The organism is Rhodococcus sp. NPDC076796 (assembly GCF_040702765.1).
Lineage (GTDB): Bacteria > Actinomycetota > Actinomycetes > Mycobacteriales > Mycobacteriaceae > Rhodococcoides.
Window position 1 is genome coordinate 749,222 of record NZ_JBFBMS010000003.1, and the last position, 48,242, is coordinate 797,463.

Annotated in this window: 49 protein-coding genes (1 of these 49 cut by a window edge); 24 read left to right on the forward strand and 25 right to left on the reverse strand. The window is 65.6% G+C overall.

Translation table 11 applies throughout. The features are described 5' to 3' along the window. Positions 1-350: the 3' portion of a haloacid dehalogenase type II gene (locus tag AB0366_RS13750; protein WP_366244351.1), read on the forward strand. It extends 337 nt beyond the left edge of the window; the window shows 350 of its 687 coding nt (coding positions 338-687); its start codon lies off the left edge, out of view; its stop codon occupies positions 348-350. A 9-nt stretch (positions 351-359) separates the two neighbouring features. On the opposite strand, the gene AB0366_RS13755 is transcribed toward AB0366_RS13750, so the two are convergent. The 5 genes from AB0366_RS13755 to AB0366_RS13775 all read right to left on the reverse strand — a co-directional run bounded on the left by AB0366_RS13755 (position 360) and on the right by AB0366_RS13775 (position 3,377). Further along, the gene (locus AB0366_RS13755; RefSeq protein WP_366244455.1) at positions 360-920 is read right to left on the reverse strand and encodes an AAA family ATPase; all 561 of its coding nucleotides are present in this window, start codon (positions 918-920) and stop codon (positions 360-362) included. Further along, positions 920-1,396, reverse strand: a complete 477-nt coding sequence (locus AB0366_RS13760; protein WP_366244352.1) for a DUF2306 domain-containing protein — start codon at positions 1,394-1,396, stop codon at positions 920-922. Before AB0366_RS13760 ends, AB0366_RS13755 begins: the two co-directional genes overlap by 1 nt. A gap of 77 nt (positions 1,397-1,473) precedes the next feature. Next, positions 1,474-2,301 (reverse strand): hypothetical protein, encoded by an 828-nt coding sequence (locus AB0366_RS13765; RefSeq protein ID WP_366244353.1) that lies wholly within the window; start codon positions 2,299-2,301, stop codon positions 1,474-1,476. Positions 2,302-2,328: 27 nt separating this feature from the next. Then, positions 2,329-2,970 (reverse strand): class I SAM-dependent methyltransferase, encoded by a 642-nt coding sequence (locus AB0366_RS13770; protein ID WP_366244354.1) that lies wholly within the window; start codon positions 2,968-2,970, stop codon positions 2,329-2,331. A 5-nt stretch (positions 2,971-2,975) separates the two neighbouring features. Then, positions 2,976-3,377 carry a VOC family protein gene (locus tag AB0366_RS13775; RefSeq protein ID WP_366244355.1) on the reverse strand — a complete coding sequence of 134 codons (402 nt, stop codon included), beginning with the start codon at positions 3,375-3,377 and terminating at the stop codon, positions 2,976-2,978. Positions 3,378-3,545: 168 nt separating this feature from the next. Between AB0366_RS13775 and AB0366_RS13780 the strand changes: the two genes are divergently transcribed. Beyond that, positions 3,546-4,106 carry an alpha/beta hydrolase gene (locus AB0366_RS13780; protein ID WP_366244356.1) on the forward strand — a complete coding sequence of 187 codons (561 nt, stop codon included), beginning with the start codon at positions 3,546-3,548 and terminating at the stop codon, positions 4,104-4,106. On the opposite strand, the gene AB0366_RS13785 is transcribed toward AB0366_RS13780, so the two are convergent. Then, positions 4,078-4,395: a CHC2 zinc finger domain-containing protein gene (locus tag AB0366_RS13785; RefSeq protein ID WP_366244357.1), complete on the reverse strand. Its 318-nt coding sequence runs from the start codon at positions 4,393-4,395 to the stop codon at positions 4,078-4,080. The genes AB0366_RS13780 and AB0366_RS13785 overlap by 29 nt on opposite strands. Positions 4,396-4,421: 26 nt before the next feature. Continuing rightward, positions 4,422-4,958, reverse strand: a complete 537-nt coding sequence (locus AB0366_RS13790; RefSeq protein ID WP_366244456.1) for a nucleotidyltransferase family protein — start codon at positions 4,956-4,958, stop codon at positions 4,422-4,424. Between the two features lie 175 nt (positions 4,959-5,133). Between AB0366_RS13790 and uraD (AB0366_RS13795) the strand changes: the two genes are divergently transcribed. The 4 genes from uraD (AB0366_RS13795) to pucL are packed head-to-tail and all read left to right on the forward strand — an operon-like array spanning position 5,134 to position 8,797. Further along, positions 5,134-7,038 carry a 2-oxo-4-hydroxy-4-carboxy-5-ureidoimidazoline decarboxylase gene (uraD, locus tag AB0366_RS13795; protein WP_366244358.1) on the forward strand — a complete coding sequence of 635 codons (1,905 nt, stop codon included), beginning with the start codon at positions 5,134-5,136 and terminating at the stop codon, positions 7,036-7,038. Positions 7,039-7,048: 10 nt separating this feature from the next. Continuing rightward, a complete protein-coding gene (gene uraD / locus AB0366_RS13800) occupies positions 7,049-7,552 on the forward strand; it encodes a 2-oxo-4-hydroxy-4-carboxy-5-ureidoimidazoline decarboxylase (RefSeq protein ID WP_366244359.1) in 504 nt (167 codons plus the stop codon). Further along, positions 7,549-7,875 carry a hydroxyisourate hydrolase gene (gene uraH, locus AB0366_RS13805; protein ID WP_366244360.1) on the forward strand — a complete coding sequence of 109 codons (327 nt, stop codon included), beginning with the start codon at positions 7,549-7,551 and terminating at the stop codon, positions 7,873-7,875. Before uraD (AB0366_RS13800) ends, uraH begins: the two co-directional genes overlap by 4 nt. Before the next feature lies 1 nt (position 7,876). Continuing rightward, positions 7,877-8,797: a factor-independent urate hydroxylase gene (pucL, locus tag AB0366_RS13810; protein WP_366244361.1), complete on the forward strand. Its 921-nt coding sequence runs from the start codon at positions 7,877-7,879 to the stop codon at positions 8,795-8,797. A gap of 50 nt (positions 8,798-8,847) precedes the next feature. On the opposite strand, the gene AB0366_RS13815 is transcribed toward pucL, so the two are convergent. Together AB0366_RS13815 and AB0366_RS13820 are read right to left on the reverse strand one after the other, a co-directional pair. Next, positions 8,848-9,480 (reverse strand): DUF2461 domain-containing protein, encoded by a 633-nt coding sequence (locus AB0366_RS13815; protein WP_366244362.1) that lies wholly within the window; start codon positions 9,478-9,480, stop codon positions 8,848-8,850. Between the two features lie 9 nt (positions 9,481-9,489). Continuing rightward, on the reverse strand, positions 9,490-11,058 hold the full coding sequence (locus AB0366_RS13820; protein ID WP_366244363.1) for a PucR family transcriptional regulator ligand-binding domain-containing protein: 1,569 nt from the start codon (positions 11,056-11,058) through the stop codon (positions 9,490-9,492). A 214-nt stretch (positions 11,059-11,272) separates the two neighbouring features. On the opposite strand from AB0366_RS13820, the gene AB0366_RS13825 reads away from it, so the two are divergent. Next, entirely contained in the window at positions 11,273-12,085 is an 813-nt protein-coding gene (locus tag AB0366_RS13825) for an FAD binding domain-containing protein (RefSeq protein ID WP_366244364.1), read from the forward strand. Then, positions 12,082-14,796, forward strand: coding sequence for a molybdopterin cofactor-binding domain-containing protein (locus tag AB0366_RS13830; protein WP_366244365.1), 2,715 nt, complete (start codon positions 12,082-12,084; stop codon positions 14,794-14,796). The genes AB0366_RS13825 and AB0366_RS13830 overlap by 4 nt, the downstream gene beginning before the upstream one ends. On the opposite strand, the gene AB0366_RS13835 is transcribed toward AB0366_RS13830, so the two are convergent. From AB0366_RS13835 to AB0366_RS13845, 3 genes are all read right to left on the reverse strand, one after another. Continuing rightward, positions 14,768-15,205 carry an Lrp/AsnC family transcriptional regulator gene (locus AB0366_RS13835; RefSeq protein WP_032376860.1) on the reverse strand — a complete coding sequence of 146 codons (438 nt, stop codon included), beginning with the start codon at positions 15,203-15,205 and terminating at the stop codon, positions 14,768-14,770. The genes AB0366_RS13830 and AB0366_RS13835 overlap by 29 nt on opposite strands. A gap of 98 nt (positions 15,206-15,303) precedes the next feature. Continuing rightward, positions 15,304-16,014 (reverse strand): type II CAAX endopeptidase family protein, encoded by a 711-nt coding sequence (locus AB0366_RS13840; RefSeq protein WP_037188095.1) that lies wholly within the window; start codon positions 16,012-16,014, stop codon positions 15,304-15,306. Beyond that, positions 16,014-17,198 (reverse strand): NAD(P)H-binding protein, encoded by a 1,185-nt coding sequence (locus tag AB0366_RS13845; protein ID WP_366244366.1) that lies wholly within the window; start codon positions 17,196-17,198, stop codon positions 16,014-16,016. The genes AB0366_RS13840 and AB0366_RS13845 overlap by 1 nt, the downstream gene beginning before the upstream one ends. 54 nt (positions 17,199-17,252) lie before the next feature. On the opposite strand from AB0366_RS13845, the gene AB0366_RS13850 reads away from it, so the two are divergent. Beyond that, positions 17,253-17,858 carry a ribulose 1,5-bisphosphate carboxylase large subunit gene (locus AB0366_RS13850; RefSeq protein ID WP_121870334.1) on the forward strand — a complete coding sequence of 202 codons (606 nt, stop codon included), beginning with the start codon at positions 17,253-17,255 and terminating at the stop codon, positions 17,856-17,858. 11 nt (positions 17,859-17,869) lie between these two features. Here the strand turns inward: AB0366_RS13850 and AB0366_RS13855 are convergent, their stop codons facing one another. Both AB0366_RS13855 and AB0366_RS13860 read right to left on the reverse strand, forming a co-directional pair. Continuing rightward, positions 17,870-18,391 carry a DUF1992 domain-containing protein gene (locus AB0366_RS13855; protein ID WP_366244367.1) on the reverse strand — a complete coding sequence of 174 codons (522 nt, stop codon included), beginning with the start codon at positions 18,389-18,391 and terminating at the stop codon, positions 17,870-17,872. A 189-nt stretch (positions 18,392-18,580) separates the two neighbouring features. Continuing rightward, a complete protein-coding gene (locus AB0366_RS13860; RefSeq protein ID WP_068051442.1) occupies positions 18,581-18,832 on the reverse strand; it encodes a modification methylase HgiDII in 252 nt (83 codons plus the stop codon). Between the two features lie 144 nt (positions 18,833-18,976). Here AB0366_RS13860 and AB0366_RS13865 point away from each other — a divergent pair, with 144 nt between their 5' ends. The 4 genes from AB0366_RS13865 to AB0366_RS13880 all read left to right on the forward strand — a co-directional run bounded on the left by AB0366_RS13865 (position 18,977) and on the right by AB0366_RS13880 (position 26,039). After that, positions 18,977-23,506 (forward strand): ATP-dependent helicase, encoded by a 4,530-nt coding sequence (locus tag AB0366_RS13865; protein WP_366244457.1) that lies wholly within the window; start codon positions 18,977-18,979, stop codon positions 23,504-23,506. Between the two features lie 46 nt (positions 23,507-23,552). Further along, positions 23,553-24,326: a DNA-formamidopyrimidine glycosylase family protein gene (locus tag AB0366_RS13870; protein WP_366244368.1), complete on the forward strand. Its 774-nt coding sequence runs from the start codon at positions 23,553-23,555 to the stop codon at positions 24,324-24,326. A gap of 109 nt (positions 24,327-24,435) precedes the next feature. Next, positions 24,436-24,786 (forward strand): YciI family protein, encoded by a 351-nt coding sequence (locus tag AB0366_RS13875; RefSeq protein WP_121870336.1) that lies wholly within the window; start codon positions 24,436-24,438, stop codon positions 24,784-24,786. Beyond that, complete coding sequence (locus tag AB0366_RS13880) at positions 24,783-26,039, forward strand: sigma-70 family RNA polymerase sigma factor (RefSeq protein WP_366244369.1); 1,257 nt, start codon at positions 24,783-24,785, stop codon at positions 26,037-26,039. Before AB0366_RS13875 ends, AB0366_RS13880 begins: the two co-directional genes overlap by 4 nt. A gap of 148 nt (positions 26,040-26,187) precedes the next feature. Here the strand turns inward: AB0366_RS13880 and glpD are convergent, their stop codons facing one another. The 3 genes from glpD to AB0366_RS13895 all read right to left on the reverse strand — a co-directional run bounded on the left by glpD (position 26,188) and on the right by AB0366_RS13895 (position 30,745). After that, positions 26,188-27,918, reverse strand: a complete 1,731-nt coding sequence (gene glpD / locus AB0366_RS13885; RefSeq protein WP_128645273.1) for a glycerol-3-phosphate dehydrogenase — start codon at positions 27,916-27,918, stop codon at positions 26,188-26,190. Between the two features lie 45 nt (positions 27,919-27,963). Further along, entirely contained in the window at positions 27,964-29,202 is a 1,239-nt protein-coding gene (locus AB0366_RS13890; protein WP_366244370.1) for a PLP-dependent aminotransferase family protein, read from the reverse strand. Between the two features lie 139 nt (positions 29,203-29,341). After that, on the reverse strand, positions 29,342-30,745 hold the full coding sequence (locus tag AB0366_RS13895; protein ID WP_366244371.1) for an NAD(P)H-quinone dehydrogenase: 1,404 nt from the start codon (positions 30,743-30,745) through the stop codon (positions 29,342-29,344). Between the two features lie 181 nt (positions 30,746-30,926). On the opposite strand from AB0366_RS13895, the gene AB0366_RS13900 reads away from it, so the two are divergent. Then, positions 30,927-31,391 (forward strand): gamma-glutamylcyclotransferase, encoded by a 465-nt coding sequence (locus AB0366_RS13900; RefSeq protein WP_037188123.1) that lies wholly within the window; start codon positions 30,927-30,929, stop codon positions 31,389-31,391. 13 nt (positions 31,392-31,404) lie between these two features. Here AB0366_RS13900 and AB0366_RS13905 read toward each other — a convergent pair whose 3' ends face one another. The 5 genes from AB0366_RS13905 to AB0366_RS13925 all read right to left on the reverse strand — a co-directional run bounded on the left by AB0366_RS13905 (position 31,405) and on the right by AB0366_RS13925 (position 36,070). Next, positions 31,405-31,869, reverse strand: coding sequence for a TrmO family methyltransferase (locus AB0366_RS13905; protein ID WP_366244372.1), 465 nt, complete (start codon positions 31,867-31,869; stop codon positions 31,405-31,407). 14 nt (positions 31,870-31,883) lie between these two features. Continuing rightward, on the reverse strand, positions 31,884-33,047 hold the full coding sequence (locus tag AB0366_RS13910; protein ID WP_366244373.1) for a M20 family metallopeptidase: 1,164 nt from the start codon (positions 33,045-33,047) through the stop codon (positions 31,884-31,886). After that, a complete protein-coding gene (locus AB0366_RS13915; protein WP_366244459.1) occupies positions 33,044-34,207 on the reverse strand; it encodes a M20 family metallopeptidase in 1,164 nt (387 codons plus the stop codon). Before AB0366_RS13915 ends, AB0366_RS13910 begins: the two co-directional genes overlap by 4 nt. A gap of 111 nt (positions 34,208-34,318) precedes the next feature. Continuing rightward, on the reverse strand, positions 34,319-35,023 hold the full coding sequence (locus AB0366_RS13920) for an enoyl-CoA hydratase/isomerase family protein (RefSeq protein WP_366244375.1): 705 nt from the start codon (positions 35,021-35,023) through the stop codon (positions 34,319-34,321). 75 nt (positions 35,024-35,098) lie between these two features. After that, positions 35,099-36,070 (reverse strand): hypothetical protein, encoded by a 972-nt coding sequence (locus AB0366_RS13925; RefSeq protein ID WP_366244377.1) that lies wholly within the window; start codon positions 36,068-36,070, stop codon positions 35,099-35,101. A gap of 66 nt (positions 36,071-36,136) precedes the next feature. On the opposite strand from AB0366_RS13925, the gene AB0366_RS13930 reads away from it, so the two are divergent. Genes AB0366_RS13930 through AB0366_RS13940 form a run of 3 tightly spaced genes read left to right on the forward strand, consistent with a single transcriptional unit; the run spans position 36,137 to position 39,191 of the window. Beyond that, complete coding sequence (locus AB0366_RS13930; RefSeq protein WP_366244460.1) at positions 36,137-36,730, forward strand: helix-turn-helix domain-containing protein; 594 nt, start codon at positions 36,137-36,139, stop codon at positions 36,728-36,730. Positions 36,731-36,765: 35 nt separating this feature from the next. Further along, positions 36,766-37,593 carry a purine-nucleoside phosphorylase gene (locus AB0366_RS13935; RefSeq protein WP_366244378.1) on the forward strand — a complete coding sequence of 276 codons (828 nt, stop codon included), beginning with the start codon at positions 36,766-36,768 and terminating at the stop codon, positions 37,591-37,593. Further along, on the forward strand, positions 37,590-39,191 hold the full coding sequence (locus tag AB0366_RS13940; protein ID WP_366244379.1) for a phospho-sugar mutase: 1,602 nt from the start codon (positions 37,590-37,592) through the stop codon (positions 39,189-39,191). The genes AB0366_RS13935 and AB0366_RS13940 overlap by 4 nt, the downstream gene beginning before the upstream one ends. A 14-nt stretch (positions 39,192-39,205) precedes the next feature. On the opposite strand, the gene AB0366_RS13945 is transcribed toward AB0366_RS13940, so the two are convergent. Continuing rightward, positions 39,206-40,054, reverse strand: coding sequence for a DUF2797 domain-containing protein (locus AB0366_RS13945; protein WP_366244380.1), 849 nt, complete (start codon positions 40,052-40,054; stop codon positions 39,206-39,208). Between the two features lie 80 nt (positions 40,055-40,134). Continuing rightward, complete coding sequence (gene upp / locus AB0366_RS13950) at positions 40,135-40,758, reverse strand: uracil phosphoribosyltransferase (protein WP_037188128.1); 624 nt, start codon at positions 40,756-40,758, stop codon at positions 40,135-40,137. A 133-nt stretch (positions 40,759-40,891) separates the two neighbouring features. Here upp and AB0366_RS13955 point away from each other — a divergent pair, with 133 nt between their 5' ends. Genes AB0366_RS13955 through AB0366_RS13975 form a run of 5 tightly spaced genes read left to right on the forward strand, consistent with a single transcriptional unit; the run spans position 40,892 to position 44,306 of the window. Further along, on the forward strand, positions 40,892-41,224 hold the full coding sequence (locus AB0366_RS13955) for a type VII secretion target (RefSeq protein WP_366244381.1): 333 nt from the start codon (positions 40,892-40,894) through the stop codon (positions 41,222-41,224). A 6-nt stretch (positions 41,225-41,230) separates the two neighbouring features. Continuing rightward, complete coding sequence (locus AB0366_RS13960) at positions 41,231-42,355, forward strand: NlpC/P60 family protein (protein ID WP_366244382.1); 1,125 nt, start codon at positions 41,231-41,233, stop codon at positions 42,353-42,355. 11 nt (positions 42,356-42,366) lie between these two features. Further along, positions 42,367-42,705, forward strand: coding sequence for a hypothetical protein (locus AB0366_RS13965; protein ID WP_366244383.1), 339 nt, complete (start codon positions 42,367-42,369; stop codon positions 42,703-42,705). Further along, positions 42,702-43,016: a YbaB/EbfC family nucleoid-associated protein gene (locus tag AB0366_RS13970; RefSeq protein WP_121870347.1), complete on the forward strand. Its 315-nt coding sequence runs from the start codon at positions 42,702-42,704 to the stop codon at positions 43,014-43,016. The genes AB0366_RS13965 and AB0366_RS13970 overlap by 4 nt, the downstream gene beginning before the upstream one ends. Before the next feature lie 15 nt (positions 43,017-43,031). Continuing rightward, entirely contained in the window at positions 43,032-44,306 is a 1,275-nt protein-coding gene (locus AB0366_RS13975; RefSeq protein ID WP_366244384.1) for a primosomal protein, read from the forward strand. Between the two features lie 21 nt (positions 44,307-44,327). Here AB0366_RS13975 and AB0366_RS13980 read toward each other — a convergent pair whose 3' ends face one another. Next, the gene (locus AB0366_RS13980; RefSeq protein ID WP_366244386.1) at positions 44,328-45,452 is read right to left on the reverse strand and encodes an adenosine deaminase; all 1,125 of its coding nucleotides are present in this window, start codon (positions 45,450-45,452) and stop codon (positions 44,328-44,330) included. Positions 45,453-45,697: 245 nt separating this feature from the next. On the opposite strand from AB0366_RS13980, the gene AB0366_RS13985 reads away from it, so the two are divergent. Next, a complete protein-coding gene (locus AB0366_RS13985; protein WP_121870350.1) occupies positions 45,698-47,200 on the forward strand; it encodes an APC family permease in 1,503 nt (500 codons plus the stop codon). A 20-nt stretch (positions 47,201-47,220) separates the two neighbouring features. Next, the gene (locus tag AB0366_RS13990; RefSeq protein WP_121870351.1) at positions 47,221-48,075 is read left to right on the forward strand and encodes a universal stress protein; all 855 of its coding nucleotides are present in this window, start codon (positions 47,221-47,223) and stop codon (positions 48,073-48,075) included. Positions 48,076-48,242: the final 167 nt, after the last annotated feature.

A 48,242-nucleotide genomic window follows, 5' to 3' on the forward strand; every position in this document is an offset into this window, starting at 1 on the left:
TCATCGCCCCGCTCTCGAACGGCAACATCTCGCTGCTGCTCGATATGGCCAAGAATGCCGGACTGCCGTGGGATGCGATCCTCGGCGCAGAACCGGTACAGACGTACAAGCCCATGCCCGACGCGTATCTCCGCACCGCGGACCTTCTGGGTCTTCAGCCGAGCGAGTGCATGATGGTCGCCGCACACAACAGTGATCTCGCTGCGGCCGCGGACTGTGGCTTCGCAACTGCATTCGTCGCCCGTCCGCTCGAACACGGCCCGAGTCAGACCACCGACCTCACCGCGGAATCCGACTGGACTCACAGCGTCGACTCGATCGATTCTCTCGCTACGCAATTGGGCTGCTGACAACACCAGTTACGTCAGCGGAATCAGCTGGTGCGCGATCCACGCGTCCACGTCCCGGTGCGAGCGGAATCGAACGATCGGCAGCTCTGGGCAGCGCACACTCAGTCGCTGCACCCGCTCGGTAGTCAACCGATAAGTGTTCCACGCCCACCGGACGATGTACTCGCGATCGAAGAAGATCCGGTGCAGCGGTGGCTCGATGTTGCCGTTCCACAGCTCGCGCCTACCGAGCCTGCGGCGTAGCGTCCGAGTTATCACCTGCCGCATGACCGTTCGACGTGGCAGGTCGAGCCACAACAGCAGATCCGCACGATCTGCGAGGCGATCGCGCACAACACCGTACTGCCACTCGGTGACCCACGACGGGCGTGCAAGAAACTCGTCGACATCGCTCTCGAAGGTCGGACGCGGCGTCCAGTTCGGGCCGTGGAACAAGCTGTCGATCTCGACGTGTTCGATGTCGAGCAAGGACCCGATGCGAGCGGCCAGCGTGGTCTTTCCTGAACCGGATGTCCCCGCGACGACTATTCGCGCGGGGCGATGCGGCAGGGCGGCGTCCGGTCCGAAAATCACGAAGGAGACGGTAGCGAATCGTGGAAACCGATAGGCCGTCGACTACGTCGGACGATTGCCACGACCCCGACCATCAGGGGCAACTGCAGAAAGACGATGGCGTTCAGAGCGTCGTTCGGAAGAGGCAAGTAGTCGAAGAACTGGGCCGTTCCGGTCACGATGAGCACCAGGTAGGACAATTGCATCGACAGCATATGCCGCCGAAGCCACCCCGACCGTGAGCGTCCGACCACCGGTTGCAGCCAGCCGAACAGCACCAGCGCGGCTGTCAGGATCGACACAGCGTGAAACACGCTCCATCCGTCACGGATCTCGGTGACGAAGAACGACGACACGATCATCACCAGAATCGCCACGACATACGTGCGTCCGCATGCCCGATGGAAACCAGTGCCCTTGCGGGCGAACAGAACCACTGCTCCGACCAGAACGGACAGCACTGCGGCCGACATGTGCAGCACTGTGATCGACATCGACAGCCACCTTTCGCCTGACCGACGCTACCGGTCGTCGAGTCCGCCGGCGTGCTGTACCGGACTGATGTCGCCCTCTACGGTTGGGCACACAGCGCTACGATCGCCTCCGCCATGTGGTTCACGAACTCTCGACGCGCCGACTCAGGCAGCCGGTCGAGTGAGAGGTACGGGTTGAGGTCTTCGAGCTCGACCAGCAGAAGCGATCCTTCGACGGTGCGGCATGCGTCCACCCGCGTGATTCCGTGGTCGATGTCGTTCCAGTCGACGAATCGTTGCGCGAACTCCTCGTCCTGCGCAGTAGTCGAGTACGGCTCCAGGTCCCAGCGTCGGCCGGGGTCCGGAGCGTACAAGGAGTATTGAAATGTGCGGCCGATGAAGTAGAACGACACTTCGTACACGAAATCGATTCGCGGCTGAATCAGATGGCCCGCCTCGACTTCCGACAGTTCGGCGCGCCCGATGTGACGCATACCGATCGAGTCGGCACCCCATTTCGGTTTCACCACATAGGCATCGACCTCGGGTAGGCGCGAGACGTCCCGTGGGTCGTCGACGGTAGGAATAACAGGAAAGCCAGCTGCACAAAGGTCGACCAGGTACTGCTTGCCTCTCTGGTCGCCTTTGCCGGTGAGCTGGGTGAAGACCCTCGTACCGTTCTCGCGCGCATGGCGAGTGAACGCGTCGAAAGCATCCTGATACCCCAGCACAGGCCCGGAGTTCCGGATAACGACAACATCGAACCCGTCCATCAGCGCAAGCGCTTCGAGCGGGTGACACAGCGCAATGTCGACCCACTCGCGGAGCTGCGACGACAGAAAGATGTCCTCGTCGCAGTAGCGTCGGCCCCTTGACAGATAAGCCAGGTCGGTGACGAAGAGAACGCGTGGACGGGGTGCATGCATCGGGCAGCTCCTACCGGTCTCGAGACGTCACGATGTCCGTTTGCGGGCCAACAGAAATGCCTGCGATGTCGACTCGTAATCCATCGGAGCGCGATGCACGCGCACGTCCACCTCGAAATCGGCCTCGACGAGCATGGCCACGACTGCGTCGGGGTCGAGTCGGTATGCGTCGTACGAGACCGAGTGTCCATACGCCTGCTCCAGTCGCACTCGCTCGTTGCCTGCTTGAAATGCCAACAACAGCAGACCTTCCGGCACCAGCACCCGATGCAATTCGGCGAATATCGCCGACAATTGCTGTGGCGGCGTGTGGATGATCGAGTACCAGGCAACGATCCCGGCCAGGGAGCTGTCCCCCGCGTCCAATTCCTCCATCGATCCGACACCGAATCGCAGGTGCGGGTACTCGCGCCGCGCGACCTCGATCATGTTGGGCGACAGGTCCATTCCCACAACCCCGAGGCCGAGGCGGTGCAAATGTTCGGTGATGCGGCCGGTTCCGCATCCCACTTCGAGAACGTCGCCGCTCGACACTCGGTCCGCGAATGTCGCCAACAGTCCGTGCTCGAGATGTCGCCCGTCGAGTTCGTCGCGGACCAGGTCGGCGTAGCTCTCGGCAACGGTGTCGTAGGCGGCCCTCGTCATCGAAACATGCTGCTGCTCGGTCACGGTGGCTACGGTACCGGCTCACCCGGCATCGACAGGTAGGAGTGCGTCAGCATCTCGAAGAAGTGCCCGGTCGGGTCGCGGAAGTACACTCCGCGGCCACCGTGGTCGGTGTTGACAGTGCCGGGTTCGGTCATTCGAGGATCGGCCCAGTGCTCGACGCCCTGGCCGACCAGCCTGGTGTAGGCCGCGTCGAACAGATCGTCGCTGACCCGAAACGCATAGTGCTGTACCTGAATATCGTCGAAGGGAGGCTCGGCGAATTGAACGAGCGTGCCGTCGGTGAGTTGGACGTTGACGAACGGCCCCCACGACGGTGACTCCGGCAGAGCGAACAGCTCGCGAAAGAACGCCGCAGAGTCGGAACTGTTCTTCGCAACGATGATGGTGTGATCGAACGAAATGGACATGCGCTGCCTCCTGGGCAGTACGACGCCTCCATGCCTGACGCAGTCCGTCATCGGCACGCGACGCTGCCGACGATGCTCGCACGGACCCCGAATCCGAGTCAACCGGTGAATTCACGGGCCGGCACCGGTCTTCTTCGGTGACAGTATTGCCGAGGAGAGGAACCCAGCATGTTCGGTCGACTTCTGTTCGTTCACGGTGCCGGCGGATTTTACGACGACGCACCACTTGCCAACGGGCTTGCGCAGGCTCTGCGCCTCGACCTTCGGATGCCGGAGCTGTCCGACACGGCCATGGGTTTCGAGGATTGGGCCGAACCGGTTCGCCAGCACCTGGACCGGCTCGGACCCGAGGATTCGGTGATTGCGCATTCCTTCGGCGCATCGATCCTCGTCAGGGTCTTGGCAGAACGTCGCCGGGAGCGGCCCCTGCGAGCCACTCTGTTGGCGATGCCGGACTGGACTCCGCGTGGGTGGGACGTCGCCGACTACGCGTTCACCGACCCAGAGCCCGAGACCGACCTGACGCTCGTCCACTGCCGGGACGACGACGTGGTTCCCATTTCGCATCTGGCGCTGAACTCGAAGGCTCTCCCGTCGGCGACGGTGGTCGAGTTCCCGACCGGTGGTCATCAATTCGACGGCATGATCGAGGCCGTTGCCGCCGAGATCCGCGGATTCGAGCGTCCCCGCGGGGACGCTGCTACTGATCCCGATCCTCGTAGTCGATGACGAGACCGACCCGGTCCGCCAGGATTTCGACCGATTCGATCCTGCTGACACCGTCGACAGCCTGGATGAAATCGAACGCGTCTCCTCCTGCTCCGCACCCGAAGCAGTGAAAACGTTGCCGGCTCTGTCGAACATGCAGACTGGGTGTCCGCTCACCGTGTACCGGGCACAGAGCCTTCATCGAGTCGAGCCCCGAGCGGACGAGAATTGTCCGCTCGCCGATCAAGTCTTCGAGCACCACCGCGGCGCGGATGGCATCCACTGTTCGATCGGGAATGCGCCGCTCCATGACCTTCACGCTACCGCCGACGGCGCTCACCGATAGTCGTGGTCGATTCCCGTTGCCCAGTGCGAACATTCGACGGCAATCACGTCGTCTCTCCCTCGCAGGAAATCCCGGGCACCGGAGTCCCCCGACGCCGATGCCACGGCTGCGTCGACATGTCGACGCGCGAGAACGACCGGATGGCCGGGACGGCCGTCGAACACGGCTCTGGCGAGACCGGTTTCCCGCGCAGCATCGAGAACCGCCCGCACCACCTCCGCTCCCACGTCCGGCGTATCGACCACATGCACCACTACGTAGTCCGCGTCCGACGCCGCCGTCAGCCCGGCCTCGAACGACGCGCTCATTCCTTGTTCCCACTGGGGTGCATAAACAGCGATCGCACCGTCGGGAACGGGCGCATCAGCCGCGCCCAGCACCACGATCACGCGGTCACAGCCGCCCTCACGCAATGCCTGCACTGACGTACGAAGCCACAGCCCGTCGTGGGCGAGCACTTTGGGCGATCCGTATCGCGTTCCGGCACCGGCAGCCAGTAGCACTCCGACGGCGAGGTCCGACACGATCGCTCCTTTCACTCTCGGTTGGAGTCTTGGATGTTCGCACAACATCCATCTCGAGTACGTCGACAAGTTTGTGCGCGCTCGACTAGCGAGGATAGGCGCGATGACTGATTCTTAGTGCACTTCTCCTGCAGCGTCGCAGGAATCCTGCCCTGTTGCTTCCGCGAGGTGCCCACCCATGTCCGTCAAGCCCACCACACGCAAACGTGTCCATCCTGTCGACGAAGTGCTCCCCGTTCCGAAACTTGCCGCCTACGGGTTCCAACATGTCGTCGCGTTCTACGCAGGCGCTGTCCTGGTGCCGATCATCATCGGCAGCGCGATCGGACTGACCAACGAACAGTTGATTCACCTGATCAATGCGGATCTGTTCACGTGCGGCATCGCATCGATCATTCAATCGGTCGGATTCTGGAAGGTCGGTGTCCGCCTGCCGCTGCTGCAGGGTGTCACGTTCGCAGGCGTCGCACCGATCATCGCGATCGCGATGGCGAACGGCGGCGGCACCGAGGGGTTGCTGTACGTCTACGGTGCCGTCATCGTCGCCGGTCTCGTCACGTTCTTCATGGCCCCCTACTTCAGCAGATTGCTCCGCTTCTTCCCGCCAGTGGTGACCGGTACCGTCATCACGATCATCGGTGTGGCGCTGCTGCCCGTCGCCGTCAACGACGCCGTGACCAATCCCGCTACTCACGAACAGGATCCGTCCAACGGGCGGTGGATGGCCTACGCGATCGGCACTCTGCTGATCATCGTGCTGATCCAACGATTCTTCAAGGGCTTCATGGCCACCATCGCCGTCCTGCTCGGTCTCGTCATCGGCAGCGCCGTCGCATTCGCGTTGGGAGACATGAACTTCGACGGAACCAGAGATGCTTCGTGGGTGGGCTTCACGCAACCGTTCCTCTTCGGTGTGCCGCAGTTCAGCATCGTCGCCATCATCTCGATGATCGTGGTCATGCTCATCATTGCCGTGGAGACCACCGGCAGCGTGTACGCCACCGGTGAGATCGTCGGCAAGCGCATCAAGAAGGACGACATCGCCGCGACGCTCCGAGCCGACGGCGTCGCCACCGTCATCGGAGGCACGTTCAACTCGTTCCCCTACACCGCGTTCTCCGAGAACGTCGGACTCGTTCGCCTCACCGGCGTGCGTAGCCGTTGGGTCGTCGCCACCGCCGGCGTGTTCATGATCGTGCTCGGACTGCTGCCCAAGACCGCTGCGGTGGTCGCGTCCATCCCGCCGCCGGTGCTGGGTGGTGCCGCGCTCGCATTGTTCGCCACGGTGGCCGTCGTCGGAATCCAGACGCTCTCGAAGGTCGACTTCACCGATCACCGCAACCTGATCATCGTCGCGACGAGCCTCGGGCTCGCGATGCTCGTGACCATTCAACCGACGGTCTCCGAGGGTGTGCCCGCGTGGCTCGAAATGTTGTTCGGCAGTGGCATCGTTCTCGGCGCGGTCTCGGCAATCGTGCTCAACGTTTTGTTCTTCCACATCGGTGGTCGCGGGCAGGCCGTCGCCGGTGGTCCGGGCAAGGGCATCACCCTCGACAAGGTCAACGAGATGTCCGCCGAGGACTTCGCTGCCACGTTCGGCGGCTTGGTCCAGGGCACTCCGTGGGTGGTCGAACGCGCCTACCAGCAGCGCCCTTTCGCCGATGCGCACGGTCTGCGCGAGGCCTTCCAGGAGGCACTGTTGGCCGGCACCACCGAGGAGCAGATCGAGCTGATCAACAGCTACCCCGATCTCGGCAGCGAGGACGCCACCGGCACCCTCAACGCAGCCGATCACGTCGGCCTGTCCAACCTCGAGGAGGACGAACACGACAACATCGTCCAACTGGCGGCCGAATATCGCGAACACTTCGGCTTCCCGCTGGTGATCTGCGCACGGGAGACCGAGCGCTACGATCGAGTCCTCGCCAACGGGTGGTCGCGCGTCGAGAACGCACCGTCGGCGGAGCGGTCGTTCGCGATGATCGAGATCGCCAAGATCGCGAACTACCGGTTCGACGATCTCGTGGCCGATGCCAATCCGATCGCGGCCGCGCGGTTCGGTCGCATCAACGACTTCAGATAGCGAGCCGGATGTGCTTCACGAATGGATAGGGCTCGACGGGTTCAATCGGCTCAGTGATCGGCAGGCGATGCATGCACTCTACGAGTGCTGCGCATCGTCGATCTGGGCCCGTCGAGTCGCCCAGGGTCGCCCCTTCGACAGTCGAGACATGCTGTTGGACAGAGCCGATCGAGTGCTCGCCGAGCTGCCCGAGGCGGAGATCGATCATGCGCTCGACGGTCATCCCCGGATCGGCGGCAAGGCCGACAACCCGTCGTCCAAACGCGAACAGGCCGCCGTGACGACCGCGGGCACCGAGGTGCTCGAGAAGCTGGCGACGGGAAATCGCACCTACGAGGAGAAGTTCGGGCACGTCTACCTGGTGTGCGCCACCGGCAGATCCGCGGAGGAACTGCTCGCTATCCTCGAGGAGAGGCTCGACAACGATGCCGAAACCGAAAGACGGGTGCTCCGCGTGGAACTGGCCAAGATCAACCGAATTCGCCTCGGCCGCATGCTGGGTCCCGAGCAGTGACGGGATTGTCGACGCACGTCCTCGACGCCACCTCGGGGACACCGGCGGTGGGGATGCGGGTGCGGTTGTTCCATCCCGAGAAGGGCGAGATCTCCACGGCAACCACCGATGGAGACGGCAGAATCGGGGAGGTCGTGCCCGGTCCGATCGATCCGGGCGTGTATCGACTCTCGTTCGATACCGGCGATTACTTCGAGGCGACGACAACACCGAGCTTCTACCCGGAGGTGTCCATTTCGTTCACCGTCACCGATCCCGATGCGCACTATCACGTCCCATTGCTGTTGTCCCCCTTCGCTTATTCGACCTATCGCGGGAGCTGACATGACCGACCTGACCGGAAAGATCGTCCTCGGATCCAATCAGTACGGCAAGGCGGAGAACCGCGTGGTGCGGATCTATCGGGACTCGCCTCGCCACGAGATTCACGACATCAACGTGTCGAGCGCTCTGCGCGGCGACTTCTCTCCCGCGCACCTGGTGGGCGATCAGTCCAACGTGCTGCCCACCGACACTCAGAAGCAGACCGCGTACGCATACGCGAAGACCAAGGGCCTGCTGCATCTGGAGAGCTACGGCCTCGATCTGGCTCGCCACTACGTCGACGATGTCGAGCCCGTGGACGGAGCCCGCATCGAACTCGAGGAATACGCGTGGGCTCGCGCGGTGATCGACGGCGTCGAGCACGATCACACGTGGACCCGCAAGGGCGAGGAGATCCGTACGTCGGCGGTGACCGTCGAGGGCAAGGGTGAGGCGCAGCGGACGTGGGTGATCAGCGGCTTCAAGGAGATGGTGATTCTCAAGTCCACGGGTTCGGAATTCCACGGATTCCTCGAGGACGACCTGACCATTCTCGAACCCACGACCGATCGGGTGATGGCGACATCGCTGACGGCGCAGTGGCGATACACCACCACCGATGTCGAGTGGGACGCCGTCTACGCGGGCGTGAAGGCGGCGATGATCGAACGGTTCGCCAATCTGCAGTCGCTGGCTCTGCAGCAGACTCTGTACGCCATGGGCGAGGCGGTGCTGGAGAAGTATCCGTTCATCGCAGAGATCACGATGTCGGCTCCGAACAAGCATCACTTCGTCTACGACCTGGGCAAGTTCGGCATCGAGAACAACCTCGAGGTGTTCAATGCGGACGATCGGCCGTACGGTCTGATTCAGGCGACCGTCGAGCGCGAGGATGCCCCGGACGCCGGAAGTGCGTGGCGGACATACTCTGTCGTCGGATAGAGCGCTCCGCGCATGTGAGCAGAACTTCGACCCCTGCTACGAATTTCCGCTCACGTGTGCAACGCCTCAGTCCACTCCACCAACGGGGTGAGGGCCCGCCAGGCATCGCGGACCTTCGTCGCGGCCTTGGGTGTCTCCAGCCAGGCCGGTGAGCCGAAATGCTTACCCGCGGTGAGTGACTTGTGGCGCAGGAGGTCGATTCGCGGGTGATCGAGCTCGTATCCCCGAGGCTTGGTCTTGAGCTTGTCGCCGCCGATCTCGTAGCCGGCCTTGGTCAGCGTCGCCAATATTCGCTCGAGTTCGGCTCCGCGGACGTCGTCGTCGACGGTGCGGCGGTAGCGGGCCACGCCCTCGGTCGAGGAATTGTAGAAGCCGCCTGCGACGAACAACCCGGCGGGGTCGATCTGGACGTAGTAGCCCAGACTGTCGCCGCGAGCGACGAATCCGCCCTGATGGGTCTTGTACGGGGTCTTGTCCTTGGAGAAGCGAACGTCGCGGTAGGGGCGAAAGACCTTGGCAGTACCGAACTCCGGTTCGAGTGACGCGAGCAACGCCGTCATCGGCCCCTTGACCGCAGTGTCGTAGACGTCCTTGTGCTCGTTCCACCAGAGCTTGCTGTTGTCGGCTTCGAGGTCCTCGTAGAAGTCCAGGGCCGCGAAGGGTATTCCGGTGAAGCCAGTCATCGTTCGATCCTATGCGGCCCCCGTGGCCGACGAACGAGGGATGGATTGAAGCGCGAGGTAGACATCGAGCCGGTCCGAGGTGGAACTCAGATCGCGGCCCAACAACTCCTCGACTCGCTTGATTCGGTAGCGGACGGTGTTGAGGTGGACGTGCAGCGACTCGGCCGTTCGGTTCCACGATCCACCGGTGGCCAGGAACTCACGAAGGGTATCGGTCAGACCGGCATCGGTACGCCGGTCGTAGTCGAGCAGAGGAGCCAGAACGTGTTCGACGAACGACCGACGCACATCGTCGGGCAGAGCCGAGAGCATCGAGACCGCCGAGGTCAGTTGCGCACCCGCGGTGACGGTCACCGGGCTGGTCCCTTGCCTGCTGACTTCGAGTGCGTGACGGGCCGATCGCAGCGCGCCGTCGACGGTGATCCCGGTTGCTTCGGAACTGACGCCCACGAGCAGACGGCTGTGTCCGATGCCGGAACCCAAGCGAGTCAATCGGGTTCGCAGTGTGTGCGTGAAGTTCGGATCGTCGGTGTTCACGACAGCGACGATGTCGCCGTGCGTGCTGCACCCGACGCAGCCGCCACCGAAGGAGGTCAGCGTGTCGCTGAGAACCGTACGCAGCATCTCGCGCAGGTCGATCCGTCCACTGTGGACGACCCTGACGACGACCAGCGAGCGGTCCGGGTCGACGCCTGCCTGACGCAGCCGCGTCAGGGCTTCGGGTCTGGTGCTGTCGGCTTCGATCAACGCCACTGCCTGGTCCGCGATTTCGCGTCGGACCAGCCGTCCCTCCTCGCGTCGAGCACGATCGAGCGCGGCGATGGCCGCGAGCTGGCCGAACGCATCGGAGATGGCGGGTGGGAACGTCGCCATGTCTCCCGCAACCGCCAAGAACCATCGGGTGGTCCGTTGCACCAGCGACGGGCCGATGCCGAAGATGCTGTACACGCCGCCGTCACTGAGAGTGGTTGTCGTGGGCAGCCTTTCGGAGGAGAGCGCAGCGTGCGTCAGCGTGTCCACGTCGGCATCGGAGAACGCCGAGACTTCGGCCACCAACCGACGTCCGGTCGCCGTGAAGATCAGACACGCCATCCCGGTTTCCCTGGAGGTGTGCAGCGCCAACTCGTCGAGCGCTCTGCCGTCCGCGATCGCGGTGAGCAGCTGGCGCTGCCGGACGAGCGAGGTGTTCAGCGAGGCTATGCGATCCCCGGTGACACGGCCGACGAGAAACTCGGTCACCTCGCCGAACGAGACGGTCTCGGGTACCGCGAGCAGCGGTAGCCCGTGCCGCTCGCAGGCGTCGATCAGATCGGGTGGGACATGGCCGAGCAGCCCTTCACCGGCGGCCAGTGCCGATGCCCCTGATTCGGCGACGGCCCGGACGAACATCTCACTGTCCGCGGGCGTTCGATGCCACACGAGACCGGTGATGACCAGCTCGCCACCCGCGATGTAGCGCGACGGGTCCGGCAGATCGGTCGTGTACGTCCATCGCAGCGTGCGCCCCAGAGCGTCGGTGTCGGAGGTGAGCAATCGAATGCCGAGCTGCGTGGCGTCGAGCAAGTCCTTGACCTGCACTGCTGTTCCTCCCCCGGCCTTCGCTGAGCGTGCTCGAAACAGCTGAGCTCGTAGGAAGAAACAGTATGTGTGGGTTGTTTCCACCGAGTTTCGGGCGTATCGCCGAACGACCGAAGATCGGTAACAGATACTCATTACAGTTCGAGATGACACATCGGCTGGTGGATCTGCCGGCGTGGCGGATCATCCGGCGAGGACGAGGTGAACGAGGGCCATGGATCTCGGTACTGTCGACGACATTCTGCTTCCCGGCTCCCGAGCGGACCTGCCGCCCGGACGCGCGGACACCGCTGTGCTCGCGGGAGGGACCTGGCTGTTCTCGGAGAAGCAGGACCACCTGGCCACCCTCGTCGATGTCACTGCCTTGGGCTGGGAGCCGTTGACCGTCACCGAGACCGGGCTCTCGATCGCCGCGACGTGCACCATCGAGACGCTGGCGCGCTATACCTCTCCGTGGCCGGCCACCGCACTGTTTCCCCGCTGCGCAGCAGCGCTGTTGGCCTCGTTCAAGATCTGGAAGACCGCAACCGTCGGCGGCAACATCGCGCTGGCCCTGCCTGCCGGTGCGATGATCTCGTTGACCGCGGCTCTCGACGGCGTCGGGCAGGTGTGGTCTGGTGATGGGCCCGATCACGACTACGGCATCGCGATCGCAGATCTGGTCACGGGCCCGCACGCCAACGCCCTTCGACCGGGGGACGTACTGCGCAGCATCGAGATTCCGCTGCGCGCACTCCGGTCGCGAACGGCGATGCGCAAGCTCGCACTGTCACCGCTCGGGCGATCGGCCGCCGTGGTGATCGGGCGGGTAGACGACGGCGGCGAATTCGTTCTGACCGTCAGCGCGTCGACCGTCCGTCCGTTCGTTCTTCGCTTTCCGAGCCTGCCGACGGCGGGCGAACTCGACGACGCTCTCGCCGCCACCATCGGTCGCCAGCACTGGTACGACGACCCCCATGGGGCTCCGGACTGGCGGCGTCACATCAGTTGCACTGCAGCGCACCAGATTCGCGAGGAGTTGTCATGATCGTGGACATCAACGGTGTGCCGACCGACGTCACTCCACGGCCCGGTCAGTGTCTGCGCACCATGCTCCGTGAACACGACCACTTCGAGGTGAAGAAGGGGTGCGACGCGGGCGACTGCGGCGCATGTTCGGTTCTCGTCGACGGCGAACCGGTGCATTCGTGCATCTTCCCCGCCTTCCGTGCGGCCAACCGGTCCGTCACCACCGTCGCGGGTCTCGGTACACCGGACGATCTGCATCCGATGCAGAGCCGGTTCGTCGAAGCCGCCGGATTCCAGTGTGGATTCTGCACTGCGGGAATGGTCGTCACCGCCTCGACGCTGAGCGAGGAAGACCTGGACGAGCTTCCCGAACGGCTGAAGGGAAACCTGTGTCGCTGCACCGGGTATCGCGCCGTGTCCGACGCCGTCTGCGGGGTGGTCAACACCGAGAAGTCCGTCGACGGTCCGGCGTGTGGACGGTCCCTCGCAGCACCCGCCAGTACGCGGATCGTCACCGGAACCGAGCCCTACACACTCGACCACACCCCTCCCGGGTTGCTGCACGCCAGTGTTCTCGGAAGTCCGCACGCACATGCCCGGATCGTCTCCATCGACACAACCGCGGCCGAGCAGGTACCGGGCGTGCATCTGATCCTGACCGCGAAAGACAGCCCGGCAACCGCCTTCTCGACCGCCCGCCACGACCGCCGCGTCGACGATCCGGACGACACCCACGTTCTCGATACCGTTGTGCGCTTCATCGGCCAACGGGTGGCGATCGTGGTAGCAGAATCGGTGGCAGCAGCCGAGGAGGGGTGTCGCGCCCTCGTCGTCGAGTACGACGTGCTGCCCGCAGTGTTCGATCCGGAGTCCTCGCTCGCCCCCGATGCGCCGAAGATCCACGGCGACAAGGATGCGACGGCTCGGATCGCGGATCCGTCGCGCAATCTGGTGGCCGAACTGCACGGCAGCACCGGGGACGTCGACGCTGCCGTTCGCGGCGCAGCGGCGGTCGTCACCGGCCGATGGACCACGCAGCGGATTCAGCACGTACACCTGGAGACCCACGGCACCATCGGCTGGTTGGACGAGACCGGAAAATTGAATCTGCGTACCAGCACTCAGGTTCCGTTTCTGGTGCGCGAGGAGATCTGCGAGATCTTCGGCTTGGCACGCGATCGCGTCCGAGTGTTCACCGCGCGCGTCGGCGGCGGATTCGGCGGCAAGCAGGAGTTGCTCACCGAAGACGTGGTGGCGCTGGCGGTACTGCGTACCGGTCGACCGGTGCAGTTCGAGTTCACGCGCACCGACGAGTTCACTGTCGCACCGTGTCGCCATCCGTTCCGCGTCGACGTCACCGCCGCCGCGAGCGCCGACGGCACGCTGACCGCCCTGTCGATCGACGTTCTCACCGACGCCGGTGCCTACGGGAACCACAGTGCCGGTGTGATGTTCCACGGTTGCGGCGAGTCGGTGGCGATCTATCGGTGCGCCAACAAGCGAGTCGACGCTAAAACCGTGTACACGAACAACATCCCGTCCGGAGCCTTCCGCGGCTACGGGTTGGGACAGGTGATGTTCGCGATCGAATCGGCGATGGACGATCTGGCGCGGGAGATCGACGTCGACCCGTTCGAGTTTCGCAGACGCAACGTGATCGTCCCCGGCGACGACATCGTCGCCGCCCACCACGAGGGAGACGACCTGCAGTTCGGCAGCTACGGCCTCGACCAGTGCATCGATCTGGCCGAAGCCGGTCTGCGACGGGGCAACGGCGAGCACGCACCGGCGGGTTGGAAGGTCGGCGAAGGAATGGCGGTGGCCATGATCGCGACCATTCCGCCGCGTGGCCACCGCGCGGAGACCTCGGTGGCATTGCTGCCCGAGGGTCGGTACGAGATACGCGTCGGGACTGCGGAATTCGGCAACGGAACAACCACCGTCCACACTCAGATCGCGGCGAGTGAATTGGGCACGTCCGTGGACCGCATCGGAGTCGATCAATCCGACACCGACTCGGTCACGTACGACACGGGCGCATTCGGTTCGGCAGGCACCGTGGTGGCAGGCAAGGCCCTGTACGCGGCGGTTCGCGCGATGTCGGCTCGGATTCTGGATCTGGCCGCCACCGCGACCGGGCACCGGAATTCGGACTGCACACTCGGACCGGAGGGCGTGCGGTGCGGAGATCGCTTCGTCACCCTCGACGACATTCTGGCGATGGCGGGAGGCACCCTCGTCACTGCGGGCAACAGCGGCGGGCTGCCGCGTTCGCTCGCGTTCAACGTGCACGCGTTCCGGGTGGCGGTGCACGAGGACACCGGCACCGTGAAAATACTGCAGTCGGTGCAGAGCGCGGACGCAGGAACCGTGATGAACCCGCAGCAGTGCCGTGGGCAGGTCGAGGGCGGCGTCGCACAGGCGATCGGTAGCGCACTGTACGAGGAGATCCGCACCGACGGTGCCGGTCTGGTCACCACGGATTCGATTCGTAGCTACCACGTTCCGCAGTTCGCGGACATTCCTCCCACGGAAGTTCTGTTCGCCGACACCTACGATCGTCTGGGCCCGTTCGGCGCGAAGTCGATGAGCGAGTCTCCGTACAATCCCGTGGCACCGGCCTTGGCCAACGCCATCCGCGACGCCGTCGGTGCCCGGCTCTACGACCTACCCATGTCGTCGGACCGCATATGGCGGGCGGTCAGCGGTCGTAGAACGTCTGCAGAATGATCGTGCTGCGCGTCTGCACGTTGGCGGTTGCGCGGATCTCCTGCAGCAAGCGCTCGAGCGCTCTCGGCGACTCGACTCGCACCAGCAGCACGTAGCTTTCCTCACCGGCAACCGAGTGGCACGACTCGATGGCCGACAGATGCTTCAACCTGGCGGGGGCATCGTCCGGTTGGGCCGGATCGATCGGAGTGATGGCGACGAACGCCGACAGCGGCCGGCCGAGGGCCTCCGGGTCGACCTGCGCCGTGTACCCACGGATGACGCGTCGGGATTCGAGCCGTCGAACTCTGGATTGAACGGCCGAGACGGACAGGGAAGCCTTCTCCGCCAACGTCGCCAAAGTAGCGCGTCCGTCGGAGACAAGCTCGTCGATGATCAAGCGATCGACGCGATCGAGATTTTCACTCACCTGCGCAATGTAGCCCAGATCGGAGACGAATCAGCGCAGGCGTCCGTTTCGGCCGGTCGAATCGGTGCTTGTGCCTCTTTCTGGTCGAACACCGCAGATCACACGAAGAGCGGCGGTAGCGCGAGAACCATGACCGCCGACCAACTGACGTGCGTGAGGATCGGTGCCAGTATTCCGCCGGACGCGCGCCGCTGCAGGCCCATCACGTAGCCCAGAAGCACTGCGGCGAAGCCGAGCATCGGGTTGCCCGAGGCGAGGGTGGCTATCGCGTAGACGACCGTCGAGATGATCACCGGATGCTTGACGCCGATGGCCGAGTACAGCGCTCCTCGGAAGAAGATCTCCTCGGCCACGCCGTTGAGCAACGCGATGAACACGATCAACACCAACGAGCCCACCCGGGCGTGCGCGAGTACGTTCTCGGTGAAGTCGGCCAGCGGCGGAATCTGCCGCACCACGAGACCGCCGAGCATGAACACTCCGCCGACGGCGAGACCGATCAGGATGGGCGTGACGATCGGCCGCCTGATCGATCCCCCGACCTGAATGCGTCCGAGATGCAGTGGGCCCGACAGGAATCCGCCCACCGTCCACACCGCGGCCAACACCAGGGTCAGTGCGTAGAACGCGGGATCGCCCGGCTCGACCTTGAGCGAGAAGTAGAGCACCGTGGCACCGATCACCAGTGTGATCAGCACGATGATCCGCCGCTTGCGGAACGCCGCGTCGGACTCCTTGTGATCGCGCTCGACCGGGTCGACCAGAGCGGACTTCATCACGTTGAGCGCGGTCGTGGACCACGTTCCCATCACGCCTCCTCGGTATCGGTCAGTCGGCGCACGGCCGACCTCGCGCGTCGATTCACGTCGGCCATCACGTCGAGATTGGTACGCACTGCCGCCGCAACAGGCTTCGAGTACAGCAGTCGACGCCCACCGAGGGCTTCGATCAACCCCCAGGTGCGGTCGGAGGACGCCGCGACACCGCGACGCCTGATCCCCAGAGCGTCACCGCCGCTCCACGCCGCGTCGGTGCGCGCCAGCCGAAGCGGATCCTTCAGCGCACAGACACCGGGTGGGTCACCGACCATTCCCCGCACACTACGGGCCATGGCGTCGGCAATCGTGGTGAGACCTCGAGGAGGGTCGGAAACGAGCTCACGAATCCGACTCTCCGACGTCGTCATCGTGTTGTGCAGCGACCCGACGAGATCCTCGGCGAGTCCGGCGGGAACCGGAATGATCTTTCCGATGACCTTGCCTGCGAGCGAGGTCGGCACCAGCGGCACCGGAACGCCGATGCGCTGGAGACCGGCAGCTTCGACGTACGCGAACACCAGATCTCGATACGGCACCACATCCGGCCCACCGATGTCGTAGGAACCCGCGGGAACCGATTCGGCGTCGGCGGATGCCAGCAGGTAGTGCAGCACGTCGTCGACGGCGATGGGCTGCACGGGCTCGGCGAGCCAACTCGGCAGCGGCAGCACCGGCAAGCGATCGGCGAGGTACCGCAACATCTCGTACGACGTCGAGCCAGCACCCAGGACGATGGCCGCTCGCAGCCAGACCAGCTCGACGCCGTCGACCGTCAGAGCCTCGCCGACGTCCGCCCGGCTCGCGAGGTGCTCCGAGAGTCGGTCGTCGTCGGGTACGAAACCGCCGAGGTAGACGATTCGGCGTACTCCCGCCCGCGCGGCCGCCGCAGCGAACTGCTCGGCGGATCGTCGGTCCTGCGCTCGGTAGTCGGATTCGCCGATGGCGTGCACGAGGTAATAGGCCACATCGATGTCGCCGGTCTCCGCGAACGCGGCAGCACAGGACTGTTCGTCGGTGACGTCGAGCGAGACTGCGGTGACGGAGTCGAAGAAGTCGAAGGTCCGCAGATTGTCCGGCGTTCGGGAGCCGACGACGACCTCGGCCTCGTCGGCCAGCAGAGCTGCCACCAACCGCGACCCGATGTACCCGCTGGCACCGGTGACGAGGGCTCTCATGCTTCGAGGCTAACGGCAGTCGGGGCGTTGTGTCGGTGTGGCATTGTCGCTCCTATGGCTCTGGTCTTGGCAGGTGTGGTTCTCCCCGATCCCCTCGGTACCGAAACGGTGCTCCGGCGCGGAGTAGCGGTTGCGCGGGCCGGTGCGGGCTGGATGCTCACCACGACCGCTTTCGCGCTTACCCTGCCCGGCCGAATCGAAGCACTGCTGACACGCATTGAGATGTTGATGACACGCATCGATCACGTGATCGACTCCGCCGACGCCGTGGTTGCCAGCGTGCAGCGGACAACCGGGGCCGCGGACGAGGTGGTCGCGTCGGCGTCGGTCGCCTCGCACACCGCGCTGGAGCTGATCGAGTTGTTCGATCCCATCGCCAAGAAATCCGAACCCATGGCCCGCAAGTTCGTCGACAGCCTGTCCGAGGAGGAGGTCGACGCCGCGATCGCGATGGTCGATCAGCTACCCGGACTCCTCGATCACATGGAAGCGCTGCTTCCCATCCTCGCCACCCTCGACACGGTGTCCCCCGAGATTCATGAGCTCCTCGGAGTCACCAAGGACGTTCGACGCGCGGTCATCGGCATTCCGGGATTCAAGTTCTTCCGCAATCGCGGTGAGGACAAGCTCGCCGACGAAGAACGCGACGCAGAGAACTAGGGCGCTCGGCCTCAGCGCTCCCGGACGATCTTGCCGCGCAGTCGCGTCCACCAGGACGGCGCATCGGAACCCCTCGCATTCGTGGGTGTCGCGGCCGACTGCGAACGATGCTCACGCTCGAGACGGTCCACCTCGGCTCGGTTGGTTCGCCAGCTCTCCATCCAGGTCTCGACGTCCACCGGGGCGAGCGGCACGACCGGCGGCGTCGGGAACCGAATCCAGTCGACGATGCGAGCATTCAACTCGTCCAGCACATCTCGCGCCGAATCCTCGCGCCGAATGCCGATCAGTGTCGCCGGCAGCCGCTCGATCTCCTTGCGCAGCTGCAGCGCGGTGGGCAGCAACGCATCGGCGGGCAGGTTCTCCCGTTTCAGGTAGCCGCGAACCCACCACAGCTCGTCGCCGGGGTCGCCGACCGGAATCGGTTTACCGGTGCCCTCGAGGCCCTCGAACGCACCGTTGTCCTGCGCCTGGCGAATCTGCTTGTCCACCCAGGACTCGAACGTGACTCCTGGCTTCTTCCGTTCGGTCACCCCATCGACTGTAGATCCGATGCCAGGCCATACGCCACGTCTGCCGCACCGGAGCGTTCACTATCGGACACCGAGCGCGGGATTCTGCCGGTTCTGCTCGATCGTGAACCGTCAGGTGCGGTCGCCGAACACGACGAAGCCCCGACCCTGAATCGGGGCGGGGCATCGTCGGTCACTGACCAGCGCAGGTCACCCGTATTCGGCGACCAAACGGTCGAATTCTTCGCGGTCGATCACCTGAGGCTCGTTGATGGCGAGCGCTTGTGCGTACTTGCTCGCCAAGTGGTAGTCGCGCCCGAGCGGCCCGTGCTCGGCGTCGTCCTCGTCGGACTGGATGCTCGCACCCGGAGGCACCTCGTTCTGCAGGCCGTTGGTCTTGCTGCCGAGCAGAGCGTCGAGTTTCGCGGAAATCTTCTGCATGATCTCTTGGTCGTCGGTCATGGGAGCGGTGTACCCGAATCGCTCGAATCGACACCGCCGCGCAATCGCGGAACTGCGTGAGGATTATCTGTCGGTGCCCGGGGGCATGATGATGGGATGGCCAGGCAGATTACGGGCACCGACGTAGCGGGCGAGCTGTCGGTGATGCAGAAGTTGTCGCGGCCCACCCGTGAATGGTTCACCGGCGCCTTTCCTGCCCCCACGTCCGCGCAGTTGGGCGCGTGGTCGTCGATCTCGAGTGGTTCGCACACCCTCGTGGTTGCTCCGACGGGTTCGGGTAAGACGCTCTCGGCCTTCCTGTGGGCCCTGGACGAGCTGGCGCAACTGGGTGCGGACAGCACCCGCAAAACCAAAGTCCTCTACATCTCGCCGCTCAAGGCCCTTGCCGTCGACGTCGAGCGCAACCTGCGGGCTCCACTGGTCGGGATCACCCAGACCGCGAAGCGCCTCGGGCTGAACCCACCGGAGATCTCGGTCGGCGTGCGATCCGGCGACACCAGCGCCGCCGACCGCAGGAACATGATCAGGACTCCGCCGGACATTCTGATCACCACCCCGGAATCGCTGTTCCTGATGCTCACCTCGGCCGCGCGAGACATCCTCGCCGAGGTCGACACGGTGATCGTCGACGAGGTACACGCCGTCGCAGGCACCAAACGGGGCGCGCATCTGGCGGTGTCCCTCGAGCGGCTCGACGCGATGTTGGACAAGCCCGCACAGCGCATCGGCCTGTCTGCGACTGTGCGACCTCACGAAGAAGTGGGCCGCTTCCTGGCCGGTGCGGCCCCCATCGAGATCGTCGCTCCACCCGCTCCGAAGACGTTCGATCTGACGGTTCAGGTGCCCGTGGAGGACATGACCGAACTGGGCGTCACCGACCCGAATGCCGACACCTCGGCCGCTCCCCCGGCGCAGGGATCGATCTGGCCGCACGTCGAGGAGAAGATGGTCGATCTCATCCTCGAGCACAAATCGTGCATCGTCTTCGCCAATTCTCGACGCCTCGCGGAACGACTCACCGCGCGGCTCAACGAGGTGTATGCCGAACGGATCGGCGACGGCGTGGAGACACAGCACAAACCGCCCTCGCAGGTCGGCACTCCCAACGACGTGAACCACGGCGCAGATCCGTTGTTGGCCCGAGCCCACCACGGCAGTGTAAGCAAGGATCAGCGCGCGCTGATCGAAGACGATCTCAAGACCGGCAGGCTGCGCTGCGTCGTCGCCACCAGCAGCCTCGAACTCGGAATCGACATGGGCGCAGTCGATCTGGTCGTTCAGGTCGAAGCGCCACCATCGGTGGCGAGTGGGTTGCAACGCGTCGGACGCGCGGGTCACCAGGTCGGCGAGATCTCCAAGGGTGTGTTGTTCCCCAAGCACCGCACCGATCTGATTCACTGCGCCGTCACCGTCGAACGGATGACGTCGGGGAAGATCGAGGCGTTGTTCGTTCCCGCCAACCCTCTCGACGTGCTGGCGCAGCAGACCGTGGCGGCCTGCGCTCTCGAACCGATCGACGCCGAGGACTGGTTCGATTCTCTCCGTCGCACAGGCAGTTTCGCCACCCTGCCCCGGTCGGCCTACGAGTCGACTCTCGACCTGCTCTCGGGCCGCTATCCCTCGGACGAGTTCGCCGAACTGCGGCCGAGGCTCGTGTGGGACCGCGACGCCAACACTCTCACCGGCCGTCCCGGGTCGCAGCGACTGGCCGTCACCTCCGGCGGCACCATCCCCGACCGTGGACTGTTCACCGTCTACATGGTGGGTGAAAAGCAGTCCAGGGTAGGCGAACTCGACGAAGAGATGGTCTACGAATCTCGAGTGGGTGACGTGTTCGCACTCGGTGCCACCAGCTGGCGCATCGAGGAGATCACCCACGATCGGGTGCTCGTCAGCCCGGCGTACGGTCAACCCGGCCGGCTCCCCTTCTGGCACGGCGACGGTCTCGGCCGACCGGCAGAACTGGGCCAGGCGCTCGGCGAGTTCCTTCGCAGCACCACCGACCGCAGCAACTTGGCCGAGCGACTGAGCTCCGACGGTCTCGACGCCAACGCCGTCAACAACCTCATCGCTTTGCTCGACGAACAACTCGAGGCCACCGGCCAGCTCCCCACCGACAAGACGATGATCGTCGAGCGGTTCCGTGACGAACTGGGCGACTGGCGGCTCGTGCTGCATTCCACCTACGGTCAGCAGGTACACGCGCCGTGGGCACTCGCAGTCGGCGCAAGGCTGATCGAGCGCTACGGCATCGACGCCGCCCCCACTGCTTCCGACGACGGCATCATCGTTCGGCTCCCCGACACCGACGACCAGCCGCCCGGCGCAGAGCTGTTCGTGTTCGAGCGCGACGAGATTGCCGACATCGTCACAGAGCAGGTCGGCGGATCGGCATTGTTCGCGTCGAGGTTTCGCGAATGTGCCGCTCGCGCACTGCTTCTCCCCCGGCGCAACCCGGGCAAACGCGCGCCACTGTGGCAGCAACGCCAGCGTTCGGCTCAGCTGCTCGACGTGGCACGCAAATACCCCACGTTCCCGATCCTGCTCGAGACGGTCCGCGAGTGCCTCCAGGACGTCTACGACCTCCCCGCCCTCGAGGACATCCTGGCCCGAATCGGCCGACGCCAGATCAGAATCGTCGACGTCGAGACCCCATCGCCGTCGCCGTTCGCCAATTCGCTGTTGTTCAACTACGTCGGCGCATTCATGTACGAGGGCGACAGCCCGTTGGCCGAACGCCGAGCCGCCGCACTGTCACTCGACTCGGCGCTCCTCGCCGAACTGCTCGGACGCGTCGAACTGCGAGAGCTGCTCGACGACAGCGTCATCACCACCACCGAACTCGAATTGCAGCGCCTCCCCGAGGACCGCCACGCCAAGGACATCGAAGGCGTCGCAGACCTGCTACGGCTGCTCGGTCCGCTGACCGCCACGGAAGTCGGCCTGCGAACCGACGGCGACGAGTACCCCCAGTGGCTCACCGAACTGGCCGATGCCAAGAGGGCGATGGAGGTCTCGTTCGCCGGCCAGAACTGGTGGACGGCCATCGAGGACGCCGCTCGGTTGCGCGATGCCTTGGGCGTCCCGCTTCCCATCGGTACTCCGGCCGCATTCATCGAGCCGGTCGACGATCCGCTGGTGGACCTGATCAGCCGGTACGCACGAACCCACGGACCGTTCACCCTCGACGACGCGGCGGCGCGCTTCGGGGTCGGTACCGCCGTGGTACGCGACGTCCTACGCAGACTCGCCGTCGACAAGCGCGTCGTCGAGGGCGAATTCCGTCCCGGTGCTACGGGTAGCGAATGGTGCGAGGCCGAGGTCCTCCGGCGTTTGCGGCGGCGGTCGCTCGCTGCCGCCCGGCAGGAAGTCGAACCCGTCTCCACCGCCACCCTCGGCCGCTTCCTGCCGGCGTGGCAGCACGTGGACAGCCGACGCCTGACCGGAATCGACGGCGTCGCGACAGTCATCGAACAGCTTGCGGGCGTTCCTGTTCCGGCGTCGGCCTGGGAATCTCTCGTGCTCTCGTCGCGGGTGACCGATTACAGTCCGGCGATGCTCGACGAACTCACCTCCACCGGCGAGGTGCTGTGGTCGGGACACGGCGCGATCTCGTCGAAGGACGGCTGGGTGAGCCTGCACATGGCCGACACCGCCCCGCTCACCCTGGTGCCTGCCGCCGAATCGGACCTGTCGGAACTGCAAGTTCGCATTCAGGATGCCGTCGCGGGCGGCGGTGCGTACTTCTTCCGGCAACTCTCCGATACCGTCGGCAGTACCGACGACACCGCACTGCAGGCTGCACTGTGGGAGCTGGTGTGGGCAGGGCGTCTGAGCAACGACACGTTCGCTCCGCTGCGCGCGCTGCTGAACTCGACGACCACCCGCTCGGCCCCGAGTCATCGTGCGCCTCGTCGTACACCGCGGCTGCGCTCGTACCGGCAATTCGAGCGCCCCTCGCTCCCGACCCGCACCGGGCCGCCGACGGCGGGTGGACGATGGTCACGATTGCCCGAGCTCGAACCCGACCTCACCGTCCGCGCCCATGCGACCGCCGACGTCCTGCTCGAACGCTACGGCGTCGTGACGCGCGGTTCGGTGATGAACGAGGGTGTGCCCGGCGGATTCGCCACGATGTACAAGGTGCTCACCGGGTTCGAGGATTCCGGTCGCTGCCGTCGCGGCTACTTCGTCGACTCACTCGGCGGTGCGCAATTCTCCACCTCCGATGTGGTCGACCGGTTGCGCAGCTACGACGAACCGAAGAAGAACGCCACCGCTGTCGTACTCGCGTCGTGCGATCCGGCCAACCCCTACGGCGGAGCACTGCCCTGGCCGAAAGCCGGTGTCGGCGAGGCCGGTGTCGGAGAGAAGCCGGACGAGACGACGAAGCATCGGCCGGGGCGCAAGGCCGGCGCACTGGTCGTCCTCGTCCGCGGCGAATTGACGATGTTCGTCGAACGTGGCGGAAAGTCGGTGCTCACGTTCGGTGAGAATGCCGAGGACATCGGCGCTGCAGCAACCGCCTTGGCGGCCACTGTTCGCCGCGGCGGAGTCGACAAGCTACTGGTCGAGCGGATCAACGGTCACGACATTCACGGCACCGACTTCGCCAAGACCTTGACCGAAGCAGGCTTCTCGGCGACCCCGCGCGGACTTCGTCTGCGCCGCTGAAATTGCCCGATCACCTGCAAGAACACCAGAGAGGACACCGACGCCGATGCCCGAGGGCGATACCGTCTGGCGCGCCGCCAACACCCTGCGCGCCGCACTCGAGGGCCGGCAGCTCACCACCTGCGACATTCGCGTACCCCGTTACGCCACAGTCGACTTCACCGGCGAGACCGTCGATTCCGTCGCCTCACGCGGGAAGCATCTGCTGATTCGAGTGGGCGGTTACTCCATCCATTCGCATTTGAAGATGGAGGGCACCTGGCACGTCTACGCACCCGGCGCTCGGTGGCGTCGCCCTGCGTTCCAAGCGCGGATCATCTTGAACACCGCCGACGCACAGGCCATCGGTTTCGAGCTCGGAGTGCTCGAGATCCTCGAGGACGAGGACGAAGCCGTCGGATATCTCGGACCGGACCTGCTCGGTCCCGACTGGGATCCCGCCATCGTGCTGTCCAGGCTCGCATCGGATCCGGCCCGGCCGATCGGGCTCGCGCTGCTCGATCAGCGCAACATCGCCGGCCTCGGCAACGTCTACCGCAACGAGATCTGCTTTCTCCGTGGCGTCGACCCGCGCACGCCGGTCGGCGACGCCGGCGACCTGAAGAAGACGATCGACCTGTCCTATCGATTGATCATGGCAAACAAGGATCGCAACCAACGCGTCACGACGGGAGATCGGCGTCCGGGCCGACATTTCTGGGTGTACGGGCGCGAGAACAAGCCGTGTCGACGCTGTGGAACCACCATCGAATTCGGTCTGATCGGAGACAATCCGCTGGAGGAACGGCAGATCTACTACTGCCCACACTGTCAGAACTGAAGTGTGGCGAGATCGGTTCGGTCCGTGGTGTCCTTTTCGACGAACCCCGTTCGTCCTTCGTGTGTAGGTCGGCAAACGGTGCCGGCCGCGACGACTCCAAGGAGCCTTCATGACCACGTACGCAGCCATCGTCTACACCCATGACGCCGACTGGACCTCGCCCGAGGTCGCGGACGAGATGGCCGAATACGGTGCATTCAGTGCCGCGGCAGGATCCGCGATCACCGGCGGAGCGGTCCTGTACCCCACGTCGACCGCTACCACGGTGCGTGTGTCGGGAGGGAAGGGAGGTGACGTCCTGACAACCGACGGTCCGTTCGCCGAGGCAAAAGAGGTGCTTGCCGGGTTCTTCCTCCTCGAGGCGGAGGACCTCGATGCCGCGATCGCACTGGCCGCACAGATCCCAGCGGCGTGGAACGGAGCAATCGAAGTTCGGCCGGTCATTCCGATGACTCGATGAGTACGCCGGCCGAGCACCTCTCGGCCGTGGTCCGTGACGAGGGTCGCCGCGTCCTGGCGACCCTTGTGCGCACCACCGGCAGTTTTGCCGTCGCCGAGGACGCAGTCTCCGAGGCTGTGGTGACCGCACTCGCTCACTGGCCCAGATCGGGTGTCCCCGACAATCCGCGTGCCTGGCTCACCACCGTGGCTCGCAACAAGGCGCTCGACATCATCAGACGCGAGGCCGGGCGCACCGCGAAGGAACGAGAGGCGGCGGATCTCGCCGTGCTGAACCAGAATTGGAGCGAGAGCGACGAGTCCTCGATCGCCGACGATCTGTTGCGGTTGGTTTTCACCTGCTGTCATCCGACGCTCTCCGTCGAGGCGCAGGTGGCACTGAGCCTGCGCACCCTCTGCGGGCTCGCCACGTCCGACATCGCCCGACTGATGCTCGTGCCCGAGGCCACCATGTCCAAACGGCTCACGCGCGCGAAGAAGAAGATCGCAGCTGCCAACATTCCGTATCGAGTACCGGATTCGGCGGAGTTGCCGCAACGACTCGACGCGGTGGCCACCACGGTGTATTTGATGTTCACCGCCGGCCATCTCGGCGGTGAGACGCTGGTGCGGCCTCGACTGTGTGACGAGGCACTCAGGTTGGCCCGCTTGCTGATCGACCTGATGCCGGACGAGCCGTCACTTCAGGGGCTACTGGCCCTCATGCTGTTCACGGACTCGCGCCGAGCGACCAGGACCGATGAATCGGGCGGCCTCGTCAGGCTGGAGGATCAGGACAGATCTCGATGGAATCGAGAGGCGATCGAGGAGGGTGCTCGGTTGATGGACAGTGCACTGCGTCGCAACGACTCTCGGCCCAGCCGCTACACCATCCAGGCAGCCATCGCAGCATGTCACTCCACCGCAGCGACCTATGCCGACACCGACTGGTCTCGGATCGTCGTGCTGTACGACGCGCTTGCGGCTGTGGAGAACACACCGATCGTGGCGCTCAACCGCGGCGTGGCCATAGGCGAAAGCCAGGGTCCTGCTGCGGGGCTCGACGCACTGGACGCCATCGACTCCCTCGGCGGCCACTACCTGTGGCATGCCTGTCGAGCTGTGATGCTCGATCGCCTGGACCGCGCGGAGGAGGCCAGGAACGCACGAACGACCGCGCTCGCTCTCGACCCGTCGCCGGCCGAGAGGGCATATCTCCGAGCGCAGCTAGCGCCGTCTTCCCACCCTGTTCGACAACGACGAGAAGAAACCTGAAAGCTCCCTGTCAGGTGTGGCCAAGCCTGTTCACAGCTTTGCCGATCACCATGGATCGCATGCTGACACTTGCGATACTCACCCTGCTGATCATGGCCGTCTCCGGCGCGACGGCGGCTCGCGCGCCCCGGACGCTGGTTCGACTGCGCTAGATCGTGCGAACGGGTTCGAGGATTTCCTGGCGGGCCTCGGGCGCGACGACGCGCAGCGCGTCCGCCGATGCGTCGTCGGGCTGACGCTGCGAATCGATCTCGGCCTCCACTCGGGCGCGGTATGTCTCGACCTCACGGTCGACCGTGGCCTCGTCCCAACCCAGAACCGGTGCGATCAACGCCGCAACCTGACCCGCGCAGTTCATTCCGCGATGGGAGTACTCGATGGAGATTCGGGTGCGCCGCGAGAGCACGTCCTCGAGATGGAGTGCGCCCTCCGCTGCCGCGGCGTAGACGACCTCCACCTGAAGGTATGCCGGCGCATCGGTGAGTGGTTGCAGCAGTTCGGGTTTGCCGTCGGCCATGGCCAGCACCTCGTCGATCAACGAACCGTATCGGTCGAGCAGATGCGTGACCCGATGCGGATGCAGCTTGTGCATCTCGCCGAGATGCGGTGCCTGATTGACCAGCGCGAAGTAGCCGTCGGCCCCGACGAGGGGCACCTTCTCGGTGATCGAGGACGCCACCCGCACCGGGATGTCCTCGGCGGCGAGATCGACTGCGTCCTCGGCCATCACGCGATACGTCGTGTACTTGCCGCCTGCGATGGCGACGAGTCCGGGTGCAACCCGAGCGACCGCGTGTTCGCGGGACAGCTTGGAGGTTTCGTCGCTCTCGCCGGCGAGCAGTGGCCGCAGGCCCGCGTAGACACCGTCGATGTCCTCGTGGGTCAGTGGCGTGACGAGCACCGAGTTGACCTCGCCCAGGATGTAGTCGATGTCGGCCTTGGTGGCCGCCGGGTGTGCGAGGTCGAGGTTCCAGTCGGTGTCGGTGGTACCGATGATCCAGTGCGCGCCCCACGGAATGATGAACAGCACCGACTTCTCGGTGCGCAGGATGATCGCGGCCTCGCTGACGATTCGATCGCGCGGCACCACGATGTGCACACCCTTCGAGGCGCGTACCCGGAACCGTCCACGCATGTTGGACAGCGACTGGATCTCGTCGGTCCAGACACCGGTGGCATTGATCACCACGTGTGCGCGTACCTCGGTGGTGGCACCGGTCTCCGAATCACGCACGCGCACACCGGATACCCGGTCGGCCTCACGCAGGAAGCCGACGACCTGGGTGGACGTTCGCACCACTGCGCCGTAGTGGGCGGCCGTTCTGGCGACGGTCATCGTGTGCCGGGCGTCGTCGACGACGGTGTCGTAGTACCGAATCCCGCCGATCAGCGACTTGCGCTTGATTCCGGGCGACATGCGCAGTGCACCGGATCGAGTCAGGTGCTTCTGTTGCGGCACCGATTTGGCCCCACCCATGCGGTCGTACAGGAAGATGCCTGCAGCGATGTACGGCCGCTCCCACACGCGATGCGTGAGCGGGAAGAGGAATTTCAGCGGCTTGACCAAGTGCGGTGCGAGCGTGGACAGGGAGAGTTCGCGCTCGTGCAGGGCCTCGCGCACGAGCCCGAACTCGAGCTGTTCGAGGTACCGAAGCCCGCCGTGGAACATCTTGGACGAGCGAGAAGACGTTCCCGACGCGTAGTCCCGCGCCTCGACCAGCGCCACCTTCAGTCCACGCGTCGCTGCGTCGAGGGCCGCTCCGGAGCCGACGACGCCACCGCCGATCACCACCACGTCGAACTGCTCGGTTCCGAGCTGGTCCCACGCCTCCACCCGCTGGTCGGGTCCGAGGAACTTCGTATTCGATCGGTTGCTCATCTCGAACGCTCCCTCTCCTTCGAAAATCCCCGCATTGCTTGCACGTCAGGCTACCGCCCCGGGTCCATCGGGCGCAGAACCTGCCGAGTGCGCGGCACCCAATCGCCGCACTGCATCTGCCAGCACGGTCGGGGTCGATCCGGCGAAGCTCAACCGGAGCGAGTGACGGTACTGCGCACCCGAAGCGAACGCCGTGCCCGGCACGAAGGCAACTCCGTGATCGAGTGCCGCGTCGAGCAACTCGCCGGTGTCGGTTCCGTCTCGGAAGGTGGCCCAGGCGAACATCCCTCCCGCGGGGCGCGAGACGATGAGCCGAGGACCGAACTCGGCGACGAGAGCAGTAGTCAATGCCGTTGCACGAGAGCCGTACTCGCGTCTGAGGACCGTCAGGTGGGCGTTCAGCCACGCGGTGTCGCCGAGCATCTCCGCCGCCATCAACTGTGTCATCGAGGATCCACACAGATCAGCGCCCTGCTTGAGCAGTTCCACCGCCGCACAGACGCTGGGCGGGGCGACGAACCAGCCGACACGGAGCGTCGGAGCCAGTATCTTCGACGCACTCGACAGTCGGATGACGCGATCGCTGTGACATGCGATCGGCAGCGGCGGAGACTCGATACCGGAATCCGTTGTGTCGAAGAAGATCTCACCGTACGGGTCGTCCTCGATCACCCAGAATCCGTAGCGATCCGCGAGCGCCGCGAGGTGGCGTCGACGCTGCTCGCTCATCGTGACTCCACGCGGATTGTGGAAGTTGGCGACGGTGTGGACCACCGCAGGCCGCAGTCCGGCCGTCAGTCTGCGTTCGAGTTCGTCGGTATCCATTCCGGTATCGGTGATGGGAATGGACTCGATGCGCGCTTCGGCGATCGAGAAGACCTGCAGCGCACCGGTGTACGCGGGTTCGTCGACCACGACGACAGCGCCCGGGTCGATCAAGGCCTGCGCGAGCAATGCCAGGGCCTGCTGCGAACCGTGCGTCACGATGACGGACTCGACCGCAACGGGCACTCCCCCGCGCGCAAGCGTTTCCCTGGCCGCAACGATGCTGCGCAGAGTGCGGTGGCCGGATGTCTCGCAGTACTGGACCGCGTCGGGGCGACGAAGCACAGCCTGCGCTGCTGCGGCGATGCGGTCGATCGGGATCAGGTCGGTGGCCGGTAGACCTCCGGCCAGGCTGATCACATCGTCGCGCGCAGTGAGAGCGAGGAGGTCACGAATGGCCGAGCTGGTGAGCGATTCGGTGCGCCCGGCCAAGCCGGCGGGAAGGTATGTAGAGGACATGAGAAGGACTCCGGGGCAGCAGGAATGGGAGAACGGCCCGCGGATCCGCTGAGTCGAAGAAGGAGCGGACGGGTGTGTCCACTCCTTCGACTGTCTCACGTGCTACCGAAATATGAAACGCGTTTCTCGCATTGTGAGATCAGTCCAGATCGTCGTGCGCCATCAGCTGACGCGCGGCCTCGATGACCGAACCGGACAGCGACGGGTATACCGAGAACGTGTTGGCCAGGTCGTTGACCGAGAGGTTGTTCTGCACCGCCATCGCGATCGGCAGAATCAGCTCCGATGCGCTCGGGGCGACCACGACGCCACCGATCACGACGCCCGTGGCCGGACGACAGAAGATCTTCACGAAACCACGCTTGAGTCCGCTCATCTTGGCTCGCGGATTGGTGGTGAGCGGCAGCATCACCACGCGTGCGGGCACGTCACCGGCGTCGATCTTGGATTGCGCAACGCCGACCGACGCGATCTCGGGCCGAGTGAACACCGCCGAGGCCACGGTCTTGAGCTTGATCGGGCTGACGGCCTGTCCCAGTGCGTGGTACATCGCGATGCGTCCCTGCATCGCCGCGACCGAGGCCAGCGGCAGCAAACCGGTGCAGTCACCGGCCGCATAGATGCCCGCGACCGCGGTACGCGAGACGCGGTCCACCCGCAGGTATCCACCCTTGTCGAGTTCGATGCCGACGTTCTCGAGTCCCAGACCGGAGGTGTTGGGCACCGATCCGACGGTCATCAACGCGTGACTGCCCTCGACGGTGCGGCCGTCCGACAGCGTGACGAGAACTCCGTTTTCGGTGCGAACCACCGAGTCCGCGCGGGCGTGCTTGACGAGGGTGACGCCGCGCTCGTTGAACGCGTCCTCGAGCACCAGAGCGGCATCCTCGTCCTCGTGCGGAAGGACGCGGTCGCGGCTCGAGACCGCGGTGACCTTGACGCCCATCTCGGTGTAGGCCGAGACGAACTCGGCACCGGTCACACCGGATCCGACGACCACCAGGTGCTCGGGGAGGGCCTCGAGGTCGTAGAGCTGACGCCAGTTGAGGATGCGTTCGCCGTCGGGTTCGGCTCCCTTGACCACGCGAGGGCGGGCTCCGGTTGCGATGAGCACGACATCGGCGTCGAGGATGCGCTCTTCGCCATCGGCGAGCACCGCCTTGATCTGGTGCGAGGCCATCCCGACGTGGGAGTCGATCATCTCGGCGCGTCCGGCCAGCAGTTGCACGCCGACGGAGGTGACGCGCTGGGCGATGTCGGAGGACTGTGCTTGGGCGAGGCTCTTCACGCGGTCGTGAATCTTCGGCAGTGCGACGGCGGCCTGCGATGGATCGAGGGAGATGCCGAGGTCGCTGGCTCGACGCATCTCGGTGCGAATGCCGGTCGAGGCGATGAACGTCTTCGACGGCACGCAGTCCCAGAGAACGCAGGCACCGCCGATACCGTCGGAATCGACGAGCGTCACCTCTCCGCCGTGCTGTGCGGCAACCAACGCTGCTTCGTACCCTGCCGGACCACCACCGATGATCACAATCCGGGTCATTGATCCTCTTCTCGCATGCTCGAAATCTCTCGCTGTGTCGCGTCAACGGTATTCCAGAGGCTGCCCCCGCGCGTCGGTAGGGCTGGCTTCGTTCGGCCGATAGGAGGCCGGACCTGGGGCGACGCACCGAAACACGACCACGAGGCGTCAGTGTGCACCGATACGGTTTAGGCTGGCCGACGTGCCAATTTATGCCGCCTACGGATCGAACATGCATCCGGAGCAGATGTTGCAGCGATGCCCTCACTCGCCCCTGTCGGGAACCGGGTGGCTGCACGGATGGCGGTTGACCTTCGGCGGTGGAGACATCGGCTGGGAAGGCGCGCTGGCGACGGTCGTGGAGGATCCCGACTCGCAGGTCTTCGTGGTGCTCTACGACGTATCCGAGGAGGACGAGGAGAGCCTGGATCGCTGGGAGGGCTCGGAACTCGGTATTCATCGGAAGATCCGACTGCGCATCGAGACCGGCCGGGAGCCCGTGCTCGCGTGGATGTACGTACTCGACGCCTACGAAGGCGGCCTGCCGTCGGCTCGCTACCTCGGCGTCATGGCGGAGGCAGCCGAAATCGCCGGTGCCCCAGCCGAATACGTGCGAGACCTGCGTACCCGGAACAGCCGGAACGTCGGTCCGGGTACCGCCTCGTAGCTCGAAGGACGGATCAGAAGTAGTTCTTCATGACCGACGCCACCCAGGTCGGCTCGGTCACGTCCGCACGCTCGGGAACCATCGATTGCAGGAACGGCTTGACGTCGAACACCGGTGAGCCGTCGATCGCGTCGAGACCTCGCACTCGGATGCGCAGTCCGTCGACGTCGACGATCTCGCACCGGGACACCCCGAGATGATTGGGCCGGTCCTTGACCCGTTGAGCGAGGACACCCACCCGAGGAAGAGTCGTGTCACCGCGGGGGTGGCGCGAACCGGTGGTCGTCGCGGCGGGATCGCACAGGTGGAAGCCGTAGACCACCTCGAGGTGCGAGAACTCGTCGAGACCGAGGGTCGCGTCGGCGTCGAGGACACTCGCGTCGAGGTCGATCACGGCCTCGACCGATCCCCAGTTGTCGTCCACCACCTCAGCGCGATCGGATCTGACGATCCCGATCGGCGACACGTCGAATGCCATCTCGTCTCCTGTCTCTAGTTCGGATCCAGCGCGATACCGGTCATCACCTTCACGCCCACGGCCAGTGCTCGTTCGTCGAGATCGAAGGTGGGTTGGTGGATGTCGAGTTGCGGTCCGGTGCCCGGCCACACACCGAGTCGAGCCATCGCGCCCGGCACTCGTTCGAGGTACCACGAGAAATCCTCGCCGCCGCCGGACTGCGCGGTATCGGCCAACGCGTCGGGTCCGACCCGGCCGATAGCCTTCTCGAACGTGTGCGTGGACGCCGGATCGTTGACCACGGGAGGCACGCCGCGACGGTAGTGCAGCTCGAAGCGGACACCGGTCGGTGCGAGCAACCCGGTGACGATCTCGCGGACCAACGGTTCGAGCAATGCCCAGGTCTCGTGGTCTCCGGTGCGGACGGTGCCGGTCAGCATGCCGGTCTGCGGTATGGCATTGGGGGCCTGGCCCGCGACCACCGCTCCCCACACCATGACCGTGCTGGTCCGCGGGTCGACACGCCTGCTCAACATTCCGGGTAGGCCGGTGATGACGGTGCCCAACGCATAGATGAGATCGGTGGTCAGGTGCGGGCGAGACGTGTGTCCGCCGGGCGAATCCAGGCGCAGCTCGACGGTGTCGGCCGCGGAGGTGATCGCGCCGAGGCGCACGCCGACCTGCCCCACCTCGAGCCGCGGATCACAGTGCAGCGCAAAGATCTTCGTGACGTCGTCGAGCGCTCCCGCGGCGACTGCGTCGAGGGCACCGCCCGGCATCACCTCCTCGGCGGGCTGAAAGATCAGGCGCACCCCGTACTCCAGGTGCGGCAGTGACGCCAGCGCCAATCCGGTCGCGAGCAGCACCGTGGTGTGCGCGTCGTGCCCGCAGGCGTGCGACACCCCCGGCACGGTCGACGAGTACACCGCGCCGGTGTTCTCCTGCAGCGGTAGGGCGTCCATGTCCGCCCGCAACGCCACCCGGGGACCGTCGGGTCCGATGTCGCAGATCAACCCCGTTCCGCCGGGGAGCGGCTTGGGTGACAGACCTGCTGCTTCGAGATGCTCCATCACGAACGCGGTGGTACCGAATTCGCGTCGAGCAAGTTCCGGATTGGCGTGAATGTGCCGACGCCACAGAGACAGATCTGCCGTGTGCGCGTGAATCCACCGATCGATCGCGTCTTCGCGGGTACTCACGACTGCGCCGCCGAGCGAGCGATCACGCCGTCGAGCAGACGGGCGCGGGTACTGGGATCGGCTGCGGCACGCGCGGCAGTTCTGGCGAGACCGAGAGCTCCGTCGAACAACGCTCGATCGGCCGACTCGGTGACACACGCGGCGGCGAACTCCGGCTGATGCGTCACCGCCCCTCCTGCATCGAGTCCGACGACGGGATGAATACCGGGTAGAACATTCGTCACGTTTCCCATGTCTGTACTGCCCAACGGGCGAAATCCTTCCAAATCCGGAGCCAGGGGCGCTCGGCCCAGCGCTTCGATCTCCTGCCGAAAAGCCGCGACCAGCCACGAATCCGGCGTCAACGCCGCGTAGGTGGGCGACACCGTGCGGATCTCGTGGGTACACCCGGTGGCGATGGCTCCCGCCTCGAAACACGCGTACGTCTTCGCCGTCAGAGCGTGCAACGATTCGGTGGTGTTCGCGCGCAGGTAGTAGAGCAACTCGGCGTGGCCGGGCACGATGTTCGGTGCCACACCTCCGTCACTGACGATGCCGTGCAACTGCTGACCCGGCGAGAGGTGCTGCCGTAGCAACCCGAGTGCCACCTGACTGATGGTCACCGCATCGCCTGCGTTGATTCCCCATTCGGGAGCGGCCGACGCGTGCGCGGCCCGGCCGGTGAACTTCACGGCGATGTCCGCCAGCGCCAGCGAGGTCGCACCCACGATGTCGAAGGGGCCGGGATGGACCATCAACGCCGCGCCGACGCCGTCGAACACTCCTCGCTCGAGCATCAGCACCTTGCCGCCGCCGGTCTCCTCGGCCGGGGTACCGAGCACTCGCACGGTGATGCCGAGAGCGTCGGCGACCGGAGCGAGCGCAAGCGCAGCACCCACGGCCGAGGCCGCGATGATGTTGTGCCCACACGCATGACCGATCTCGGGCAGGGCGTCGTACTCCGCACAGATACCGATGACGAGATCGCCACTTCCGAACGACGCGGTGAACGCGGTGTCCATGCCTGCGACGGCTGTCTCGACCTCGAAATCGTGGGCTCGGAGCGTATCGAGAATCTTGGCGACGCTGCGATGTTCGGCGAACGCGAGCTCCGGTTCCGCGTGAATCGAGTGCGAGAGCGCGACCACTTCGTCGGTGGCGGCGGCCAGGGCGCGGTCCATCGCCTCGCCCACAGCAGCACTGTTCGATTCGTCGATCACGAGAGACAGTGTGTCACTAGCGCGACCGAGTGTCGGAACAGCTGTGCCGAGTCGGGGGTGAAGACGGTCCTCCTACTTCCCGAAGCTGAAGTTGCTGTCGTCGGTCGCGGTGTTCAGCGCGGCGAGCAGATCCACGTGCATACGACTCTTGATCCCGGCCAGGTTCGCACCTCGGGTGCTCGTCAGCGCCGCCGCCTTCGCGACCGCGTCGGACACGAGCGATTCCTCCGATGCCGTCGCCTCGACGATTCCGGCGGACACGGCGTCGGCTCCGCCGTAGCGGCGACCGGTCGTCATCGCCTCGACGGCGGTCTGCTTGGGCAGCCGGGAGTTGATCAGAGCAGACATCCCCACGGTGAACGGCATGTTCAGGTTCACCTCGGGCAGACAGTAGAAGCCGCGATCGACGCGTTGGATGCGGAAGTCGTGGGAGGTGGCGAACATCGCGCCTGCGCCGAATGCGTGCCCCTGCACAGCGGCGACGGTGGTCATCGGGAAGGCGAGCAACCGGGTGTAGAGAGTGTGCACGCGGTCGAGGTACCAGGTGATCTTGTCCAGGTTGGCGAACAGCCAATCGGTGTCGAGACCGTTGCTGTAGAACTTGCCTGCCGACGTGGTGACCAGCGCCGCCGGGCCGGTCGAGGCCTCGACCTCGTCCAGCAACGCATGCACGGCGTCGATCCAGTCCGGATGCAGTCGGTTCTCCGGATTGTCCGAGCCGTTCTCGGCACCGAGGAACAGGATGTGGACGTCGCCGTCGCGTTCGAGGTAAGGCATGCAGCGGATACTACCCAACGGTAACTTCTCGGGATCGAGAGTGGCCGACACCGGAGAACGAGGTAGCTGCTCCGGCTACGCGAACGGTCTCGGCCCGAACCGGTCGGCCGGGTCGGATTCGACCGAGATGCCCGCCTCCGCCAGCGCCGGTGCGATCTCGCCGATCGACGTGATGTCGTGCAGCCATGTCGGTTCCGCGAGGTCGAATCGTTCTCCGAGAAGCCCGCTCACAGACCATGCAGCCACCACTGCGGTGGCGTCGGATTGTTCGCTCCCCGTCGCCCAGACTCGGGTGCCGTCGGTGGCCCGCGCCATCGTCACCCAACGCTGACCACCCGGCATTCGCGACGGGACCAGCCTCGCGAGCGCAGGCATCCACGTCAGCGCCCGCAGGCCGAGCGTCGCCGATCCGGTATCCATCCGGATGTACGTGCGGACGTCGACTCCGAGCGTCGCAGTCAATCGATGTTGATCGGCGAAATCTGCCCGAACTGCCGATGCCGGGCGGTAGCCCACTCGATCCGGCAACTCGAAAGCCGTCCGTCGGGTGAAGTTTCGGACCGTCGTGCCATCGGGATCGACGAAGCTCTTCCCGAGCAGACCGTACGTCCATTCGGTCGCCGCCACGCCGTGCTTCTCGCCGGCACCCAGTCCGATGAGAATATCCACCGGGCCCGCAGTTCCGGCGAACGCCTCCCTCGCGAGCATGCCGGTGAGCCCCGGCGCGATTCCGACGCCCATGAGTACCGGACCGTGGATCGATTCGAGGGCGCGCACGTACGCGGTCGACGCCGAGATGTCGACGAAGGGAATGCCTCGGGCGGCGGCCATTTCGGCCAGCCGAGGATCCTCGCGCCCGGAACAATTCACCACGACCCGGACGCCGAACAACGCCGAACGGTACGAGTTCGCGTCGGCGAGGTCGACGACTCGATCGGCGAGAGTCCCGTCTCGGCCCGCCACAACGATGTCCCATCCCTGCGCACGCAGCAGCCGAACCACCCTTCCGCCGACAGCTCCATATCCCCCGAGGACCAGAACGGACATCGCCACACCTCCTGTAGTCAAGCACTAGAGTGCGACTCTAGACCTAGACTCTACGAGGTGGCAACCATGGACCCCAAGTCAGCACGCAGGAAGATCCTGGACGCTGCGGCGACGCTGTTCTCAGGCGCGGGATACAGCGCAACAACCATCAAACAGATCGCTGCGGAAGCCGGCGTAGCGGTTCAGACGGTGTACTTCGTCTTCGGCAACAAACGCTCGATCCTTGCTTCGGTGCTCGACATAGCGGTAGCGGGTGACGACGAACGGATCGGAACACTCGAGCGCACGTGGGTTGCCGACGCCATCGCTGCACCGACCGCCGCCGGACAACTCCGCATCCACGCCGCGGCCGCCCGGGAGATCTGCTCACGTGTTGCCGGAATCCTGTTGGCCGTCCGCGCGGCCGCAGGCACCGACAGTGACATCGCCGAGCTGTGGCGCACCAACGTGGAACAGCGCGTCACCGTACTGCGGCATCTGATGGAGGCTTTGGCCTCGAAGGCGCCCGGCATGGACATCGAGCGATGCGTCGACATCGGCCTTGTGGTCTCGAGTCCCGAGACGTACTCACTGCTCGTCGAGGACCGGCAATGGTCCGCACAGACTTACGAAGACTGGTTCGTCGAGTGCCTCTCCACTGCTGCCGGGTGCGCCCGGTAGCCGACATCGGTACAGATCTCCTACTGTTGGTCATCGTGGCAACCACCGACGCACATGCGACCGACCCCGTGACCGATCCCGAGGGTGCCGCGCGCACCGCCGCCGACGCACTCGCCGAAGCAACCGGAGTCGACACCCACACCGTGGCCATCGTCCTCGGCTCCGGATGGCAGGCAGCAGCCGACGTGTTCGGCTCCCCCACCGCGACCGTGCGCATGGCCGACCTGCCTGGCTTCGCGCCACCGTCGGCGTCGGGCCACTCCGGCACCATCACCTCGGTGGACGTCGGCGGCACCCACACACTGCTGCTGCAGGGACGCACGCATGCCTACGAGGGCCACGACCTGCGACGCGTCGTGCATCCGGTACGGACCGCGATCGCTGCAGGTGCGACGACCGTCGTTCTGACCAACGCTGCGGGCGGTATCCGAGACGGCATGAGCGTCGGGCAGCCCGTGCTGATCTCCGATCACCTCAATCTCACGGCCCGTTCGCCCCTGGTGGGGGCCGAGTTCGTCGATCTGGTCGACGCGTACTCCCCCGAACTTCGAGCGCTTGCCAGCGAGATCGATCCGTCGCTCGAGGACGGCGTCTACGCCGGCCTGCCCGGCCCGCACTACGAGACGCCCGCCGAGATCAGGATGCTGCGCACGCTCGGAGCCGACCTCGTTGGTATGTCGACGGTGCACGAGACGATTGCTGCCCGCGCGAAAGGCGCACGCGTCCTGGGCATCTCGCTGGTGACCAATCTCGCGGCCGGAATGACCGGTGAGCATCTCGATCACTCCGAAGTGCTCGCTGCCGGCAAGGATTCCGCCGCTCGCATGGGTGCGTTGCTGCACGAGTTGGTCTCTCGCCTGTGACCGAGGAGCTCACCGAGCGGGTACAGCGATGGATCGCAGGCGATCCCGACCCGGCTGCTCGCGAGGAACTCGACGGCCTGCCCGATGCCGAACTCGCCGACAGGTTCAGCGGTCCACTGACATTCGGTACCGCGGGTCTTCGTGGCCCGGTGCGCGCGGGACCGAACGGGATGAACGTGGCAGTGGTGACGACAACCTCGGCCGGCATCGCGGCGTGGTTGATCGAGAACGGTCTGGCTGGATCCACCGTCGTGGTCGGTCGCGACGCCAGGAACGGCTCCGAGCAGTTCGCATTCGCGGCCGCCGAAACCTTCTCCGCCCAGGGCTTTTCCGTGGTGATGCTGCCTCGGCCGCTCCCGACCCCCGTCGTCGCCTTCGCGGTGCGGGCACTGGACGCCGAGCTCGGCGTGCAGATCACCGCGTCGCACAATCCCGCCGCGGACAACGGGTACAAGGTGTATCTGCGAGGCGGGTCGCAACTGATCCCGCCGAGCGACGCCCAGATCGAAGCGCTCATCGCGGCTACTCCCGACGCGATCGAGATTCCGCGCGCGATCGTGCAGCCCGGCGGCTCCGACATCGCCGCGCGATACCTGGATTCCGTTGTTGCACTCCCACGTTCGACGCATCGAGACGTCCGCATCGCACTGACTCCACTACACGGCGTCGGCGGTGAACTCGCAACAGCGGCGCTGCGTGGAGCGGGGTTCCGCGATATCCGGGTGGTCGAGGAGCAGTTCGAGCCCGATCCCGAGTTCCCGACCGTCACGTTTCCCAACCCCGAGGAGCCTGGCGCAGCCGACGCGGTGCTCGCGCTGGCGGCCGAGATCGACGCCGATATCGCGATTGCCCTCGACCCCGACGCCGATCGCTGTGCGATCGGGGTGCCCACGGACGGTGGGTGGCGCATGCTGACCGGCGACGAGACCGGGGCCCTGCTCGCGAACCATCTCCTCGCCGATGCGCCCGCCGACTCGCTGGTGGCCAACACGATCGTCTCGTCGCAATTGCTCTCGGCGCTCGCTCCGGCGCGCGGCGCTCGGTATGCCCAAACCCTGACCGGATTCAAGTGGCTCGTCCGCGCGGGCGAGGGCCTCGTGTACGCCTACGAGGAGGCCATCGGGCACTGCGTCGACCCGAACGTGGTGCGCGACAAGGACGGTATCTCGGCCGCGGTGGTGCTCGCAGATCTGGCCGCCGGCCTGAAGCAGGATCGGCGCACCCTGCTCGACGTATTGGACGACCTCGCGGTCGAGTTCGGCGTACATCTGGGATCGCAGGTCTCGCGGAGGGTCGAAGCCCTCTCCGAGATCGGGAACATGATGCACCGGTTGCGCAGCGCACCGCCGACGGAACTGGCCGGTCGGGCCGTCACTGTGCTGGACTACGCCCAGCGCGACGACGAATTGCGTACCGACGCAGTCGAGATCAGCGGATCGGGACTGCGGGTGATCGTGCGGCCGTCCGGTACCGAACCCAAACTCAAGGCCTACCTCGAAGCGATCGAGCAGGTCGACGGCCCCGAGGACCTGCCGAGGGCGCGGACGGCAGCAGGCGAGATCCTCGCCGAACTGACCGACTTCGCCCAGCACCTCTAGGCGTCGACGAACCCTCAGAACAGCGCCGACTGCACCGCAGGCAGATCGGACGTGAACTCCCCGAGTTCGATGCGCCGACCCTTCAGTGCCGCCAGATCCACGACGTAGGTCTCGTCGTCGACGGTCGCGATCACCGCCTGCCCGACGCATGTCCTGATCTCGAGTCCGTGGGATCCGGTGGCGACATCCGCGGGGTAGGCGACGCGGCTGACGCTCTCGCTCAACGCTTCCCGGCCTGCGGGCGGGGCCCATCGCTGATCGATCGGGGTGCATCCGGCTATGCCTGCCTCGGTCAGCATCTCGCGGACCTGCTCGGCCCGGGCAGCGGCGGCGGCCTCGAGCCTGTCCACGTCGATCGGCAGGCACAACGAGGCGGCTTTGGCCGCGGACCGCACCGCTTGCCGTAGTCCCAGCGATTCGGTCACGAGATCCTCGGCCACCCGGACGGCCTTTCCGTCGTCGGCGTGGGCGACGTACCGCGCGCAGATGGCACCTTGCTCGGCGAGCCTGCCCCATTTACGCGTGTCCGCTGCCGTTCCGATCTTGAAAGTGCCGTTGGCGAACGCCGCCAGATACAGCCAGTGCGGTTGCATGACATGCTTTTCCAGGTCCCGCGAGACGAATCCGCTGCGATGCACGGTGTGCACGAATCGAAAGCTGTCCTTGTCCGCGCACGTCGCACACTGCCCCGACGCGACGGCCCGCTCCCTGCCGGGGCACGGCACGTAGCGCGGCGGTCCGTCCGCCCGAAATGCCATGCGCCCGGTGCAGTACCGATCGGTCGACGCACCCGGCGCACGGAAACCGAGCCTGCGGCCGACCAGTTCGCGGAACTCGATCTGCTCGGTGTCGACGTCGAGCACCCGCAAACTCGGGCGCGGTGCAGGTGACGCCGCCGAGGGCCAGGAGACGCCGAGGACCAAACTCGCCGCGGCAGCGCTCGTCAGCGCGGGCCGAACTGACGATCGCCCGCGTCACCGAGGCCGGGAACGATGAAGGCGTTGTCGTTGAGGCCGTCGTCGATGCTCGCTGCCACCAGCCGCACCGGCAGACCCGAGGCTTCGAGCGCGGCAACTCCTTCGGGAGCAGCAACGACGCAGATGGCGGTCACGTCCGCCGCACCGCGGCCGACGAGGAGTTCGATCGTGTGGACCATGGATCCGCCGGTGGCGAGCATGGGGTCCAGTACGTAGACCGGCGTCTGCGACAGGTCGTCGGGCAGGGACTCCATGTACGGCACGGGCTGATGGGTCTCCTCGTCTCGGGCCATCCCGACGAAACCGACGCGGGACTGCGGGATGAGGCTGCTGGCCTTCTCCACCATGCCGAGACCTGCGCGCAGAACCGGGACCAGCAACGGCGGTCGAGCCAGCCTGGTTCCCTCGGTGACCGCGACGGGCGTTCGTACCTCGAAGGTGTCGATCGCAGCATCGCGGGTGGCCTCGTAGACCAGCATGTGGGTGAGCTGGCGCAGAGCCGACCGGAACGTGGCGTTGTCGCTGCGTTCGTCCCGCATCGTGGTGAGCAGGGCTGCGGCCAGTGGGTGATCGACCACGTGTGTTTCCATGCCGACAAGGATAGGACTCGGTCGGCAGGACGCGAACGGCAACTCGCGGGAACCGAATGGCACGTACCCGCGTCGAACCAGTTGGGCGTCGCACTCGGCGACCGCGAATCGATTGCATTCTCAGGGGGCACTGATGGCCGAGCTCGTCGTCGAAACCGAGGGGGTCCTCGCGTACGGTGCGGTGGCGTCGACCATGGCCGAGCAGATCGCGGCGGCGGGTGCTGCCGCCGCCGCATGCGGCCCGGCCGTGCTGGCTCCGGTCTTCGGCCTGATCGGACAGGAGTTTCTCGGTGCAGTCACCGGCACCCATCTGGCGCACACCGATGCTGTGGTGCGTCTGGCGGGCACGGTGGCGAGCATCGGTTCCGCGGCCACCGCATCCGCGGTGTCGTACGCCCTCACCGATGCCGGCACCGGCGCAACCGTTGCGGCCGCGGCCGCCGGTATCGCGCAGGACGCGCGGTAAGCGCCGATGATCGATCTGCTGGCCCGTCCCATCGTCGATCTGCTCGGAGCCTTCGGCAACGGGGCGCTCCCCACCGGCGGTCCGGCCGACGTACTGCGGGTGTCCTCGGCCGCGATCGAGGCTGCTCAGGGAATCGGCAGGGTCGCGGTCACCGAGCTCGCTGCCAACTGGAACGGTGCGGCCGCCGACGCGGCCATTCGCTACGCCGAGAACGCTCATACGAGCGCAATCGCCCTCGCCGACCACGCCGACGACATCGCTGCCGTCGTGGATCAGGCCTGCCGCGACACCCATCAAGGCTTCCTCGAACTGCAGGCGATCGTGCAGTCCTTCGTGGGAATCGCACTGTCGGCCGGGCCGATCATCGCCACCCCGCCGGGGCAGACCATGTTGATCACGGCGGCCATCGAGCACCTCGAGCGAGCTCTCGTGGTGGTGGCGCGCGTTCGAGGCGAATTGGCAGTCCACACCGCGAAAGTCGGTGAACTGGCCGCTCCGCCGACAGTTCCCGCCCCCGTGGGCGGCGAACCGACACCTGCCCCCGGCTCACCCTCGAATCTCATGACCTCGCCCGCGACAGCACAGGTGATCGAGGCAGGCGAGAAGCTGGCGAAGACGTTCGCGCAGTCCGTCTCCGCCCCTGCCGCAGGGGCCGAGTCGTCGAGCAGCGGCGGTGCCCAGAACTACCTGGGCAATCCGGGCACCGATCCCTCCCGAACCACCGAGAGCACCGGCCGGGGAGTCGAGATACGGCTACCCGACGGCAGTACCGTCACCGCGCCCAATGCCGAAGCCGCGGGTGCCGTCCGCAGCGCACTGACCCAACAGGGTGTGCCCTACGCATGGGGCGGCACCACGCCGGGCAGCGGGCTCGACTGCAGTGGACTGACACAGTGGGCGTACGCACAGCAGGGCGTCGAGATCCCGCGTCTGGCACAGGAACAGGACATCGGATCCGCCGTGGCACCGGGTGAGGTGATGCCCGGCGACCTCGCAGTCTGGGACGGGCACGTGGCCATGGTCATCGGAAACGGTCAGCTCGTCGAGGCAGGCGACCCCGTACAGGTGGGTCCGATCAGAACGACCAACAGCGGTATGGGCTTCAAGGGCTTCTACCGTCCGACCGAATGAGGGGCCAGACAATGACGGACTCGGACACCCCCGTCGTCAGCGCGGTATCGGGAACTCGATCGGGATCGGTGACGGTGCGCGCCACCGAACACGGACTGCCGATCGGAATCGTCATCGACGATCGCGAACTGCGATACGGCGGAGGCGCATTGGCGTCGACGATTCTCGAGCACTGTGTACGGGCGCGTGCCGCCGCACGAGCTCAGCGCCGCACCCTCCTCGCCGAGGACGGCGTTCCCACCGAGGTTCTCGATCGCCTCGGCCTGCCCACCCGGGCCCGAGTCGCCGCCGAAGCGAACGAGAATCTCGCAGAGGACTCCGCACCCACGAGTTGGTTGAAGCAGGTATGACCCACGCCCACACCACCGAACTCGACGCTCTGGTCGGCAGCGCTCAGCACCGGCTGGACGCGCTTCGCGAAACGCACGAGAGACTGGACCGCATCAGAATTCGACTGACGTCGCCGGACAACCTGGTGACCGTCGTTGCCGATGGAACCGGTGCCCTGGTCGGGCTCGAACTCGCCGAGAACCTCGGATCGGTTGGCGCTCACGCACTCGCGTCGACGATCACCGCAATGGCCGCGCAGGCCGCCGTTTCGGCGCTCGACCAGCGCGAGGCGATCCTGCGAAGTCTGCAGGGTTCGTTCACAGATTCCTGAGATAGGCTTCGCGCCATGGCTGGAGACATCATCCCGATCGAACTCGGTCTCACCGCCGGTGACTTCTCGACACTGTGGGCACCGGAGTGGCGAGAAGGCGACGACGAGTGGGAGGCATTCCTCGGACACGAGGAGGACCTGTACGGATTCTCGACCGTCGCGGAGCTCGCGGCATTCGTCAGATCCGACGACGACAACGATCTCGTCGACCATCCGTCGTGGAAGGTGGTCTCCGCACTCGCCGCATACGAACTCGAGCCCGACGATCTGCACCGCTTCGATCTGGTGGCGGTGCCGGAATTGGTGGCCTCCGACCCCGAAGCCGACGTTCTCGCCGAATTGCAGGCCACCTTCGACATCGTCTCCTCCATCGGCGATGTCTGCGAATTGCGTCCTGTCACAAGCTTTTTCGGCTCCAACCCATTCGTCGGTGCCGTCGGCGGAGGCGTCGAGAACTTCCTCGGTCGCGAGGGCGGCGAACTGTGGGACCGCATCGGAGCGGCTGTAGCCAAGCACTGGGACGACGTGCTCGACGCCGTGGACTCCGTCGTCACCTCACCCGATGTCGACTCCACTGCCGTTGCCGTCGCCGAAGCCGAGATCACCGCAGCGGCAGAGAACGCCGTCGACGCCGATGACGTCACGGACGACATCGACTCCGATTCGGACGACAACGAAGACGACGACGACGACGATTCTGCCGAGGTGGACCGCGATCCGATCGCCGCAGCCGCAGCCGAAGACACGTTCTGGACCACTGTCGGCATCGATCCGATTCGCATCATCACCTCGGACGACACGCTCTACACCCTGCGGTGCTACCTCGGCGACAAGCCGGTGTTCCTCGGCCGCGGCGGCGCCATCAGCGTGTTCGGTTCCGAGCGTTCGTTGGCCCGGTACCTGGCCGACGATCACGACCACGATCTGGCACAGGTCAGCACCTACTCCGATGTTCAGACCGCCGCCATCGACGGCTCCCTCGACATCGCGATCACCGACGACAACGTGTACGTGCTGCCCGGCCTGGCCGACGACCTCGCCGAGGGGCCCACCTCAGTAGACGTCGACCAATTGGACCTGGCCGTCGAATTGTTCACCGATGCAGCCGATTTCGCCGGTGATGATTCCGTCGACGAAGCTCTCGCCACGTCCACCCCGCTGGGTTGGTACGTCTCGTACACCCTCGAGCCCAGTCCTGATCGGCTCGCTCCGAGCGCGCCGTTCGACGTCGAGGCCGAAGCATGGCGCGCCCTCGAGCGTGAGTTCGAGAGCCGGCTGCGCAAGAAGTAGCCGCCCGCCGGGCCCGATCGATCAGCCGATCAGAACTGCGTAACCGGGCTTGATGACGTCGTCGATGATCGCCAGTCGCTCGTCGAACGGCAGGAACGCCGACTTCATCGCGTTGATGGTGAACCGCTCGAGATCGCTCCAGCCGTAGCCGAAGGTCTCGACGAGCTTGGCCATCTCGCGACTCATCGAGGTATCGCTCATCAACCGGTTGTCGGTATTGACGGTGACTCGGAATCGCAGTCGGGCAAGCAGATCGAACGGGTGCGTCGCCAACGATTCGGCGGCCCCGGTCTGGACGTTGGAGCTCGGGCACAGTTCGAGGGGCATTCTCGTGTCGCGGACGTAGGCGGCCAGCAGACCGAGTTCGTGCTCACCGTCGGCGCCGGTGGTGATGTCGTCGGTGATCCGCACTCCGTGACCGAGCCTGTCGGTGCCGCAGAACGCCACTGCTTCCTGGATCGACGGCAGACCGAACGCCTCCCCCGCGTGAATGGTGAAGTGCGCGTTGCTCGCTCGCATGTACTCGAAGGCGTCGAGGTGGCGACTGGGAGGGAAGCCGGCTTCGGCACCGGCGATGTCGAAGCCCACGACGCCGCGGTCACGGAACCGGACCGTCAGCTCGGCGATCTCCCGCGAACGCGCCGCGTGCCGCATCGCAGTCAGCAAGGTGCCGATCGTGATGTTCTTGCCGCGCACCTTGGCCGCAGAGATCCCGGCTTCGAAGCCGGCAAGGGTATGGGTGACGACCTCGTCGAGGGTCAGGCCGCGCTCGAGGTGCTGTTCCGGCGCGAAGCGCACCTCGGCGTACACGACGCCGTCGTCGGCCAGATCCTCGGCGCATTCGCGCGCCACTCGGAACAGCCCTTCGGGGGTCTGCATCACGGCGACGGTGTGCGCGAACGTCTCGAGGTACCGCACGAGCGAGCCGCTGTCCGCGGCGTCGCGGAACCACTCGCCCAACGCTGCACCGTCGGTGGCGGGAAGATCGCCGTAACCGCATTCGTCGGCCAGCTCCAACACGGTCTGCGGGCGGAGTCCGCCGTCGAGGTGATCGTGCAGCAACGCCTTGGGAGCTGTCCTGATCGACGCGAGATCGAGTGGCGCACTGCCACCGATCGAGGACTGAGTGTTCTCCGCGGTGCTCATGTGACGACGGTAGCGTGCGGCCCGCGCGCACGCGCGTCCGCCGGAGCCGATCGGCGAGTCCGCGGATTCCCCCGACCTCCGCCACTTACGCGACCCATTTCGTTGCATTGTTACTCCGATGAAAACAATTCCGTCGATACACAGCGGATCGGCGACGGAAATCGTAGTGTTCAGCAAACACACGCGGCCGATTCTGTCGGGTCCCCCTCCGACGTCCTCGGTCGACTCGAACCTCGGAGAGACCTATGTCCACTGTGGAACCGCCGAACACCCTTCCGGGTAAAGGACTCAACACCGGCGCTCTCGGGCTGGTCGGCAACATCGTCATCGGCTTGTCGGCGGTCGCCCCGGCCTACAGCCTCGCCGCGACACTCGGCTACGTGGTTCTGGCCGTCGGCGACAAGGCACCCTCGATGTTCCTCATCGCCTTCGTTCCGATGCTGCTCACCGCCTTCGCCTACCGCGAACTCGGCCGCGACACCCCGGACTGCGGAACGTCGTTCACCTGGGGCACCAAGGCGTTCGGACCGTGGGTCGGCTGGATGGCAGGGTGGGGCCTGGCAGTCTCGGCGATCATCGTGCTGGCCAACGTCGCCGAGATCGCCGCCATCTACCTTTTCGAGTTCCTGGGGCTGTCGGGATTGGCGGAGTCCACCGCGGCCAAGGTCGCCCTCGGCTCGTTCTTCATCGCCTCGATGACCTACGTCAGTTTTCGCGGCATCCTCATCAGCGAACGCATGCAGAACGTGCTGCTGGTCGTGCAGTTCGGTGTGCTCATCGGAGTGTCGGTGACGGCACTGGTCAAGGTGGGCACCGGTACCGCCGGACCGCAGGCCATCACACCCCAGTGGAGTTGGTTGGTCCCGACCGGAGTGACGATGTCCGACGCGGCCCAGGCCATCATCCTGTGCATCTTCATCTACTGGGGATGGGACGCCTGCCTGGCCGTCGGCGAGGAAACGAAGGACTCCGAGAAGACGCCGGGACGCGCCGCGGTGATCACGACGCTGATCCTCGTCGCGACGTACGTTCTCGTCGGATACGCGGTCCAGTCGTTCGCCGGGTTCGGCGATACCGGCATCGGTTTGAACAACCCGGACAACGTCGACGACGTGCTCACCATCCTCGGCGGTCCCGTCGCCGGCTCGATCGTGGCGTCGCTGCTGCTGTTGACGGTCTCGATCTCGGCTCTGTCCTCGACCCAGACGACCATCCTGCCCACCGCGCGCGGAACCCTGTCGATGGCCGTCTACGAGGCCCTCCCCAAGCGGTTCGCCAGCGTCCATCCCAAGTACATGACGCCCGGCTTCGGCACCCTCGTGATGGGCGTCGCGGCACTGCTGTTCTACCTGGTGCTCACCTTCGTCAGCGCCAACGCGCTCCAGGATTCGGTGGCGTCACTGGGGCTCGCGGTCGCCTTCTACTACGGCATCACCGCCTACGCGTGCGTCTGGTACTTCCGTCGGACATTGTTCTCGTCCGCCCGAAACCTGTTCATGCGCGGCATCTTTCCGCTTCTCGGCGGGCTGTCCATGACGTGGGCGTTCGTCCAGAGCGCAGTCGACATGATCAAGCCCGACTACGGTTTCACCGTCTACGGTCCCGTCGGCGGAGTGTTCGTTCTCGGTGTCGGCATGCTGGTACTCGGCATTCCGCTCATGCTGCTGTGCTTCGTGGGGAACAAGGACTTCTTCCAGGGCAAGACACTCACCGCGTCGACCGACGTCAAGGTTCCCGACACTTACTAGAAGAGAAGGACACCTCGCTCATGAAGATCACCGTCGGCTACCTCGCCACTCCCAGCGGCGACGACGGCGTAGCCCTGGCCACCGCCCTCGCCCGCGCCCTCGACGCCTCCATCGACATCGTGCTGGTCATGGCCGTCGACGAACCTGTCATGGAGGGCAGCGGACCCTACCGAAAAGTTCTCGAGGCCAAGGCGCGGGGCTGGGTGGACGACGCGGCCGCGCAGGTACCGTCGGGCATCGAGGTGACCACGCACGTGCTCACCCACGAGTCGTTCGCCCGCGCCCTGATCGACTTCGCGGTGAACACCGATGCCGACATGATCGTCGTCGGCGGTGCCGGTGACGGCCTGCTGAACCGACACTCGATCGGGTCGGTCGCCAGTCAACTGCTGCACGCGTCGGAAGTGCCGCTGGCACTTGCCCCTCGGGGCTACCGGCTCTCGAACGCACCGATCACCGACCTGACCGTCGCCGTCCCCACTCGGGCCTCCGCCCCGAATCCGCTGCCCTTCGCCATCACTCTTGCCAGCGCGGCGCACGTACCGGTGCGGTTGGTGTCACTGGTCTCGCTCGAGCCGACCGGGGCCCCGAGCGACGAGACGTCACTGGACACCCGTCGACGACAGGTCGCTGCCGCGCAGGACAATCTGGACCACGCGGTGCGCACGCTCCCCGATATCGAGGGCCTGCAGTCGGTCGTCGCCGACGGGTCGACGCTGGACGAGGCGATGGGCAACCTCGACTGGAAGCCGGGCGATGTGCTGTTCCTCGGCTCGAGTCGATTGGCGACTCCCAAGCGGGTGTTCCTCGGGTCCAGCGCGGCCAAGATTCTGCGTGCTGCGCCGGTGCCGGTGGTCGTGGTCCCGCACGAGTAGAGCGGCTTCGCCGCACGTGAGTAGAAATTCGTAGCAGAGGTCGAGTTTCCGTGCACGTGCGGCGCAGCCGCTCTCATATGGAGGTCGGCCTGTCAACGACGGCATGGTGAAGCGGTGGCACGCACCGTCGTGTGTGCCACCGCTTCCTGTTGCCGGGATGGTGATCG

Coding starts and splice junctions, on each gene's coding strand:
- AB0366_RS13760 (WP_366244352.1), bottom strand. CDS start 1,396: ATGTCGATCACAGTGCTGCACATGTCGGCCGCAGTGCTGTCCGTTCTG.
- AB0366_RS13765 (WP_366244353.1), bottom strand. CDS start 2,301: ATGCATGCACCCCGTCCACGCGTTCTCTTCGTCACCGACCTGGCTTAT.
- AB0366_RS13775 (WP_366244355.1), bottom strand. CDS start 3,377: ATGTCCATTTCGTTCGATCACACCATCATCGTTGCGAAGAACAGTTCC.
- AB0366_RS13780 (WP_366244356.1), top strand. CDS start 3,546: ATGTTCGGTCGACTTCTGTTCGTTCACGGTGCCGGCGGATTTTACGAC.
- AB0366_RS13785 (WP_366244357.1), bottom strand. CDS start 4,395: ATGGAGCGGCGCATTCCCGATCGAACAGTGGATGCCATCCGCGCCGCG.
- uraD (WP_366244358.1), top strand. CDS start 5,134: ATGTCCGTCAAGCCCACCACACGCAAACGTGTCCATCCTGTCGACGAA.
- pucL (WP_366244361.1), top strand. CDS start 7,877: ATGACCGACCTGACCGGAAAGATCGTCCTCGGATCCAATCAGTACGGC.
- AB0366_RS13815 (WP_366244362.1), bottom strand. CDS start 9,480: ATGACTGGCTTCACCGGAATACCCTTCGCGGCCCTGGACTTCTACGAG.
- AB0366_RS13825 (WP_366244364.1), top strand. CDS start 11,273: ATGGATCTCGGTACTGTCGACGACATTCTGCTTCCCGGCTCCCGAGCG.
- AB0366_RS13830 (WP_366244365.1), top strand. CDS start 12,082: ATGATCGTGGACATCAACGGTGTGCCGACCGACGTCACTCCACGGCCC.
- AB0366_RS13840 (WP_037188095.1), bottom strand. CDS start 16,014: ATGGGAACGTGGTCCACGACCGCGCTCAACGTGATGAAGTCCGCTCTG.
- AB0366_RS13845 (WP_366244366.1), bottom strand. CDS start 17,198: ATGAGAGCCCTCGTCACCGGTGCCAGCGGGTACATCGGGTCGCGGTTG.
- AB0366_RS13850 (WP_121870334.1), top strand. CDS start 17,253: ATGGCTCTGGTCTTGGCAGGTGTGGTTCTCCCCGATCCCCTCGGTACC.
- AB0366_RS13860 (WP_068051442.1), bottom strand. CDS start 18,832: ATGACCGACGACCAAGAGATCATGCAGAAGATTTCCGCGAAACTCGAC.
- AB0366_RS13865 (WP_366244457.1), top strand. CDS start 18,977: ATGCAGAAGTTGTCGCGGCCCACCCGTGAATGGTTCACCGGCGCCTTT.
- AB0366_RS13870 (WP_366244368.1), top strand. CDS start 23,553: ATGCCCGAGGGCGATACCGTCTGGCGCGCCGCCAACACCCTGCGCGCC.
- AB0366_RS13875 (WP_121870336.1), top strand. CDS start 24,436: ATGACCACGTACGCAGCCATCGTCTACACCCATGACGCCGACTGGACC.
- AB0366_RS13880 (WP_366244369.1), top strand. CDS start 24,783: ATGAGTACGCCGGCCGAGCACCTCTCGGCCGTGGTCCGTGACGAGGGT.
- glpD (WP_128645273.1), bottom strand. CDS start 27,918: ATGAGCAACCGATCGAATACGAAGTTCCTCGGACCCGACCAGCGGGTG.
- AB0366_RS13890 (WP_366244370.1), bottom strand. CDS start 29,202: ATGTCCTCTACATACCTTCCCGCCGGCTTGGCCGGGCGCACCGAATCG.
- AB0366_RS13895 (WP_366244371.1), bottom strand. CDS start 30,745: ATGACCCGGATTGTGATCATCGGTGGTGGTCCGGCAGGGTACGAAGCA.
- AB0366_RS13905 (WP_366244372.1), bottom strand. CDS start 31,869: ATGGCATTCGACGTGTCGCCGATCGGGATCGTCAGATCCGATCGCGCT.
- AB0366_RS13915 (WP_366244459.1), bottom strand. CDS start 34,207: ATGGACCGCGCCCTGGCCGCCGCCACCGACGAAGTGGTCGCGCTCTCG.
- AB0366_RS13920 (WP_366244375.1), bottom strand. CDS start 35,023: ATGCCTTACCTCGAACGCGACGGCGACGTCCACATCCTGTTCCTCGGT.
- AB0366_RS13925 (WP_366244377.1), bottom strand. CDS start 36,070: ATGTCCGTTCTGGTCCTCGGGGGATATGGAGCTGTCGGCGGAAGGGTG.
- AB0366_RS13930 (WP_366244460.1), top strand. CDS start 36,137: ATGGACCCCAAGTCAGCACGCAGGAAGATCCTGGACGCTGCGGCGACG.
- upp (WP_037188128.1), bottom strand. CDS start 40,758: ATGGAAACACACGTGGTCGATCACCCACTGGCCGCAGCCCTGCTCACC.
- AB0366_RS13955 (WP_366244381.1), top strand. CDS start 40,892: ATGGCCGAGCTCGTCGTCGAAACCGAGGGGGTCCTCGCGTACGGTGCG.
- AB0366_RS13960 (WP_366244382.1), top strand. CDS start 41,231: ATGATCGATCTGCTGGCCCGTCCCATCGTCGATCTGCTCGGAGCCTTC.
- AB0366_RS13965 (WP_366244383.1), top strand. CDS start 42,367: ATGACGGACTCGGACACCCCCGTCGTCAGCGCGGTATCGGGAACTCGA.
- AB0366_RS13970 (WP_121870347.1), top strand. CDS start 42,702: ATGACCCACGCCCACACCACCGAACTCGACGCTCTGGTCGGCAGCGCT.
- AB0366_RS13975 (WP_366244384.1), top strand. CDS start 43,032: ATGGCTGGAGACATCATCCCGATCGAACTCGGTCTCACCGCCGGTGAC.
- AB0366_RS13980 (WP_366244386.1), bottom strand. CDS start 45,452: ATGAGCACCGCGGAGAACACTCAGTCCTCGATCGGTGGCAGTGCGCCA.
- AB0366_RS13985 (WP_121870350.1), top strand. CDS start 45,698: ATGTCCACTGTGGAACCGCCGAACACCCTTCCGGGTAAAGGACTCAAC.
- AB0366_RS13990 (WP_121870351.1), top strand. CDS start 47,221: ATGAAGATCACCGTCGGCTACCTCGCCACTCCCAGCGGCGACGACGGC.